At 60.5% G+C, this 55,539-nt stretch carries 57 protein-coding genes, 1 tRNA gene and 1 pseudogene (2 of these 59 running past the window's edge); 52 read left to right on the top strand and 7 right to left on the bottom strand.

The annotated features are described in order from the left end of the window. From rplL to bfr, 37 genes are all read left to right on the top strand, one after another. Positions 1-281, top strand: partial view of a 50S ribosomal protein L7/L12 gene (rplL, locus tag ACGLHT_RS14175; RefSeq protein WP_013970630.1) — the 3' portion only. Its footprint begins 91 nt before the window's first position; only the last 281 of its 372 coding nucleotides appear in the window; its start codon lies off the left edge, out of view; its stop codon occupies positions 279-281. Positions 282-501: 220 nt separating this feature from the next. Further along, entirely contained in the window at positions 502-4,575 is a 4,074-nt protein-coding gene (gene rpoB, locus ACGLHT_RS14170) for a DNA-directed RNA polymerase subunit beta (protein WP_137162862.1), read from the top strand. Positions 4,576-4,639: 64 nt separating this feature from the next. Further along, the gene (gene rpoC, locus ACGLHT_RS14165) at positions 4,640-8,839 is read left to right on the top strand and encodes a DNA-directed RNA polymerase subunit beta' (protein WP_063911036.1); all 4,200 of its coding nucleotides are present in this window, start codon (positions 4,640-4,642) and stop codon (positions 8,837-8,839) included. A gap of 211 nt (positions 8,840-9,050) precedes the next feature. Further along, a complete protein-coding gene (gene rpsL, locus ACGLHT_RS14160) occupies positions 9,051-9,422 on the top strand; it encodes a 30S ribosomal protein S12 (protein WP_003255492.1) in 372 nt (123 codons plus the stop codon). 106 nt (positions 9,423-9,528) lie between these two features. After that, positions 9,529-9,999, top strand: coding sequence for a 30S ribosomal protein S7 (gene rpsG / locus ACGLHT_RS14155; protein WP_003246741.1), 471 nt, complete (start codon positions 9,529-9,531; stop codon positions 9,997-9,999). A 30-nt stretch (positions 10,000-10,029) separates the two neighbouring features. Next, positions 10,030-12,177, top strand: coding sequence for an elongation factor G (gene fusA, locus ACGLHT_RS14150; RefSeq protein ID WP_061551336.1), 2,148 nt, complete (start codon positions 10,030-10,032; stop codon positions 12,175-12,177). 27 nt (positions 12,178-12,204) lie between these two features. Next, on the top strand, positions 12,205-13,398 hold the full coding sequence (gene tuf / locus ACGLHT_RS14145) for an elongation factor Tu (RefSeq protein WP_023382632.1): 1,194 nt from the start codon (positions 12,205-12,207) through the stop codon (positions 13,396-13,398). A gap of 141 nt (positions 13,399-13,539) precedes the next feature. After that, positions 13,540-13,851 (top strand): 30S ribosomal protein S10, encoded by a 312-nt coding sequence (rpsJ, locus tag ACGLHT_RS14140; protein WP_003186070.1) that lies wholly within the window; start codon positions 13,540-13,542, stop codon positions 13,849-13,851. An 80-nt stretch (positions 13,852-13,931) separates the two neighbouring features. Continuing rightward, positions 13,932-14,567 carry a 50S ribosomal protein L3 gene (rplC, locus tag ACGLHT_RS14135; protein ID WP_003257089.1) on the top strand — a complete coding sequence of 212 codons (636 nt, stop codon included), beginning with the start codon at positions 13,932-13,934 and terminating at the stop codon, positions 14,565-14,567. A 12-nt stretch (positions 14,568-14,579) separates the two neighbouring features. Continuing rightward, entirely contained in the window at positions 14,580-15,182 is a 603-nt protein-coding gene (gene rplD / locus ACGLHT_RS14130; protein ID WP_008089819.1) for a 50S ribosomal protein L4, read from the top strand. Continuing rightward, the gene (gene rplW, locus ACGLHT_RS14125) at positions 15,179-15,478 is read left to right on the top strand and encodes a 50S ribosomal protein L23 (protein WP_003255484.1); all 300 of its coding nucleotides are present in this window, start codon (positions 15,179-15,181) and stop codon (positions 15,476-15,478) included. The genes rplD and rplW overlap by 4 nt, the downstream gene beginning before the upstream one ends. A 14-nt stretch (positions 15,479-15,492) precedes the next feature. Next, positions 15,493-16,317 carry a 50S ribosomal protein L2 gene (rplB, locus tag ACGLHT_RS14120; protein WP_015268750.1) on the top strand — a complete coding sequence of 275 codons (825 nt, stop codon included), beginning with the start codon at positions 15,493-15,495 and terminating at the stop codon, positions 16,315-16,317. Between the two features lie 16 nt (positions 16,318-16,333). Further along, entirely contained in the window at positions 16,334-16,609 is a 276-nt protein-coding gene (gene rpsS, locus ACGLHT_RS14115) for a 30S ribosomal protein S19 (RefSeq protein WP_003255482.1), read from the top strand. Between the two features lie 11 nt (positions 16,610-16,620). Continuing rightward, positions 16,621-16,953, top strand: a complete 333-nt coding sequence (gene rplV, locus ACGLHT_RS14110) for a 50S ribosomal protein L22 (RefSeq protein ID WP_003103908.1) — start codon at positions 16,621-16,623, stop codon at positions 16,951-16,953. Between the two features lie 13 nt (positions 16,954-16,966). Further along, positions 16,967-17,653, top strand: coding sequence for a 30S ribosomal protein S3 (rpsC, locus tag ACGLHT_RS14105; RefSeq protein WP_003255481.1), 687 nt, complete (start codon positions 16,967-16,969; stop codon positions 17,651-17,653). Between the two features lie 12 nt (positions 17,654-17,665). After that, a complete protein-coding gene (gene rplP, locus ACGLHT_RS14100) occupies positions 17,666-18,079 on the top strand; it encodes a 50S ribosomal protein L16 (protein ID WP_003255479.1) in 414 nt (137 codons plus the stop codon). Continuing rightward, a complete protein-coding gene (gene rpmC, locus ACGLHT_RS14095; RefSeq protein ID WP_002555481.1) occupies positions 18,079-18,270 on the top strand; it encodes a 50S ribosomal protein L29 in 192 nt (63 codons plus the stop codon). Before rplP ends, rpmC begins: the two co-directional genes overlap by 1 nt. Before the next feature lie 2 nt (positions 18,271-18,272). Further along, a complete protein-coding gene (gene rpsQ, locus ACGLHT_RS14090) occupies positions 18,273-18,539 on the top strand; it encodes a 30S ribosomal protein S17 (protein WP_003255478.1) in 267 nt (88 codons plus the stop codon). 23 nt (positions 18,540-18,562) lie between these two features. Beyond that, positions 18,563-18,931, top strand: coding sequence for a 50S ribosomal protein L14 (gene rplN, locus ACGLHT_RS14085; RefSeq protein ID WP_002555479.1), 369 nt, complete (start codon positions 18,563-18,565; stop codon positions 18,929-18,931). A gap of 11 nt (positions 18,932-18,942) precedes the next feature. Continuing rightward, a complete protein-coding gene (rplX, locus tag ACGLHT_RS14080; protein WP_016715319.1) occupies positions 18,943-19,257 on the top strand; it encodes a 50S ribosomal protein L24 in 315 nt (104 codons plus the stop codon). A 20-nt stretch (positions 19,258-19,277) separates the two neighbouring features. Further along, positions 19,278-19,817: a 50S ribosomal protein L5 gene (gene rplE / locus ACGLHT_RS14075; protein ID WP_003257095.1), complete on the top strand. Its 540-nt coding sequence runs from the start codon at positions 19,278-19,280 to the stop codon at positions 19,815-19,817. Between the two features lie 13 nt (positions 19,818-19,830). Next, positions 19,831-20,136 carry a 30S ribosomal protein S14 gene (gene rpsN, locus ACGLHT_RS14070; protein WP_013970638.1) on the top strand — a complete coding sequence of 102 codons (306 nt, stop codon included), beginning with the start codon at positions 19,831-19,833 and terminating at the stop codon, positions 20,134-20,136. Positions 20,137-20,345: 209 nt separating this feature from the next. Further along, positions 20,346-20,738, top strand: a complete 393-nt coding sequence (rpsH, locus tag ACGLHT_RS14065; RefSeq protein ID WP_009681971.1) for a 30S ribosomal protein S8 — start codon at positions 20,346-20,348, stop codon at positions 20,736-20,738. A gap of 12 nt (positions 20,739-20,750) precedes the next feature. Then, on the top strand, positions 20,751-21,284 hold the full coding sequence (gene rplF, locus ACGLHT_RS14060; RefSeq protein ID WP_009681972.1) for a 50S ribosomal protein L6: 534 nt from the start codon (positions 20,751-20,753) through the stop codon (positions 21,282-21,284). Between the two features lie 10 nt (positions 21,285-21,294). After that, positions 21,295-21,645 carry a 50S ribosomal protein L18 gene (rplR, locus tag ACGLHT_RS14055; RefSeq protein ID WP_009397496.1) on the top strand — a complete coding sequence of 117 codons (351 nt, stop codon included), beginning with the start codon at positions 21,295-21,297 and terminating at the stop codon, positions 21,643-21,645. Between the two features lie 3 nt (positions 21,646-21,648). Continuing rightward, positions 21,649-22,149 carry a 30S ribosomal protein S5 gene (rpsE, locus tag ACGLHT_RS14050; RefSeq protein WP_003255465.1) on the top strand — a complete coding sequence of 167 codons (501 nt, stop codon included), beginning with the start codon at positions 21,649-21,651 and terminating at the stop codon, positions 22,147-22,149. A gap of 2 nt (positions 22,150-22,151) precedes the next feature. Beyond that, positions 22,152-22,328: a 50S ribosomal protein L30 gene (rpmD, locus tag ACGLHT_RS14045; protein ID WP_003255463.1), complete on the top strand. Its 177-nt coding sequence runs from the start codon at positions 22,152-22,154 to the stop codon at positions 22,326-22,328. Positions 22,329-22,331: 3 nt separating this feature from the next. Then, a complete protein-coding gene (rplO, locus tag ACGLHT_RS14040; protein WP_003257107.1) occupies positions 22,332-22,766 on the top strand; it encodes a 50S ribosomal protein L15 in 435 nt (144 codons plus the stop codon). Further along, positions 22,767-24,098: a preprotein translocase subunit SecY gene (secY, locus tag ACGLHT_RS14035; protein ID WP_003257108.1), complete on the top strand. Its 1,332-nt coding sequence runs from the start codon at positions 22,767-22,769 to the stop codon at positions 24,096-24,098. A 28-nt stretch (positions 24,099-24,126) separates the two neighbouring features. After that, entirely contained in the window at positions 24,127-24,243 is a 117-nt protein-coding gene (gene rpmJ, locus ACGLHT_RS14030; protein ID WP_002555468.1) for a 50S ribosomal protein L36, read from the top strand. Positions 24,244-24,374: 131 nt separating this feature from the next. Further along, a complete protein-coding gene (rpsM, locus tag ACGLHT_RS14025; RefSeq protein ID WP_003257112.1) occupies positions 24,375-24,731 on the top strand; it encodes a 30S ribosomal protein S13 in 357 nt (118 codons plus the stop codon). A gap of 18 nt (positions 24,732-24,749) precedes the next feature. Further along, on the top strand, positions 24,750-25,139 hold the full coding sequence (rpsK, locus tag ACGLHT_RS14020; RefSeq protein WP_003255454.1) for a 30S ribosomal protein S11: 390 nt from the start codon (positions 24,750-24,752) through the stop codon (positions 25,137-25,139). A 15-nt stretch (positions 25,140-25,154) separates the two neighbouring features. Further along, entirely contained in the window at positions 25,155-25,775 is a 621-nt protein-coding gene (gene rpsD, locus ACGLHT_RS14015) for a 30S ribosomal protein S4 (RefSeq protein ID WP_003257114.1), read from the top strand. 22 nt (positions 25,776-25,797) lie between these two features. After that, positions 25,798-26,799 (top strand): DNA-directed RNA polymerase subunit alpha, encoded by a 1,002-nt coding sequence (locus tag ACGLHT_RS14010; RefSeq protein ID WP_003255452.1) that lies wholly within the window; start codon positions 25,798-25,800, stop codon positions 26,797-26,799. 42 nt (positions 26,800-26,841) lie between these two features. Continuing rightward, complete coding sequence (gene rplQ, locus ACGLHT_RS14005; RefSeq protein WP_003255451.1) at positions 26,842-27,228, top strand: 50S ribosomal protein L17; 387 nt, start codon at positions 26,842-26,844, stop codon at positions 27,226-27,228. Between the two features lie 172 nt (positions 27,229-27,400). Then, complete coding sequence (locus ACGLHT_RS14000; protein WP_274120404.1) at positions 27,401-28,840, top strand: catalase; 1,440 nt, start codon at positions 27,401-27,403, stop codon at positions 28,838-28,840. Positions 28,841-29,003: 163 nt separating this feature from the next. Further along, positions 29,004-29,468 (top strand): bacterioferritin, encoded by a 465-nt coding sequence (gene bfr, locus ACGLHT_RS13995; RefSeq protein ID WP_003257116.1) that lies wholly within the window; start codon positions 29,004-29,006, stop codon positions 29,466-29,468. Between the two features lie 117 nt (positions 29,469-29,585). Here the strand turns inward: bfr and uvrA are convergent, their stop codons facing one another. Next, on the bottom strand, positions 29,586-32,420 hold the full coding sequence (gene uvrA, locus ACGLHT_RS13990; RefSeq protein WP_170978808.1) for an excinuclease ABC subunit UvrA: 2,835 nt from the start codon (positions 32,418-32,420) through the stop codon (positions 29,586-29,588). Between the two features lie 129 nt (positions 32,421-32,549). On the opposite strand from uvrA, the gene ACGLHT_RS13985 reads away from it, so the two are divergent. Together ACGLHT_RS13985 and ACGLHT_RS13980 are read left to right on the top strand one after the other, a co-directional pair. Beyond that, entirely contained in the window at positions 32,550-33,944 is a 1,395-nt protein-coding gene (locus ACGLHT_RS13985; protein ID WP_137162864.1) for an MFS transporter, read from the top strand. A gap of 9 nt (positions 33,945-33,953) precedes the next feature. Further along, a complete protein-coding gene (locus ACGLHT_RS13980) occupies positions 33,954-34,493 on the top strand; it encodes a single-stranded DNA-binding protein (RefSeq protein WP_051101244.1) in 540 nt (179 codons plus the stop codon). A 329-nt stretch (positions 34,494-34,822) separates the two neighbouring features. On the opposite strand, the gene ACGLHT_RS13975 is transcribed toward ACGLHT_RS13980, so the two are convergent. Beyond that, on the bottom strand, positions 34,823-36,205 hold the full coding sequence (locus ACGLHT_RS13975) for a PLP-dependent aminotransferase family protein (RefSeq protein ID WP_137162865.1): 1,383 nt from the start codon (positions 36,203-36,205) through the stop codon (positions 34,823-34,825). Between the two features lie 199 nt (positions 36,206-36,404). Between ACGLHT_RS13975 and ACGLHT_RS13970 the strand changes: the two genes are divergently transcribed. From ACGLHT_RS13970 to ACGLHT_RS13930, 9 genes are all read left to right on the top strand, one after another. Then, positions 36,405-37,190 carry a TSUP family transporter gene (locus tag ACGLHT_RS13970; protein ID WP_274078676.1) on the top strand — a complete coding sequence of 262 codons (786 nt, stop codon included), beginning with the start codon at positions 36,405-36,407 and terminating at the stop codon, positions 37,188-37,190. A 21-nt stretch (positions 37,191-37,211) separates the two neighbouring features. Further along, entirely contained in the window at positions 37,212-37,973 is a 762-nt protein-coding gene (locus tag ACGLHT_RS13965) for an SDR family NAD(P)-dependent oxidoreductase (RefSeq protein ID WP_274120403.1), read from the top strand. Positions 37,974-38,238: 265 nt separating this feature from the next. Beyond that, positions 38,239-41,307, top strand: coding sequence for a formate dehydrogenase-N subunit alpha (gene fdnG, locus ACGLHT_RS13960; protein ID WP_137162867.1), 3,069 nt, complete (start codon positions 38,239-38,241; stop codon positions 41,305-41,307). Beyond that, a complete protein-coding gene (fdxH, locus tag ACGLHT_RS13955; RefSeq protein WP_025337500.1) occupies positions 41,307-42,257 on the top strand; it encodes a formate dehydrogenase subunit beta in 951 nt (316 codons plus the stop codon). Before fdnG ends, fdxH begins: the two co-directional genes overlap by 1 nt. Beyond that, positions 42,254-42,910 (top strand): formate dehydrogenase subunit gamma, encoded by a 657-nt coding sequence (locus tag ACGLHT_RS13950; RefSeq protein WP_274120402.1) that lies wholly within the window; start codon positions 42,254-42,256, stop codon positions 42,908-42,910. Before fdxH ends, ACGLHT_RS13950 begins: the two co-directional genes overlap by 4 nt. Positions 42,911-42,914: 4 nt before the next feature. Continuing rightward, the gene (fdhE, locus tag ACGLHT_RS13945; RefSeq protein ID WP_274120401.1) at positions 42,915-43,835 is read left to right on the top strand and encodes a formate dehydrogenase accessory protein FdhE; all 921 of its coding nucleotides are present in this window, start codon (positions 42,915-42,917) and stop codon (positions 43,833-43,835) included. A 159-nt stretch (positions 43,836-43,994) separates the two neighbouring features. Next, complete coding sequence (gene selA, locus ACGLHT_RS13940) at positions 43,995-45,422, top strand: L-seryl-tRNA(Sec) selenium transferase (protein ID WP_274120400.1); 1,428 nt, start codon at positions 43,995-43,997, stop codon at positions 45,420-45,422. Then, the gene (selB, locus tag ACGLHT_RS13935; protein WP_274120399.1) at positions 45,419-47,341 is read left to right on the top strand and encodes a selenocysteine-specific translation elongation factor; all 1,923 of its coding nucleotides are present in this window, start codon (positions 45,419-45,421) and stop codon (positions 47,339-47,341) included. The genes selA and selB overlap by 4 nt, the downstream gene beginning before the upstream one ends. 6 nt (positions 47,342-47,347) lie before the next feature. Further along, positions 47,348-47,443: transfer RNA gene (locus tag ACGLHT_RS13930), tRNA-Sec, on the top strand. A gap of 121 nt (positions 47,444-47,564) precedes the next feature. On the opposite strand, the gene ACGLHT_RS13925 is transcribed toward ACGLHT_RS13930, so the two are convergent. Both ACGLHT_RS13925 and ACGLHT_RS13920 read right to left on the bottom strand, forming a co-directional pair. Next, the gene (locus ACGLHT_RS13925) at positions 47,565-48,554 is read right to left on the bottom strand and encodes an asparaginase (protein ID WP_394519545.1); all 990 of its coding nucleotides are present in this window, start codon (positions 48,552-48,554) and stop codon (positions 47,565-47,567) included. A 72-nt stretch (positions 48,555-48,626) separates the two neighbouring features. Next, positions 48,627-50,069 (bottom strand): sodium:alanine symporter family protein, encoded by a 1,443-nt coding sequence (locus tag ACGLHT_RS13920; protein ID WP_025337506.1) that lies wholly within the window; start codon positions 50,067-50,069, stop codon positions 48,627-48,629. 178 nt (positions 50,070-50,247) lie between these two features. Between ACGLHT_RS13920 and ACGLHT_RS13915 the strand changes: the two genes are divergently transcribed. Next, positions 50,248-51,057 carry a helix-turn-helix transcriptional regulator gene (locus tag ACGLHT_RS13915; protein ID WP_025337507.1) on the top strand — a complete coding sequence of 270 codons (810 nt, stop codon included), beginning with the start codon at positions 50,248-50,250 and terminating at the stop codon, positions 51,055-51,057. Between the two features lie 8 nt (positions 51,058-51,065). On the opposite strand, the gene ACGLHT_RS13910 is transcribed toward ACGLHT_RS13915, so the two are convergent. Both ACGLHT_RS13910 and ACGLHT_RS13905 read right to left on the bottom strand, forming a co-directional pair. After that, on the bottom strand, positions 51,066-51,860 hold the full coding sequence (locus ACGLHT_RS13910) for a TSUP family transporter (protein ID WP_274120397.1): 795 nt from the start codon (positions 51,858-51,860) through the stop codon (positions 51,066-51,068). A 17-nt stretch (positions 51,861-51,877) separates the two neighbouring features. Further along, entirely contained in the window at positions 51,878-52,042 is a 165-nt protein-coding gene (locus tag ACGLHT_RS13905) for a hypothetical protein (protein WP_274120405.1), read from the bottom strand. Positions 52,043-52,306: 264 nt separating this feature from the next. Here ACGLHT_RS13905 and ACGLHT_RS13900 point away from each other — a divergent pair, with 264 nt between their 5' ends. Continuing rightward, entirely contained in the window at positions 52,307-53,191 is an 885-nt protein-coding gene (locus ACGLHT_RS13900; RefSeq protein WP_038407862.1) for a sugar nucleotide-binding protein, read from the top strand. Then, the gene (locus ACGLHT_RS13895) at positions 53,184-54,116 is read left to right on the top strand and encodes an NAD-dependent epimerase/dehydratase family protein (protein ID WP_025337510.1); all 933 of its coding nucleotides are present in this window, start codon (positions 53,184-53,186) and stop codon (positions 54,114-54,116) included. Before ACGLHT_RS13900 ends, ACGLHT_RS13895 begins: the two co-directional genes overlap by 8 nt. 130 nt (positions 54,117-54,246) lie before the next feature. On the opposite strand, the gene ACGLHT_RS13890 is transcribed toward ACGLHT_RS13895, so the two are convergent. Next, a complete protein-coding gene (locus ACGLHT_RS13890; RefSeq protein ID WP_085617788.1) occupies positions 54,247-54,690 on the bottom strand; it encodes a helix-turn-helix domain-containing protein in 444 nt (147 codons plus the stop codon). Positions 54,691-54,792: 102 nt separating this feature from the next. On the opposite strand from ACGLHT_RS13890, the pseudogene ACGLHT_RS13885 reads away from it, so the two are divergent. After that, positions 54,793-55,539: pseudogene (locus tag ACGLHT_RS13885) on the top strand (MFS transporter) (it continues 458 nt past the right edge of the window).

Here is a 55,539-nt window from a genome sequence, read left to right as displayed (position 1 = left end):
TCGGCGTTACCGCTGCTGCCGCTGTTGCCGCTGGCCCAGCCGCTGGCGCTGCTGCCGCTGTTGAAGAACAGACCGAGTTCAACGTCGTTCTGACCGAAGCTGGCGACAAGAAAGTAAACGTGATCAAGGCCGTTCGTGAACTGACCGGTCTGGGCCTGAAAGAAGCCAAAGAGAAAGTCGACGGCGCTCCTCAGGTTATCGCTGAAGGCGTTTCGAAAGAAGCCGCTGAAGACGCGAAGAAGAAGCTGGAAGAAGCTGGCGCTAAAGTCGAGCTGAAGTAATCTCGACCTTGCGACTCCAGTCCGAGCGTTGAGCGAAGGGCTGATGGCTGGTGGCTTATGCCACCGGCCTTTTTCCGTTATTGGTGGCCGGTCAGGCCGGCCCCGATAACAAGCTGCAAGACACCCATGTGGGTGGCGCAAACCAAGGGGTTTGCACGATTTTCTGGCTGCTCCCGCCGGGAGAAGCCAAACAAGCAGGTGACCAAGCTGGGGAACGCTGATGGCTTACTCATACACTGAGAAAAAACGTATCCGCAAGGACTTTAGCAAGTTGCCGGACGTCATGGATGTGCCTTACCTCCTGGCCATCCAGCTGGATTCGTATCGCGAATTCCTGCAAGCGGGAGCATCCAAGGATCAGTTCCGCGACGTCGGCCTGCACGCGGCCTTCAAATCGGTATTCCCGATCATCAGCTACTCCGGCAATGCTGCCCTGGAGTACGTAGGCTATCGCCTGGGCGAACCCGCCTTCGATGTGAAGGAATGTGTCCTGCGTGGCGTGACCTTCGCGGTCCCACTGCGGGTCAAGGTGCGCCTGATCATCTTCGACAAGGAATCGTCGAACAAAGCGATCAAGGACATCAAAGAGCAAGAAGTCTACATGGGTGAAATCCCCCTGATGACTGAGAACGGTACCTTCGTTATCAACGGTACCGAGCGTGTGATCGTTTCCCAGCTGCACCGTTCGCCTGGTGTGTTCTTCGACCACGACCGTGGCAAGACTCACAGCTCCGGCAAGCTGCTGTACTCCGCTCGCATCATCCCTTACCGCGGCTCCTGGCTGGACTTCGAGTTCGACCCGAAGGACTGCGTGTTCGTACGTATCGACCGTCGCCGCAAACTGCCGGCCTCGGTGCTGCTGCGTGCCCTGGGTTACAGCACTGAAGAAGTGCTGAACACCTTCTACACCACCAACGTGTTCCACATTTCCGGCGAGAAACTCAGCCTGGAACTGGTACCGCAGCGTCTGCGTGGTGAGGTTGCAGTCATGGATATCCATGACGACACCGGCAAAGTCATCGTCGAGCAGGGCCGCCGTATTACCGCGCGCCACATCAACCAGCTCGAGAAGGCCGGCGTCAAGCAGCTGGACGTTCCTATGGAATACGTCCTGGGCCGCACTACCGCCAAGGCCATCGTGCATCCGGCTACCGGCGAGATCCTGGCCGAATGCAACACCGAGATGACCACCGAACTGCTGATCAAGGTCGCCAAGGCACAGGTTGTCCGTATCGAGACCCTGTACACCAACGACATCGATTGCGGTCCGTTCATCTCCGATACCCTGAAGATCGACACCACCAGCAACCAGCTGGAAGCCCTGGTCGAGATCTACCGCATGATGCGTCCTGGCGAGCCGCCAACCAAGGATGCTGCCGAGACCCTGTTCAACAACCTGTTCTTCAGCGCCGAGCGTTACGACCTGTCCGCCGTTGGCCGCATGAAGTTCAACCGTCGTATCGGTCGTACCGAGATCGAAGGTTCGGGCGTGCTGAGCAAGGAAGATATCGTCGAGGTTCTGAAGACCCTGGTCGACATCCGTAACGGCAAAGGCATCGTCGACGACATCGACCACCTGGGTAACCGTCGCGTACGTTGCGTCGGCGAGATGGCCGAGAACCAGTTCCGCGTTGGCCTGGTGCGTGTCGAGCGCGCGGTCAAGGAACGCCTGTCGATGGCGGAAAGCGAAGGCCTGATGCCGCAAGATCTGATCAACGCCAAGCCGGTTGCGGCGGCGGTGAAAGAGTTCTTCGGTTCCAGCCAGCTGTCCCAGTTCATGGACCAGAACAACCCGCTCTCCGAGATCACCCACAAGCGCCGCGTCTCCGCACTCGGCCCAGGTGGTCTGACCCGTGAGCGTGCCGGCTTCGAAGTCCGTGACGTACACCCGACCCACTACGGCCGTGTGTGCCCGATCGAGACCCCTGAAGGTCCGAACATCGGTCTGATCAACTCCCTGGCTGCCTATGCCCGCACCAACCAGTACGGCTTCCTGGAAAGCCCGTACCGCGTGGTGAAGGAAGGCGTGGTCAGCGACGACATCGTGTTCCTGTCGGCCATTGAAGAGGCGGATCACGTCATCGCCCAGGCTTCGGCCGCGATGAACGAGAAGAAGCAGCTGATCGATGAGCTGGTAGCTGTTCGTCACCTGAACGAATTCACCGTCAAGGCGCCGGAAGACGTCACCCTGATGGACGTTTCGCCGAAGCAGGTTGTTTCCGTCGCTGCGTCGCTGATTCCGTTCCTCGAGCACGACGACGCCAACCGTGCATTGATGGGTTCGAACATGCAGCGTCAGGCTGTACCGACCCTGCGCGCCGACAAGCCGCTGGTAGGTACCGGCATGGAGCGCAACGTTGCCCGTGACTCCGGTGTCTGCGTGGTTGCTCGCCGCGGTGGCGTGATCGACTCGGTCGACGCCAGCCGTATCGTTGTTCGCGTTGCTGACGACGAAGTTGAAACCGGCGAAGCAGGTGTGGATATCTACAACCTGACCAAGTACACCCGTTCGAACCAGAACACCTGCATCAACCAGCGTCCGCTGGTAAGCAAGGGTGACAAGGTTCAGCGTGGCGACATCATGGCCGACGGCCCGTCCACCGACATGGGTGAACTGGCACTGGGTCAGAACATGCGCATTGCGTTCATGGCGTGGAACGGCTTCAACTTCGAAGACTCCATCTGCCTGTCCGAGCGTGTGGTCCAGGAAGACCGCTTCACCACCATCCACATCCAGGAACTGACCTGTGTGGCGCGTGACACCAAGCTTGGCCCAGAGGAAATCACTGCGGACATCCCGAACGTGGGTGAAGCCGCACTGAACAAGCTGGACGAAGCCGGTATCGTCTACGTGGGTGCCGAAGTCGGCGCTGGCGACATCCTGGTCGGCAAGGTAACGCCAAAAGGCGAAACCCAGCTGACTCCGGAAGAAAAACTGCTGCGCGCAATCTTCGGTGAGAAGGCCAGCGACGTTAAGGACACCTCTCTGCGCGTGCCAACCGGCACCAAGGGTACCGTCATCGACGTACAGGTCTTCACCCGTGATGGCGTCGAGCGCGACAGCCGCGCCCTGGCCATCGAGAAGATGCAGCTGGACGAGATCCGCAAGGACCTCAACGAAGAGTTCCGCATCGTCGAAGGTGCAACCTTCGAGCGTCTGCGTTCTGCCCTGAACGGCCAGGTGGTCGACGGTGGCGCGGGCCTGAAGAAAGGCACCGTGATCACTGACGAAGTACTGGACGGTCTGGAGCACGGCCAGTGGTTCAAACTGCGCATGGCCGAAGATGCACTGAACGAGCAGCTGGAAAAGGCTCAGCAGTACATCGTCGATCGTCGCCGTCTGCTGGATGACAAGTTCGAAGACAAGAAGCGCAAGCTGCAGCAGGGTGATGACCTGGCACCGGGCGTACTGAAGATCGTCAAGGTTTACCTGGCAATCCGTCGTCGCATCCAACCGGGTGACAAGATGGCCGGTCGTCACGGTAACAAGGGTGTCGTCTCGGTAATCATGCCGGTCGAAGACATGCCGCACGACGCCAACGGTACTCCGGTCGATGTCGTACTGAACCCGCTGGGTGTACCTTCGCGTATGAACGTCGGTCAGATCCTCGAAACCCACCTGGGCCTGGCGGCCAAGGGTCTGGGCGAGAAGATCGACCGCATGATCGAAGAGCAGCGCAAGGCCGCTGAACTGCGCGTGTTCCTGACCGAGGTCTACAACGAGATCGGCGGTCGTCAGGAAAACCTGGACGAGTTCTCCGACGAAGAGATCCTGGCCCTGGCCCACAACCTGAAGAAGGGCGTGCCAATGGCTACCCCGGTCTTCGACGGTGCCAAGGAGCGCGAGATCAAGGCCATGCTGAAGCTGGCCGACCTGCCAGAGAGCGGCCAGATGGTGCTGTTCGATGGCCGTACCGGCAACAAGTTCGAGCGTCCTGTGACCGTTGGTTACATGTACATGCTCAAGCTGAACCACTTGGTGGACGACAAGATGCACGCGCGTTCCACTGGTTCCTACAGCCTGGTTACCCAGCAGCCGCTGGGTGGTAAGGCGCAGTTCGGTGGTCAGCGTTTCGGGGAGATGGAAGTGTGGGCGCTGGAAGCATACGGCGCGGCATACACCCTGCAAGAAATGCTCACAGTGAAGTCGGACGACGTGAACGGCCGTACCAAGATGTACAAGAACATCGTGGATGGCGATCACCGTATGGAGCCGGGCATGCCCGAGTCCTTCAACGTGTTGATCAAAGAGATCCGTTCGCTCGGTATCGATATCGATCTGGAAACCGAATAACACGTGACGCGAAGGGGAGTGGGGCAGGTAATGCCCGCTCCCTGCTCCGCCAGGAGGAAAGGCCTTGAAAGACCTACTGAATTTGCTGAAAAACCAGGGTCAAGTCGAAGAGTTCGACGCCATCCGCATCGGTCTGGCGTCGCCTGAAATGATCCGTTCGTGGTCGTTCGGTGAAGTTAAGAAGCCGGAAACCATCAACTACCGTACGTTCAAGCCTGAGCGTGACGGCCTGTTCTGCGCCAAGATCTTTGGCCCAGTCAAGGACTACGAGTGCCTGTGCGGCAAGTACAAGCGCCTCAAGCACCGCGGCGTGATCTGCGAGAAGTGCGGCGTTGAAGTTGCCCTGGCAAAAGTTCGTCGTGAGCGCATGGCGCACATCGAACTGGCCTCGCCGGTTGCCCACATCTGGTTCCTGAAGTCGCTGCCGTCCCGTATCGGCCTGCTGATGGACATGACCCTGCGTGACATCGAGCGCGTGCTCTACTTCGAGAGCTACGTCGTTATCGACCCGGGCATGACCACCCTGGAAAAAGGCCAGCTGCTGAACGACGAGCAGTACTTCGAAGCGCTGGAAGAGTTCGGTGATGACTTCGACGCCCGCATGGGTGCCGAGGCTGTCCGCGAGCTGCTGCACGCTATCGACCTGGAGCACGAGATCGGTCGCCTGCGCGAAGAGATTCCGCAGACCAACTCGGAAACCAAGATCAAGAAGCTGTCCAAGCGCCTGAAGCTGATGGAAGCGTTCCAGGGTTCGGGCAACCTGCCTGAGTGGATGGTCCTGACCGTCCTGCCAGTGCTGCCGCCGGACCTGCGTCCGCTGGTACCGCTGGATGGCGGCCGCTTCGCGACCTCCGACCTGAACGACCTGTATCGTCGGGTGATCAACCGTAACAACCGTCTGAAGCGCCTGCTGGATTTGTCGGCGCCGGACATCATCGTGCGCAACGAAAAGCGCATGCTGCAGGAAGCGGTCGACGCCCTGCTGGACAACGGCCGTCGCGGTCGCGCCATCACTGGCTCGAACAAGCGTCCGCTGAAGTCCCTGGCCGACATGATCAAAGGTAAGCAAGGTCGCTTCCGTCAGAACCTGCTCGGTAAGCGTGTGGACTACTCTGGCCGTTCGGTAATTACCGTAGGCCCGACCCTGCGTCTGCACCAGTGCGGTCTGCCGAAGAAGATGGCCCTCGAGCTGTTCAAGCCGTTCATTTTCGGCAAGCTGGAAATGCGTGGTCTGGCGACCACCATCAAGGCTGCCAAAAAGATGGTCGAGCGCGAGCTGCCAGAGGTGTGGGACGTACTCGCCGAGGTGATCCGCGAACACCCCGTGCTGCTCAACCGTGCACCGACCCTGCACCGTCTGGGTATCCAGGCATTTGAACCGGTTCTGATCGAAGGTAAGGCTATCCAGCTGCACCCGCTGGTCTGCGCCGCGTACAACGCCGACTTCGACGGTGACCAGATGGCCGTTCACGTGCCGCTGACCCTGGAAGCCCAGCTCGAAGCGCGCGCGCTGATGATGTCGACCAACAACATCCTGTCGCCAGCCAACGGTGAGCCAATCATCGTTCCGTCGCAGGACGTGGTACTGGGTCTGTACTACATGACCCGTGAGGCCATCAACGCCAAGGGCGAAGGTCGCGTGTTCGCCGACCTGCAGGAAGTCGACCGCGTATTCCGCGCCGGCGAGGCTGCCCTGCACGCGAAAATCAAGGTTCGTATCAACGAAACCGTGAAAGAGCGTGACGGTTCCGTGGTCAAGAACACCCGCATCGTCGACACCACCGTCGGCCGTGCGCTGCTGTTCCAGGTTGTACCGGCAGGCCTGCCGTACGACGTGGTCAACCAGCCGATGAAGAAGAAGGCGATCTCCAAGCTGATCAACCAGTGCTACCGCGTGGTTGGTCTGAAAGAGACCGTTATCTTCGCTGACCAGCTGATGTACACCGGTTTCGCTTACTCGACCATTTCCGGCGTTTCCATCGGTGTTAACGACTTCGTTATCCCGGACGAGAAAGCCCGCATCATCGGTACCGCTACCGACGAAGTGAAGGAAATCGAGAGCCAGTACGCCTCCGGCCTGGTAACCCAGGGCGAGAAGTACAACAAGGTCATCGACTTGTGGTCGAAGGCGAACGACGAAGTGTCCAAGGCGATGATGGCCAACCTCTCGAAAGAGAAGGTCATCGACCGCGAAGGCAAGGAAGTCGAGCAAGAGTCCTTCAACTCGATGTACATGATGGCTGACTCTGGTGCGCGTGGTTCGGCAGCCCAGATCCGTCAGCTGGCCGGTATGCGTGGCCTGATGGCCAAGCCGGACGGCTCCATCATCGAGACGCCGATCACCGCGAACTTCCGTGAAGGTCTGAGCGTTCTGCAGTACTTCATTTCGACCCACGGTGCTCGTAAGGGTCTGGCGGATACCGCACTGAAGACTGCGAACTCCGGTTACCTGACTCGTCGTCTGGTAGACGTTGCCCAGGATCTGGTGGTTACCGAGATCGACTGCGGCACCGACCAGGGCCTGCTGATGACCCCGCACATCGAAGGCGGCGACGTTGTAGAGCCGCTGGGTGAGCGTGTACTGGGTCGTGTCATCGCCCGTGACGTGTTCAAGCCAGGCACCGAGGACGTCATCGTTCCGGCCGGTACCCTGGTTGACGAGAAGTGGGTCGAGTTCATCGAGCTGAACAGCATCGACGAAGTGGTCGTGCGTTCGCCGATCAACTGCGAAACCCGCTACGGCATCTGCGCCAAGTGCTACGGTCGTGACCTGGCTCGCGGTCACCAGGTGAACATCGGTGAAGCTGTCGGCGTTATCGCTGCCCAGTCGATCGGTGAGCCGGGTACCCAGCTGACCATGCGTACGTTCCACATCGGTGGTGCTGCGAGCCGTACCTCGGCTGCCGACAGCGTCCAGGTGAAGAACGGCGGTATGGTGCGTCTGCACAACCTGAAGCAGGTAGAGCGTGCTGATGGCAACCTTGTTGCCGTATCGCGTTCGGGCGAGTTGGCCATTGCCGACGAGTTCGGTCGTGAGCGTGAGCGCTACAAGCTGCCTTACGGTGCGGTGATTTCGGTCAAGGAAGGTGACAAGGTCGAAGCTGGCGCCATCGTCGCCAAGTGGGACCCGCACACCCACCCGATCGTTACCGAACTGAAAGGTACCGTGACCTTCGTGGGCATGGAAGAAGGCATTACCATCAAGCGTCAGACCGACGAATTGACCGGTTTGACCAACATTGAAGTTCTGGACGTCAAGGATCGCCCTGCCGCTGGTAAGGAAATCCGTCCGGCGATCAAGATGGTCGACGCTTCTGGCAAGGACCTGTACCTGCCAGGTACCGACGTACCTGCCCAGTACTTCCTGCCGGCCAACGCCCTCGTCGGTGTGGCTGACGGTGCCCAGATCGGTGTTGGTGACGTTATCGCGCGTATCCCGCAAGAAACGTCGAAGACCCGTGACATCACCGGTGGTCTGCCGCGCGTTGCCGACCTGTTCGAAGCGCGCCGTCCGAAAGAAGCCTCGATTCTGGCTGAAGTCAGCGGCACCATCGCGTTCGGTAAGGAGACCAAGGGCAAGCGTCGTCTGGTCATCACCCCGACCGACGGTAGCGATCCGTACGAAGAGCTGATTCCGAAGTGGCGCCACCTGAACGTCTTCGAAGGCGAACAGGTAAACCGCGGCGAAGTTATCTCCGACGGCCCGAGCGATCCGCACGACATCCTGCGTCTGCTGGGTGTGAGCGCGCTGGCGAAGTACATCGTCAACGAGATCCAGGACGTTTACCGTCTGCAAGGCGTTAAGATCAACGACAAGCACATCGAGACCATCCTGCGTCAGATGCTGCGCAAGGTCGAGATCTCCGAGTCGGGCGATTCCAGCTTCATCAAGGGCGACCAGATGGAACTGACCCAGGTACTGGTAGAGAACGAGCGTCTCGCCGCCGAGGACAAGTTCGTCTCCAAGTTCACCCGCGTGCTGCTGGGTATCACCAAGGCGTCGCTGTCGACCGAGTCGTTCATCTCCGCGGCTTCCTTCCAGGAAACCACCCGCGTACTGACCGAAGCGGCGGTAACCGGCAAGCGCGACTACCTGCGCGGCCTGAAAGAGAACGTGGTCGTGGGTCGTCTGATCCCGGCCGGTACTGGTCTGGCCTACCACAGCGAGCGCAAGCGTCGCCGTGATGCCGACAAACCGCTGCGTGTGAGCGCCAGTGAGGTGGAAGCCGCACTGACCGAAGCGCTGAATTCCAGCGGTAACTAAGTACAGGGCAGGGCCCCGGCAAGCCTCGAACGGTCATCGACGACATGAAATGTTGCCGATGATCGGACGGGGAGGGCCGGGGCCTCGTCTTGACTGGGTGCAAGATCCTCTTTAGACTTTTGTACCCTTAAATTTGGTGAGGCTCCGTCTCGCCAATTTTTGGCTTTCTTGCAAGACAATAGAGTCGCAAGACAATCAGTGGAGCTAGTAGATGGCAACTATCAACCAGCTGGTACGTCAGCCGCGTAAGCGTTCGGTCGAGAAGTCCGACGTTCCTGCGCTGCAGAACTGCCCGCAGCGTCGTGGCGTGTGCACCCGCGTGTACACCACTACGCCGAAAAAACCTAACTCGGCACTGCGTAAAGTATGCCGTGTGCGTCTGACCAACGGCTTCGAGGTTTCCTCGTACATCGGTGGTGAAGGCCACAACCTGCAAGAGCACAGCGTCGTCCTGATCCGTGGCGGCCGTGTAAAAGACTTGCCAGGTGTTCGTTACCACACCGTTCGCGGCTCTCTGGATACTTCGGGCGTTAAAGGCCGTAACCAGGGTCGTTCGAAGTACGGTACCAAGCGTCCGAAGTAATCGGTCGTTTGCAGACATCCATTTATTTGAGTCGATAAGAGTAAGGTCGGGCAGGGGTCGAAAGACCTGGTCCCGGGCTAACCTGAAGACCGTTTGAGGGCTTATCATGCCAAGACGTCGTGTAGCAGCAAAACGTGAGATCCTTGACGATCCGAAGTACGGATCCCAGATTCTCGCCAAGTTCATGAACCACGTGATGGAAAGCGGCAAGAAGGCTGTAGCCGAGCGCATCGTTTACGGTGCCCTGGATACCGTCAAAGCACGCAAGAACAGCGACCCCCTGGAAATCTTCGAGAAAGCTCTCGACGCCATCGCTCCGCTGGTCGAAGTTAAGTCCCGTCGTGTCGGCGGTGCCACTTACCAGGTTCCGGTTGAAGTTCGTCCATCCCGTCGTAACGCTCTGGCAATGCGCTGGCTCGTAGACTACGCCCGCAAGCGCGGCGAGAAGTCGATGGCTCTGCGCCTGGCCGGCGAGCTGCTGGATGCTGCTGAAGGCAAGGGTGCTGCAGTCAAGAAGCGTGAAGACGTGCACCGTATGGCCGAGGCCAACAAAGCGTTCTCGCACTACCGCTTCTAATTCAAGCATCAATCATTTTGCGAGGGCTTTATGGCTCGTACTACAGCAATTAACCGCTACCGTAACATCGGTATCTGCGCCCACGTTGACGCGGGCAAGACTACCACTACCGAGCGGATCCTGTTCTACACAGGTCTGAGCCACAAGATGGGCGAGGTGCACGACGGCGCCGCGACCACCGACTGGATGGTGCAGGAGCAGGAGCGCGGTATCACCATTACCTCCGCTGCCGTTACCACCTTCTGGAAAGGTTCCCGTGGTCAGTATGACAACTACCGCGTAAACGTCATCGATACCCCCGGCCACGTTGACTTCACCATTGAAGTAGAGCGTTCGCTGCGTGTACTCGACGGCGCGGTCGTTGTGTTCTGCGGTACCTCCGGCGTTGAGCCGCAGTCCGAAACCGTATGGCGTCAGGCTAACAAGTACGGCGTTCCACGTGTTGTTTACGTGAACAAGATGGACCGTGCTGGTGCCAACTTCCTGCGCGTTGTCGGCCAGATCAAGAACCGCCTGGGTCACACCCCTGTTCCGGTCCAGCTGGCTATCGGTGCAGAAGACGACTTCCAGGGTCAGGTTGACCTGATCAAGATGAAAGCCATCTACTGGAACGAAGACGACAAGGGCACCACCTACCGCGAGGAAGAAATTCCTGCGGATATGGTCGACCTGGCTAACGAATGGCGCAACAACATGGTTGAAGCTGCCGCCGAAGCCAACGAAGAGCTGATGAACAAGTACCTTGAAGAAGGTGACCTGTCCGTCGAAGACATCAAGGCCGGTCTGCGCGCGCGTACCCTGGCCAGCGAGATCGTTCCGGCTGTCTGCGGTTCGTCGTTCAAGAACAAGGGCGTTCCCCTGGTTCTCGACGCCGTTATCGACTTCCTGCCTGCTCCGACCGAGATTCCTGCGATCAAGGGTATCCACCCTGATCTGGCCGAAGTGCCGAAGGATGAAATCACCGAAGCGCAGCAGGACGAGCGTCACGCTGACGACGCAGAGCCGTTCTCGGCCTTGGCGTTCAAGATCGCTACCGACCCGTTCGTAGGTACCCTGACCTTCGTTCGCGTTTACTCGGGCGTTCTGACCTCTGGTGACTCGGTCATCAACTCGGTCAAAGGCAAGAAAGAGCGCGTTGGTCGTATGGTGCAGATGCACGCCAACCAGCGTGAAGAGATCAAGGAAGTGCGCGCTGGCGACATCGCGGCCCTGATCGGCATGAAGGACGTTACCACTGGTGAAACCCTGTGCGACGCTGACAAGCCAATCATCCTTGAGCGCATGGACTTCCCGGAGCCAGTGATTTCGCTGTCTGTCGAGCCGAAGACCAAGCAGGACCAGGAAAAGATGGGTATCGCTCTGGGCAAACTGGCTCAGGAAGACCCGTCGTTCCGCGTCAAGACCGACGAAGAGACTGGCCAGACCATCATCTCCGGTATGGGTGAGCTGCACCTGGACATCATCGTTGACCGCATGAAGCGTGAATTCAACGTTGAGGCCAACATCGGCAAGCCGCAGGTTTCGTACCGCGAGAAGATCACCAAGTCCGGTGTCGAGATCGAAGGCAAGTTCGTTCGCCAGTCGGGCGGTCGTGGTCAGTTCGGTCACTGCTGGATCCGTTTCTCGGAGCCAGAGCAGGACGACAAGGGCAACATCACCGAAGGTCTGGTGTTCTCCAACGAAGTCGTTGGTGGTGTAATTCCTAAGGAATACATCCCTGCGATCCAGAAGGGTATCGAAGAGCAGATGAAAAACGGCGTTGTTGCCGGTTATCCTCTGATCGGCCTGAAGGCCGCGGTATTCGATGGTTCGTACCACGACGTCGACTCCAACGAAATGGCGTTCAAGATCGCCGCTTCGATGGCAACCAAGCAACTGGCCCAGAAGGGCGGTGGCGTGGTTCTCGAGCCGATCATGAAGGTCGAAGTTGTAACCCCGGAAGACTACCTGGGTGACGTGATGGGTGACCTGAACCGTCGTCGTGGTCTGGTCCAGGGTATGGATGAGTCGGTCTCTGGCCGTGTCGTCCGCGCTGAAGTTCCGCTCGGAGAGATGTTCGGTTACGCAACCGACGTTCGTTCCATGTCTCAGGGTCGCGCAAGCTACTCCATGGAATTCTCCAAATACGCCGAAGCTCCGTCGAACATCGTCGAAGCACTCGTTAAAAAACAAGGCTAATCCCCTTTAGGCAAGAGGTTCACTGTCGTGGCTAAAGAAAAATTTGATCGTTCCCTTCCCCACGTTAACGTCGGCACCATCGGCCACGTTGACCACGGTAAGACCACTCTGACCGCAGCTCTGACTCGCGTCTGCTCCGAAGTTTTCGGTTCGGCAGTCGTTGAGTTCGACAAGATCGACTCGGCTCCGGAAGAAAAAGCGCGCGGTATCACCATCAACACCGCTCACGTCGAGTACAACTCGAACATTCGTCACTACGCTCACGTTGACTGCCCAGGTCACGCTGACTACGTGAAGAACATGATCACCGGTGCTGCCCAGATGGACGGCGCGATCCTGGTTTGCTCGGCCGCCGATGGTCCGATGCCACAAACCCGTGAGCACATCCTGCTGTCCCGTCAGGTAGGCGTTCCTTACATCGTGGTCTTCCTGAACAAGGCTGACCTGGTAGACGACGCTGAGCTGCTGGAACTGGTCGAGATGGAAGTTCGCGACCTGCTGTCCACCTACGACTTCCCAGGCGACGACACCCCGATCATCATCGGTTCGGCTCGTATGGCCCTGGAAGGCAAAGACGACAACGAAATGGGTACTACCGCTGTCAAGAAGCTGGTAGAAACTCTGGATGCCTACATCCCTGAGCCAGTTCGTGCCGTTGACCAGCCGTTCCTGATGCCGATCGAAGACGTATTCTCGATCTCGGGTCGTGGTACCGTTGTTACCGGTCGTATCGAGCGTGGTATCGTCCGCGTTCAGGATCCGCTGGAAATCGTTGGTCTGCGTGAAACTTCGACCACCACCTGCACCGGTGTCGAAATGTTCCGCAAGCTGCTGGACGAAGGCCGTGCTGGCGAGAACTGCGGCGTTCTGCTGCGTGGTACCAAGCGTGACGACGTTGAGCGTGGCCAGGTTCTGGTCAAGCCAGGTTCGGTCAAGCCGCACACCAAGTTCACCGCAGAAGTCTACGTTCTGTCGAAGGAAGAAGGCGGTCGTCACACTCCGTTCTTCAAAGGCTACCGTCCTCAGTTCTACTTCCGTACCACTGACGTGACCGGTAACTGCGAACTGCCGGAAGGCGTTGAAATGGTAATGCCAGGTGACAACATTCAGATGACTGTTACCCTGATCAAGACCATCGCAATGGAAGACGGTCTGCGCTTCGCTATCCGTGAAGGCGGTCGTACCGTCGGCGCCGGCGTCGTAGCCAAAATCATCGAGTAATCACTCGACCGATTGAAAAAACCCCCGCTCAGCGGGGGTTTTTTTTATTGGGTTGACACTAAATGGGGGCGTCTATAGAATCACGCCTCCTTTTAGCGGGCGTAGTGCGTCCGTTGGGAACAGCCTGGAGTCTGAAATCCAATGCAAAATCAGCAAATCCGTATCAGGTTGAAGGCTTTCGACCATCGCCTGATCGACCAATCCACCCAGGAAATCGTGGAAACCGCGAAACGTACTGGTGCACAAGTGCGTGGTCCAATTCCACTGCCTACCCGCAAAGAGCGTTTCACCGTTCTGGTTTCCCCGCACGTCAACAAAGACGCGCGTGACCAGTACGAGATCCGCACTCATAAGCGCGTTCTGGACATCGTCCAGCCAACGGATAAAACCGTTGATGCGCTGATGAAGCTTGATCTGGCGGCAGGTGTGGAAGTACAGATCAGCCTCGGCTAAGACTTCGGTCTGGTCGTGTAACGCTCTGAAATGGGCGGCCATAGCGGGTGAAAGCCCCGTACACTCATGAGGTTTACAACATGACTATTGGTGTAATCGGTCGCAAGTGCGGTATGACCCGCATTTTCACCGAAGAAGGTGTCTCCATTCCGGTCACGGTCATCGAGATCGAGCCGAATCGCGTCACCCAGTTCAAAACTGAAGAAACCGATGGCTACCGTGCAGTGCAAGTCACTGTCGGCGAGCGTCGTGCTTCGCGTGTGACTGCCGCTCAGGCAGGTCACTTCGCCAAGGCCAACGTTGCCGCTGGTCGCGGTGTCTGGGAGTTCCGTCTTGAAGAAGGCGATTTCCAGGCTGGCGATCTGATCAAAGCTGAACTCTTCACTGCAGGCCAGCTGGTAGACGTTACTGGTCAGTCCAAAGGTAAAGGCTTCGCCGGTACCATCAAGCGCTGGAACTTCCGTGGCCAGGACAACACCCACGGTAACTCCGTGTCGCACCGTGTCCCAGGTTCCATCGGCCAGTGCCAGACTCCTGGTCGTGTGTTCAAGGGCAAGAAAATGTCCGGTCACATGGGCGCCGAGCGCGTGACTGTTCAGTCCCTGGAAGTAGTTCGCGTAGACGCTGAGCGCAACCTGCTGCTGGTCAAGGGTGCCGTTCCAGGCGCTACTGGCGGCGACGTGGTTGTACGTCCAGCTGTCAAGGCTCGCGGTTAAGGGGAAACTGACATGCAACTCAATGTAAATGACGCTCAGGCGATCGAAGTTTCCGAACTGACTTTCGGTGGCGAATTCAACGAGACGCTGGTACACCAAGCAGTCGTGGCCTACATGGCCGGCGGCCGTCAGGGCACCAAGCAGCAGAAGACCCGTTCCGACGTGGCTGGTGGCGGTAAGCGCCCATGGCGTCAGAAGGGTACTGGCCGTGCTCGTGCTGGTACCACTCGTGGTCCGATCTGGCGTGGCGGTGGTGTAACCTTCGCAGCTCGCCCTCAAGATCACTCGCAGAAGCTCAACAAGAAGATGTATCGCGCAGCCCTGCGCTCCATCCTCGCTGAGCTGGTGCGTAGCGACCGTCTGGTCGTGGTTCAGGACTTCGCTGTTGAAGCACCGAAAACCAAAGATCTGCTGAACAAGCTGAACGGCATGGGTCTGAACGACGTACTGATCGTTTCCGACGCTGTTGATCAGAACCTGTACCTGGCTGCTCGCAACCTGCCGCACGTCGACGTACGTGACGTACAAGGTTCCGACCCGGTCAGTCTGATCGCATACGAGAAAGTGTTGATCACTGTCTCGGCCGTGAAGAAATTCGAGGAGCTGCTGGGATGAACCAGGAACGCGTATTCAAAGTCCTCCTTGGCCCGCACGTTTCCGAGAAGGCTACCGTTCTGGCTGAGAAAAAAGGCCAGTTCGTATTCAAGGTTGCTACCGATGCAACCAAGCTGGAAATCAAGAAAGCTGTCGAAGGCCTGTTCAACGTAAAAGTTGAAAACGTGTCGACTGTTAACGTTCTGGGTAAAACCAAGCGTACCGCACGTGGTCTGGGCAAGCGTAATGACTGGAAGAAGGCGATCGTCTCCCTTCAGCCAGGCCAAGATCTCGATTTCAGCAGCAGTGCTGAGTAAGGAAGGGGTGCATCATGGCAATCGTTAAATGCAAACCGACTTCCCCTGGCCGCCGTTTCGTGGTCAAGGTGGTCAACCAGGAGCTGCACAAAGGCGCTCCTCACGCACCGCTGATCGAGAAGAAATCGAAGTCTGGTGGTCGTAACAACAATGGCCGCATCACCACTCGTCACGTTGGTGGTGGTCATAAGCAGCATTACCGTCTGGTCGACTTCCGTCGCAACGACAAAGATGGCATCCCAGCCACTGTCGAGCGTATCGAATACGACCCGAACCGTACTGCTCACATCGCCCTGCTGTGCTACGCAGACGGTGAGCGTCGCTACATCATCGCCCCTAAAGGCGTGAGCGCTGGCGACCAGCTGATCGCAGGTGCCCTGGCCCCAATCAAGGCCGGTAACTCCCTGCAGCTGCGCAACATCCCAGTAGGTAGCACCATTCACGGCATCGAACTGAAGCCGGGTAAAGGTGCTCAGATCGCTCGTTCCGCTGGTGCTTCGGCTCAGCTGATCGCTCGTGAAGGCGTCTACGTGACTCTGCGTCTGCGTTCCGGTGAGATGCGTAAAGTACTGGCTGAGTGCCGTGCGACCCTGGGCGAAGTCTCGAACTCCGAGCACAGCCTGCGTTCGCTGGGTAAAGCTGGTGCCAAACGCTGGCGCGGCGTTCGCCCAACCGTTCGTGGTGTTGCCATGAACCCGGTTGACCACCCACATGGTGGTGGTGAAGGTCGTACCTCCGGTGGTCGTCATCCGGTATCGCCATGGGGCTTCCCAACCAAGGGTGCGAAGACCCGTGGTAATAAGCGTACCGACAACATGATCGTCCGTCGTCGCAAGTAACTAGAGGGATACGACAGTGCCACGTTCTCTGAAAAAAGGTCCTTTTATCGATCTTCACCTGCTGAAGAAGGTCGAAGTGGCGGTGGAGAAGAACGATCGCAAGCCAGTTAAAACCTGGTCGCGCCGTTCGATGATCCTGCCACAAATGGTCGGTCTGACCATCGCGGTACACAACGGTCGTCAACATGTCCCAGTTCTGGTGAACGAAGACATGGTCGGCCACAAACTGGGCGAGTTCGCCGGTACCCGCACCTATCGCGGGCACGTGGCTGACAAGAAAGCCAAGCGTTAAGGGGTAAGGAAATGGAAGTAGCCGCTAAGTTGTCGGGCGCTCGCATCTCCGCCCAGAAAGCCCGCTTGGTCGCCGACCAGATCCGCGGGAAGAAGGTGGGCGAAGCGCTCAACCTGTTGGCCTTCAGCAGCAAAAAAGCCGCTGAAATCATGAAGAAAGTCCTCGAGTCGGCCGTTGCCAACGCCGAACACAACGAAGGCGCAGACGTTGATGACCTGAAGGTCTCCACCGTCTTCGTCAACGAAGGGCGTTCGCTGAAGCGCATCATGCCACGTGCCAAAGGCCGTGCTGATCGCATCGTCAAGCGGTCTTGCCATATCACTGTCAAGGTTGCGGACAAGTAACGGAGTCGATCAGATGGGTCAGAAAGTACATCCCACTGGCATTCGCCTGGGAATCGTCAAGGAGCACACCTCCGTCTGGTACGCAGACGGTGCTACTTACGCAGATTACCTGTTGAAGGATCTGAAAACGCGTGAGTACCTCCAGGACAAACTAAAAAGCGCGTCCGTAAGCCGTATCGATATTCATCGTCCGGCTCAAACTGCACGCATCACCATCCACACCGCTCGTCCCGGTATCGTTATCGGTAAGAAAGGTGAAGATGTCGAGAAGCTGCGTCAGGACCTGACCAAGCAGATGGGTGTGCCTGTGCACATCAACATCGAAGAGATCCGCAAGCCGGAACTCGACGCTATGCTGGTTGCGCAGAGCGTAGCTCAGCAGCTGGAACGCCGCGTAATGTTCCGTCGCGCCATGAAGCGCGCCGTACAGAACGCCATGCGTATTGGTGCCAAGGGCATCAAGATCCAGGTGAGCGGTCGTCTCGGCGGTGCTGAGATTGCTCGTACCGAGTGGTATCGCGAAGGTCGTGTGCCTCTGCACACCCTGCGTGCCGATATCGACTACAACACCTACGAAGCTCACACCACTTACGGTGTGATCGGTGTGAAGGTTTGGATCTTCAAAGGCGAAGTTATTGGTGGTCGCCAAGAAGAACTGAAACCACAAGCACCAGCGCCTCGTAAAAAAGCTGCTAAGTAAGGGGTACGCCAAATGTTGCAACCAAAGCGTACAAAATTCCGCAAGCAGATGACTGGCCACAACCGTGGTCTGGCACTGCGCGGTAGCAAAGTCAGCTTCGGCGAATTCGCCCTGAAAGCTGTTGCTCGCGGTCGCCTCACCGCTCGCCAGATCGAGTCCGCACGTCGTGCGCTGACCCGTCACGTAAAACGTGGCGGTAAGATCTGGATCCGTGTGTTCCCGGACAAGCCGATCTCCAAGAAGCCTCTCGAGGTTCGTATGGGTAAAGGTAAGGGTTCCGTGGAATACTGGGTTGCCCAGATTCAGCCAGGCAAAGTCCTGTATGAAATCGAGGGTGTTTCTGAAGAGCTGGCGCGCGAAGCTTTCGCCCTGGCTGCTGCAAAGCTGCCTCTCGCCACCTCCTTTGTTAAGCGGACGGTGATGTGATGAAAGCGAATGAACTTCGTGAAAAATCGGCACAGCAACTGAATGAGCAACTGCTCGGCTTGCTGCGCGACCAGTTCAATCTGCGTATGCAGAAAGCAACTGGCCAGTTGGGGCAGTCGCACCTGCTCTCGCAAGTTAAGCGTGACATCGCTCGCGTGAAAACTGTGCTCAACCAGCAGGCAGGTAAGTGATCATGGCTGAAGCTGAAAAAACCGTCCGTACGCTGACTGGCCGTGTCGTCAGCGACAAAATGGACAAGACCATCACCGTTCTGATCGAGCGTCGTGTAAAGCACCCGATCTACGGTAAATACGTTAAGCGTTCGACTAAGCTGCACGCGCACGACGAAGCCAACCAGTGCAAGATCGGCGACAAGGTTTCCATCCGTGAAACCCGTCCGCTGGCCAAGACCAAGTCCTGGGCACTGGTTGAAGTCCTCGAACGCGCTGTTGAAGTCTAAGGGCTAGGGGTCGGAGAAATTTTATGATTCAGACTCAATCCATGCTCGATGTGGCCGATAACAGCGGCGCTCGTCGCGTCATGTGCATCAAGGTGCTCGGCGGTTCGCACCGCCGTTACGCCGGCATCGGTGACATCATCAAGGTAACCGTCAAGGAAGCAATTCCGCGCGGTAAGGTCAAGAAAGGCCAAGTGATGACCGCTGTTGTAGTGCGCACCCGTCACGGTGTTCGTCGCGCTGACGGTTCCATCATTCGTTTCGACGGCAACGCTGCTGTTCTGCTGAACAACAAGCAAGAGCCGATCGGCACTCGCATCTTCGGGCCAGTGACCCGTGAACTTCGTACTGAGAAGTTCATGAAGATCGTCTCGCTCGCCCCTGAAGTGCTGTAAGGAGATCCGACATGCAAAAGATTCGTCGTGACGACGAGATCATCGTGATCGCCGGCAAAGACAAAGGTAAGCGCGGTAAGGTGCTGAAGGTTCTGGCTGATGACCGTCTGGTCGTTGGTGGTGTGAACCTGGTCAAGCGTCATACCAAGCCTAACCCGATGGCGGGCGTACAGGGCGGTATCGTCGAAAAAGAAGCGCCTCTGCACGCTTCCAACGTTGCCATCTTCAACGGCGAAACCAACAAGGCTGACCGCGTTGGTTTCAAAGTAGAAGACGGTAAAAAAATTCGTGTCTTCAAGTCGACCCAAAAAGCGGTTGATGCTTGAACACTGCTAGGTAGAAGACCATGGCACGACTGAAAGAGATTTACCGGAACGAAATCGCTCCTAAGCTTAAGGAAGAACTTAAGCTGTCGAACGTGATGGAAGTTCCGCGCGTTACCAAGATCACCCTGAACATGGGTCTGGGCGAAGCGATCGGCGACAAGAAAGTCATCGAGCACGCTGTTGCCGACCTGGAAAAGATCACCGGTCAAAAGCCGGTCGTGACTTTCGCTCGTAAATCCATCGCGGGCTTCAAAGTCCGTGAAGGCTGGCCGATCGGTGTCAAGGTGACCCTGCGTCGCGACAAAATGTACGAATTCCTGGACCGCCTGCTGGCGATCTCCCTGCCTCGGGTTCGCGACTTCCGCGGCCTGAATGCCAAGTCCTTCGATGGCCGTGGCAACTACAGCATGGGCGTGAAAGAGCAGATCATCTTCCCGGAAATCGACTACGACAAGATCGATGCTCTGCGCGGTTTGGACATCACCCTGACCACCACTGCTCGTTCGGACGACGAAGGCCGCGCTCTGCTGCGTGCTTTCAAGTTCCCGTTCCGCAACTGATTGGAGTAGGAAAATGGCCAAGAAGAGCATGAAAAACCGCGAGCTGAAGCGTCAGCTCACGGTAGCCAAGTACGCCAAAAAGCGTGCCGAGCTGAAAGCGACCATCGTCAACCTGAACGCCTCTCCTGAAGAGCGTTTCGCTGCCGTTGTCGCCCTGCAGAAGCAGCCACGTGATGCCTCCGCTTCGCGTCTGCGCAACCGTTGCCGCCTGACCGGTCGTCCTCACGGTGTATACCGTAAGTTCGGCCTGGGCCGTAACATGCTGCGTCAAGCTGCAATGCGCGGTGACGTACCAGGTCTGGTCAAGGCCTCCTGGTAATCGCTGCAGGCTGGATCCCGGCGGAAGGGGAGCAATCTTCCGACCGCCGGTGACCTCGCCAACAAACAAGCCCCTATATGGGGCTTGTTTCGTTTCTACCTTGTGTCTAGAATGACCGGCTCACCTGAGCCTGGGTTTTTTGCCCTGTCCGCTCGGGTGGTTGTGATAGCCGCAAGGCTAATAATTCTTGTATCAGGAGCATCTAGCCCATGAGTATGCAGGACCCGTTAGCGGACATGCTAACTCGCATCCGTAATGCCCAGATGGCTGAAAAGTCCGTCGTAAGCATGCCTTCCTCCACCCTGAAGGTCGCGGTTGCCAAAGTTCTGAAAGACGAAGGTTACATCGCCGGCTACCAGGTAACTGGTGAGGCCAAGCCTTCCCTGTCGATCGAACTGAAGTACTTCGAAGGCCGTCCGGTCATCGAGGAACTGAAGCGCTCCAGCCGTCCAGGCCTGCGCCAGTACAAGTCCGTCGCAGAACTGCCGAAAGTACGTGGCGGTCTGGGCGTGTCTATCGTCTCCACCAACAAAGGTGTGATGACTGATCGCGCTGCACGCGCTGCCGGTGTCGGCGGCGAAGTTCTGTGCACAGTGTTCTAAGGGGAGATAGGCATGTCTCGCGTCGCTAAGAACCCCGTTAAGCTGCCAGCAGGCGTCGAAGTCAAATTCGCCGGCCAGCAGCTTTCGGTGAAGGGTGCCAAAGGCACTCTCGAACTGAACGTTCACTCGTCTGTTGAAGTTACCGAAGAGTCTGGCGAGCTGCGTTTCGTCGCTCGCAACGGTGACCAGCAAGCTCGCGCCATGGCCGGTACCACCCGCGCTCTGGTGAACAACATGGTCCAGGGCGTAAGCCAAGGCTTCGAGCGCAAGCTCCAGCTGGTCGGTGTTGGTTACAAGGCACAGGCCAAGGGCACCGTCCTGAACCTGGCCCTGGGCTTCTCGCACCCAGTGGACTACGAACTGCCAGCAGGTATCACCGCTGAAACCCCAAGCCAGACCGACATCCTGATCAAGGGTATCGACAAGCAGCTGGTGGGTCAGGTGGCCGCTGAAATCCGCGACTTCCGTCCGCCAGAGCCTTACAAAGGCAAGGGTGTGCGTTACGCGGACGAAGTAGTCCGTCGTAAAGAAGCCAAGAAGAAGTAGGGCCTAGCAAATGACCGACAAAAAAGTTACTCGACTGCGTCGCGCTCGCAAAGCACGTCTCAAGATGCACGAACTCGAAGTCGTGCGCCTGTGCGTGTTCCGCTCCTCGCAGCACATCTACGCCCAGGTCATTTCGGCCGACGGCAGCAAGGTTCTGGCAAGCGCCTCGACCTTGGACAAAGAACTGCGTGATGGCGCCACTGGCAACATCGACGCGGCCACTAAGGTTGGCAAGCTGGTAGCTGAGCGTGCGAAAGCCGCCGGTGTATCTCAAGTTGCCTTTGACCGTTCCGGCTTCAAGTACCATGGCCGCGTCAAAGCGCTGGCTGATGCTGCTCGTGAAGGCGGGCTGGAGTTCTAAGTTATGGCAAATAACGATCAAAAGCGCGACGAAGGCTACATCGAGAAGCTGGTTCAAGTTAACCGCGTTGCCAAAACCGTAAAAGGCGGCCGTATCTTCACCTTCACCGCGCTGACCGTGGTAGGTGATGGTAAAGGTCGTGTTGGCTTCGGCCGTGGCAAGTCGCGCGAAGTACCTGCCGCGATCCAGAAAGCCATGGAAGCTGCTCGCCGCAACATGATCCAGGTTGACCTGAAGGGCACCACCCTGCAGTACGCCACCAAGGCTGCCCACGGCGCCTCGAAGGTTTACATGCAGCCTGCCTCCGAAGGTACCGGTATCATCGCCGGTGGCGCAATGCGTGCTGTCCTGGAAGTTGCTGGTGTTCAGAACGTTCTGGCCAAGTGCTACGGTTCGACCAACCCAGTGAACGTGGTTTACGCCACCTTCAAGGGTCTGAAAGCCATGCAATCTCCTGAATCCATTGCTGCCAAGCGCGGCAAGAGCGTCGAGGAGATCTTCTGATCATGGCAACCGTAAAAGTAACGCTGATCAAGAGCGTCTCGGGCCGTCTGCCTAACCACAAGCTGTGCGTTAAGGGCCTGGGTCTGCGTCGCATCGGTCACACTGTAGAAGTCCAGGATACTCCCGAAAACCGCGGGATGATCAACAAGGCTTACTACATGCTGAAGGTCGAGGGTTAATCGATGAAACTCAATGATCTGAGTCCAGCGCCGGGTTCCCGTCGCGAGAAGCATCGTCCAGGTCGTGGTATCGGTAGCGGTCTGGGTAAGACCGGCGGCCGTGGCCACAAAGGTCAGACTTCCCGTTCGGGTGGTTCGATCGCTCCTGGCTTCGAAGGCGGTCAACAGCCGCTGCACCGTCGTCTGCCGAAGTTCGGCTTCGTTTCCCTGAAAGCCATGGACCGCGCCGAAGTGCGTCTGTCCGAGCTGGCCAAGGTGGAAGGCGACGTGATCTCCGTGCAATCCCTGAAGGATGCCAATGTGATCGGCCAGAACGTACAGCGCGTGAAAATCATGCTGTCTGGCGAAGTCACTCGCGCAGTCACCATCAAGGGTATCGCAGCCACCAAGGGTGCGCGTGCGGCTATCGAAGCAGCTGGCGGCAAGTTCGAGGAATAAATGGCTAAGCAAGGTGCTCTCTCTTCGCTCGGTAAGGGCGGGATGTCGGAACTCTGGGCTCGTCTGCGCTTTCTGTTCATGGCGATCATCGTCTATCGGATAGGTGCGCATATCCCGGTTCCTGGCATCAATCCAGACCGTCTGGCGGATCTGTTTCGGCAGAATGAGGGGACCATTCTTAGCTTGTTCAACATGTTTTCCGGTGGCGCGCTCGAGCGCATGAGCATCTTTGCACTGGGGATCATGCCGTACATCTCGGCATCGATCATCATGCAGCTGATGACGGCGGTCAGCCCGCAACTGGAGCAGTTGAAGAAGGAAGGTGAAGCTGGCCGTCGCAAGATCAGCCAGTACACCCGCTACGGCACCGTTATCCTGGCACTGGTTCAAGCCATTGGCATGTCCATTGGCCTGGCCAACCAGGGCGTGGCGTTTTCTGTAGGCCTGGGCTTCCATGTCGTCGCCGTCTCCACCTTCGTGGCGGGCGCGATGTTCATGATGTGGCTGGGCGAGCAGATCACCGAGCGCGGTGTGGGCAACGGTATCTCGATGTTGATCTTCGCGGGTATCGTTGCCGGTCTTCCGAGAGCAATCGGGCAGTCTTTCGAGTCTGCACGCACAGGCGATATCAACATTTTCGCCCTGGTCGCTATCGGTTTGCTGGCAGTAGCGATTATCGGCTTCGTGGTGTTCATTGAGCGTGGTCAGCGTCGTATCGCCGTTCACTACGCCAAGCGTCAGCAGGGCCGCAAGGTCTTCGCTGCGCAGACCAGCCACTTGCCGCTGAAGGTGAACATGGCGGGGGTTATCCCGGCCATTTTCGCGAGCAGCATTCTGCTGTTCCCGGCTTCGCTGGGTGCCTGGTTCGGTCAGTCCGAAGGTATGGGCTGGCTGCAGGACATCTCGCAGTCGATCGCTCCTGGTCAGCCGTTGAACATTCTGCTGTTTAGTGCAGGGATCATTTTCTTCTGCTTCTTCTACACAGCGCTGATGTTCAACCCGAAAGACGTAGCGGAAAACCTGAAGAAGTCCGGTGCCTTTATTCCGGGTATCCGTCCTGGTGAGCAGTCGGCACGCTACATTGATGGCGTTCTGACCCGTCTGACCATGTTCGGTGCTCTTTACATGATGGCCGTCTGCCTTCTGCCCCAGTTCCTGGTGGTGGCAGCAAATGTGCCGTTCTACCTTGGCGGGACCTCGTTGCTGATTGTGGTAGTGGTTGTGATGGACTTCATGTCCCAAGTACAATCGCACCTCGTTTCGCACCAGTACGAATCCCTGATGAAGAAAGCCAACCTGAAAGGCTACGGTGGCAGCGGTCTGCTGCGCTGATACGCCCCTAAGGTTCGAGGAGTCGGTAATGAAAGTTCGTGCATCGGTGAAAAAGCTGTGCCGTAACTGCAAGATCATCCGTCGCGAAGGCGTCGTACGAGTGATCTGCAGCGCGGAACCGCGTCACAAACAGCGCCAAGGCTGAGTGTGATCTGCGCTTCAAACCCAGCAGCTAGTGTGCTGCTGGGTTGATTATTCGTTTCTACAGCGATATTATCTCGCGCCCTATTTCTTGGCTTCCGGGGCGTAGGTAGCTGTCAATTGGAGTCCCACTGAATGGCCCGTATTGCAGGCGTCAACATTCCAGATAACAAGCATGCTGTTATCTCGCTGACCTACATCTATGGTGTCGGTCGCACTACTGCGCAGAAGATCTGTGCAGACGCTGGTGTAAACCCAGCCGCTAAGATCAAGGATCTGAGCGACGAGCAAATCGAAACCCTGCGTGGCGAAGTCGCGAAGTTCACCACCGAAGGTGACCTGCGTCGTGACATCAACATGAAGATCAAGCGCTTGATGGACCTGGGTTGCTACCGCGGCCTGCGTCATCGTAAAGGTCTGCCGGTTCGCGGTCAGCGCACCAAGACCAACGCACGCACCCGTAAGGGCCCGCGTAAGCCGATCCGCAAGTAATCGCCCAGGAATATAGACATGGCAAAACCTGCTGCTCGTCCTCGTAAGAAAGTCAAAAAGACAGTGGTTGATGGCATCGCCCACATCCATGCCTCTTTCAACAACACCATCGTGACCATCACCGACCGTCAGGGCAACGCTTTGTCCTGGGCGACCTCCGGTGGTTCGGGTTTCCGTGGTTCGCGCAAATCCACCCCGTTCGCAGCCCAGATCGCTGCTGAGCGTGCTGGTCAAGCTGCGCTGGAATACGGTCTGAAGAACCTCGACGTAAACGTCAAGGGTCCAGGTCCAGGTCGTGAGTCCGCCGTTCGTGCACTGAACAGCTGCGGCTACAAGATCGCCAGCATCACCGACGTGACGCCAATCCCGCACAACGGGTGCCGTCCGCCGAAGAAGCGTCGCGTGTAATCAGGAGACAGATAAATGGCACGTTACATTGGTCCAAAATGCAAACTGTCTCGTCGTGAAGGCACTGACCTGTTCCTGAAGAGCGGCGTTCGCGCTCTGGAATCGAAGTGCAACATCGAAGCAGCCCCAGGTATCCACGGCCAGCGCCGTGGCCGTCAGTCCGACTACGGTACCCAGCTGCGCGAGAAGCAAAAAGTTCGTCGTATCTACGGTGTTCTGGAGCGTCAGTTCCGCGGTTACTACCAGGCTGCAGCCTCGAAAAAAGGCGCAACCGGTGAAAACCTGCTGCAACTGCTCGAGTGCCGTCTGGATAACGTCGTCTACCGTATGGGCTTCGGCTCGACTCGTTCCGAGTCCCGTCAGCTGGTTTCGCACAAAGCGATCAGCGTCAACGGTAAGACTGTAAACATTCCATCCTACCAAGTTCGTCCGGGTGACGTGGTCGCGGTTCGCGAGAAGTCGCTGAACCAGCTGCGCATTGTTCAAGCCCTTGAACTGTGCGCCCAGCGTGGCCGCGTTGAGTGGGTTGACGTGGATGCTGCTAAAAAGTCGGGCGTTTTCAAGAACGTTCCTGCTCGCAGCGACCTGTCTGCCGACATCAACGAGAACCTGATTGTCGAGCTCTACTCCAAGTAAGGGCTAGAAAATAGGTGCATCCATGCAGATTTCGGTAAATGAGTTCCTGACTCCCCGCCACATTGATGTGCAGGTAGTCAGTCCGACCCGCGCCAAGATTACGCTCGAGCCTCTCGAGCGTGGTTTCGGCCATACCCTGGGCAACGCGCTGCGCCGCATCCTGTTGTCCTCCATGCCTGGCTGTGCAGTAGTCGAGGCCGAGATCGACGGCGTACTCCACGAGTACTCCGCGATCGAAGGTGTTCAGGAAGACGTCATTGAAATCCTGTTGAACCTGAAAGGCCTGGCTATCAAACTGCACGGTCGTGACGAAGTTACGCTGACCTTGTCGAAAAAGGGTTCGGGGGTGGTTACCGCTGCCGATATTCAGCTGGATCACGATGTCGAGATCGTCAACCCCGATCACGTAATCGCGAACCTGGCGTCGAACGGCGCCCTGAACATGAAGCTCACTGTAGCTCGTGGTCGTGGTTACGAGCCGGCCGACTCCCGTCAAACCGACGAAGACGAAAGCCGTAGCATTGGCCGTCTGCAGTTGGACGCTTCGTTCAGCCCGGTGCGTCGTATCGCCTATGTGGTCGAGAACGCCCGTGTTGAACAGCGTACCAACCTGGACAAGCTGGTCATTGATCTGGAAACCAACGGCACCCTGGATCCTGAAGAGGCTATCCGCCGCGCTGCGACCATCCTGCAACAGCAGCTGGCCGCGTTCGTCGACCTCAAAGGTGACAGCGAGCCTGTCGTAGTCGAGCAGGAAGACGAGATCGATCCGATCCTGCTGCGTCCGGTTGACGACCTGGAACTGACTGTACGTTCGGCCAACTGCCTCAAGGCGGAGAACATCTACTACATCGGCGACCTGATTCAGCGTACCGAAGTAGAGCTGTTGAAGACTCCTAACCTGGGCAAGAAGTCCCTGACTGAAATCAAGGACGTCCTGGCCTCTCGTGGTCTGTCTCTCGGCATGCGCCTCGACAACTGGCCGCCTGCAAGTCTTAAGAAAGACGACAAGGCGACCGCCTGATCGTCGTAATCACCGAACGTAGTGTTTGGTAAGGAATGAATCATGCGTCATCGTAAAAGTGGACGTCACCTGAGCCGTACCAGCTCTCACCGCAAGGCTATGTTCCAGAACATGGCAGTGTCGCTGATCGAGCACGAGCTGATCAAAACCACCCTGCCGAAAGCCAAGGAACTGCGCCGCGTTGCCGAGCCGCTGATCACCCTGGCCAAGGAAGACAGCGTAGCTAACCGCCGTCTGGCCTTCGATCGTACCCGTTCGAAGTCCGCTGTTGGCAAGCTGTTCAACGACCTGGGCAAGCGTTACGCCACCCGTCAGGGCGGCTACCTGCGCATCCTGAAGTGCGGTTTCCGCGCTGGCGACAACGCTCCTATGGCGTACGTCGAGCTGGTTGATCGTCCGGTCGGCGGTGCTGTAGAAGCTGCTGAGTAAGACGTTCTGTCTGCTACAAAGAACCGGGCCTAGTGCCCGGTTTTTTGTTTCAATATCTATTGTTTATTTCTATTGATGCAAGTCATGTAATGCATTTGTTCTTGTAACCTTGCTCGTCAATACTCTCTCCAGAGCCGATTAGCCGGCGCTTGAAGACCGATAAGGAGAGCCCATGAGCAAGATTCTCACCACCGCCAGCGGTGCACCTGTAGCAGACAACCAGAATTCCCGTTCCGCCGGCCCGCGCGGCCCGCTGCTGCTCGACGACTTCCACCTGATCGAGAAGCTCGCCCACTTCAACCGCGAGAACATTCCTGAGCGCCGCGTACACGCAAAAGGCTCGGGCGCCTACGGCACCTTTACCGTCACCCGCGATATCACTGAATACACCAGTGCCAAGTTGTTTGAACAGGTTGGCAAGCAGACCGAAACTTTCCTGCGCTTCTCCACCGTTGGTGGCGAGCGTGGCTCCGCCGATACCGAGCGCGACCCCCGTGGTTTTGCCGTCAAGTTCTACACCGAGGAAGGCAACTGGGACATCGTCGGCAACAACACGCCGGTGTTCTTCATCCGCGACCCACTGAAGTTCCCCGACTTTATCCACACCCAGAAGCGTCACCCGCAATCCAACCTGAAGAACGCTCAGATGATGTGGGACTTCTGGTCGCACTCTCCCGAGGCGCTGCATCAGGTCACCATTCTGTTCTCCGATCGCGGCATTCCGGACGGCTACCGCCACATGCACGGTTTCGGTAGCCATACCTACAGCCTGATCAATGCCAAGGGTGAACGCACCTGGGTCAAATGGCATTTCAAGACCCAGCAAGGTATCAAGAACCTCGCACCGGCAGATGCCGCGCGCCTGGCAGGTACTGACCCGGACTACGCCCAGCGCGACCTGTTCGAAGCCATCGAGCGGGGCGATTACCCACGCTGGTCCGTATGCATCCAGGTGATGAGCGAAGCCGAGGCTGCCAGCCGCGACGAAAACCCCTTCGACGTGACCAAGACCTGGTCGCAGAAGGACTACCCGCTGATTGAAGTGGGCGTGCTGGAGCTCAACCGCAACCCGCTCAACTACTTTGCCGAGGTCGAGCAGGCTGCGTTTGGCCCGAGCAACATGGTGCCGGGTGTCGGCCTGTCGCCGGACCGCATGCTGCAAGGGCGGGTATTCGCCTACGCCGACGCGCACCGCTACCGGGTGGGTACCAACCACCAGCAGCTGCCGGTGAATGCACCACGCTGCCCGGTCAACAGCTACCAGCGTGATGGTTCCATGGCCGCTGGCAGTTACGGCAGCGCGCCGAACTATGAGCCCAACAGCTACAGCGATGCACCGAAGCAGTCGCCACGCCACGCCGAGCCTGCGCTGGCCCTGAATGGTTCCGCAGACCGTTACGACCACCGCGAAGACACCGACTACTACAGCCACGCCGGCGCGCTGTTCCGCCTGATGAACGATGAGCAGAAAGCCCTGCTGATAAACAACATTGCCGGCACCATGGCAGGCGTCAGCGAAGACGTGATCCAGCGTCAGTTGCAATACTTCTTCAAGGCCGATCCGGCCTATGGCGAAGGGGTTGCCAAGGCCTTGGGCATCAATCTCGCCTAAGTCGAAGTGATAAGAAGAACCGCCCTCATTTGGGCGGTTTTTCAATGAATATCACTACTGTTTAACCGATTTTTTGCTTCTAATTGCGCGGTTTTCAGTGACCGCAGGCAAAAGCTGGTTCACACTATGTGGCATAGACGTTTTCACATGGAGAAGCAGGGCGATGCAAGGTCACCCGGACGTAATCAACTACCTCGTTACGCTGCTGAAGGGCGAACTGGCGGCGCGTGACCAGTACTTCATTCACTCGCGTATGTACGAAGACTGGGGCCTGTCCAAGCTCTACGAGCGCATCAACCACGAAATGGAAGAAGAGACGCAGCACGCAGATGCCCTGATGCGTCGCATCCTCATGCTCGAAGGCACCCCTGACATGCGCGCGGACGACCTGGAAGTGGGTAGCACCGTGCCGGAAATGATCGAGGCTGACCTCAAGCTCGAGTACAAGGTACGCGGCGCGCTGTGCAAAGGCATCGAGCTGTGCGAGCTGCACAAGGACTACATCAGCCGCGACATCCTGCGCGCTCAGTTGGCTGATACCGAAGAAGATCACACCTACTGGCTGGAGAAGCAGCAGGGGCTGATCAAGGCCATTGGCCTCGAGAATTACCTGCAGTCGCAGATGTAAAAGCCTGGGGCTGCTTTGCAGCCCTATCGCGACACAAGGCCGCTCCCACAGGGAAATGCATTACTCCTGTGGGAGCGGCCTTGTGTCGCGAAAGGGGCGCAAAGCGCCCCCAGGGCCTTACGCTCGATCCCGCTCCAGCAACGGTTTCAGGTAGTGCCCGGTATACGACTGTTTCATCGTACTCAGTTCTTCTGGCGTACCGCAGGCAATGATCTGCCCACCTTTCGAGCCACCCTCCGGCCCCAGATCCACCAGCCAGTCCGCGGTCTTGATCACATCCAGGTTGTGCTCGATCACCACCACGGTATTGCCGTGGTCACGCAGGCGATGCAGCACTTCCAGCAACTGCTGGATATCGGCAAAGTGCAGGCCCGTGGTCGGCTCATCGAGGATGTACAGGGTCTTGCCGGTGTCACGCTTGGACAGTTCGCGCGATAGCTTGACTCGCTGGGCCTCACCACCCGACAGGGTGGTCGCCGACTGCCCCAGCTTGATGTACGACAGCCCCACATCCATCAACGTCTGCAGCTTGCGCGCCAGCGCCGGCACTGCGTCGAAGAACTCGCGGGCATCCTCGATGGTCATCTCCAGCACCTCGTGGATGTTCTTGCCCTTGTACTTGATCTCCAGGGTTTCGCGGTTGTAGCGCTTGCTCTTGCACACGTCGCACGGCACGTAGATGTCCGGCAGGAAGTGCATCTCCACCTTGATCAGGCCATCGCCCTGGCAGGCCTCGCAACGGCCCCCCTTGACGTTGAACGAGAAGCGCCCCGGACCATAGCCGCGCGAACGCGATTCCGGCACACCGGAGAACAGCTCGCGGATCGGCGTGAAGATGCCGGTGTAGGTCGCCGGGTTCGAGCGAGGGGTGCGGCCGATCGGGCTCTGGTCGATATCCACCACCTTGTCCAGGTGCTGCAGGCCATCCATGCTGGCATGCGGCGCCGCTTCCAGGCTGCTTGCGCCATTCAGGGCGGTGGCGGCCAGTGGGAACAGGGTGTTGTTGATCAGCGTCGACTTGCCCGAGCCGGACACCCCGGTCACGCAGGTCAGCAGGCCGATCGGGACTTCCAGGTCGACGTTTTGCAGGTTGTTGCCACGCGCGCCCTTGAGCTTGAGTTGCAGCTTCTTGTTGCGCGGCGTGCGCTTGGCCGGCACGACAATCTTCTTGCGCCCGGACAGGTACTTGCCGGTCAGCGAGTCGGGGTGGGCCATGACCTCCTGCGGCGAGCCCTCGGCGACGATCTGCCCACCGTGCACGCCGGCCCCCGGGCCGATGTCCACCACGTAGTCGGCCAGGCGGATGGCGTCCTCGTCGTGTTCCACCACGATCACCGTGTTGCCCAGGTCGCGCAGGTGGTTGAGGGTGGCCAGCAGGCGGTCATTGTCACGCTGATGAAGGCCGATGGACGGCTCATCGAGGATGTACATCACCCCCACCAGGCCAGCGCCGATCTGGCTGGCCAGGCGGATACGCTGCGCTTCGCCACCGGACAGGGTATCGGCGCTGCGGTCCAGGGTGAGATAGTCGAGACCGACGTTGACCAGGAACTGCAAGCGCTCGCAGATTTCCTTGAGGATCTTCGCCGCAATCTCGCCGCGGCGACCGGTCAGGGTCAGCTCGCCGAAATAGTTGCTGGCTTCACCGATCGGCAGATTGGTCACCGCCGGCAGGGTTTTTTCGCCCACCCACACGTGCCGTGCCTCACGGCGCAGGCGGGTGCCGCGGCAATCCGGGCAGGGCTGGGTGCCGAGGAACTTGGCCAGTTCTTCGCGCACGGTGGCCGACTCGGTCTCGCGGTAGCGGCGCTCCAGGTTCGGCACGATGCCTTCGAACGGGTGCGAGCGCTTGACGATGTCGCCACGGTCGTTGAGGTACTTGAAGTCGACGCTCTGCTTGCCGCTGCCCTGCAGGATCACCTTCTGGTGCTCGGCCGAAAGCTGGCCGAATGGTTCCTCCAGGCTGAAGCCGTAATGCGCGGCCAGCGAGCCGAGCATCTGGAAGTAGTACACGTTGCGCCGGTCCCAGCCGCGGATCGCGCCTTCGGCCAAGGTGAGCTCGGCATTGACCAGGCGCTTGGTGTCGAAGAACTGCTTCACCCCCAGGCCATCGCAGGTCGGGCAGGCGCCGGCGGGGTTGTTGAAGGAGAACAGCTTCGGCTCCAGCTCGCTGATGGCATGACCACAGACCGGGCAGGCGAAACGCGCGGAGAAGATCGTCTCTTCGCCTTGTTCGTCATCCATCGGTGCCACCAGGGCGATGCCGTCGGCCAGCTTTAGCGCGGTCTCGAACGACTCGGCCAGGCGTTGTTGCAGGTCGGCGCGGACCTTGAAACGGTCCACGACCACATCGATGCTGTGTTTTTTCTGCTTGTCCAGCTTGGGCAGTTCGTCGAGTTCGTAGAGCTTGCCGTTGACCCGGGCGCGCACAAAGCCCTGGGCACGCAGCTCGTCGAACACTGCCAGGTGCTCGCCCTTGCGCTCGCGCACCACCGGAGCCAGCAGCATCAGCTTGCTGCCTTCCGGGCGCTCCAGCACCAGGTCGACCATCTGGCTGATCGTTTGCGCCTCCAGCGGGATATCGTGATCCGGGCAGCGTGGGGTGCCGACGCGGGCGTACAGCAGGCGCAGATAGTCGTAGATTTCGGTGATGGTGCCGACCGTGGAGCGGGGGTTGTGCGAGGTCGACTTCTGCTCGATGGAAATGGCTGGCGACAGGCCTTCGATGGTATCGACGTCGGGCTTTTCCATCATCGACAGGAACTGCCGGGCGTAGGCCGACAGCGATTCCACATAGCGGCGCTGGCCTTCGGCGTACAGGGTGTCGAACGCCAGGGACGACTTGCCGGAACCGGACAGGCCGGTGATCACGATCAGCTTGTCCCGGGGCAGGGTCAGGTCGATGTTCTTCAGGTTGTGGGTACGTGCCCCACGAATCAGGATCTTGTCCACTGCGGCCTCGCTCGGCGGGCATAAACAAGGAAGTATACGGCGCGCTGCCAGTACGCGGCAAAGCGTCGCGTAGATGCCGTCAAGCTGTCGGACTGATAGAATCGCCGCCGGTTCACACGAGATTAATCCATGCACGACACCCACAACGAACGCATGAGTGGCAGCGAAACCCGCGCCGCTGGCGGCCTGGCCCTGGTCTTTGCCTTTCGTATGCTGGGCATGTTCATGGTCTTGCCGGTGCTGGCCATCTACGGGATGGACCTGGCCGGTGCCACGCCTGCGCTGATCGGCCTGGCCATTGGTGCCTATGGCCTGACGCAGGCCGTATTGCAGATCCCGTTCGGGATGATTTCCGATCGTATCGGCCGCCGGCCGGTGATTTACCTGGGGTTGGTCATCTTTGCCCTGGGTAGTGTATTGGCGGCCCAGGCCGACTCCATCTGGGGAGTGATCGCCGGGCGTATCCTGCAGGGCGCCGGGGCGATTTCCGCTGCGGTCATGGCGCTGCTGTCCGACCTCACGCGCGAGCAGCACCGGACCAAGGCCATGGCCATGATCGGCATGAGCATCGGCCTGTCGTTTGCTGTCGCCATGGTCGTTGGCCCATTGCTGACTCGTGTCTTTGGCTTGTCAGGATTGTTCCTCGCCACGGCAGGACTTGCCCTGGTCGGCATCCTGCTGATCGCCTTTGTGGTGCCCAATACCCACAGCATCCTGCAGCACCGTGAGTCGGGTGTGGCGCGCCAAGCCATCGGCCCGACCCTGCGCCATCCGGACCTTCTGCGCCTGGATGTGGGCATTTTCATCCTCCACGCCATCCTCATGGCCAGCTTCGTCGCATTGCCACTGGCCTTTGTCGAGCGCGGCGGTCTACCGAAGGAGCAGCACTGGTGGGTGTACCTGACCGCGTTGTTCATCTCATTTTTTGCAATGGTCCCGTTCATCATCTATGGCGAAAAAAAGCGCAAGATGAAACGCGTGCTGGCCGGGGCGGTCAGTGTGTTGCTGCTGGTGGAAGTGTTCTTCTGGCAGTGGGCTGACGGTTTGCGCGGACTGGTGATCGGCACCGTGGTATTCTTTACTGCATTCAACCTGCTGGAGGCATCGCTGCCTTCGCTGGTGAGCAAGGTGTCGCCTGCAGGTGGCAAGGGGACGGCAATGGGGGTCTACTCCACCAGCCAGTTCCTCGGCGCTGCCCTGGGAGGAATCCTCGGTGGCTGGTTGTTCCAGCACGGCGGGCTGAACATGGTGTTCCTCGGTTGTGCGGTGCTGTGTGCCATCTGGTTGGTCGTCGCCTTGCGCATGAACGAGCCGCCCTATGTGACCAGCCTGCGCATGCCGCTGACGCCAGAGGCAGTCCGGGAAGCCGGCCTGACCGAGCGCCTGATGGCTGTGCCAGGTGTGACCGACGCCGTCGTGGTGGCGGAAGAAGCCGCCATCTATATCAAACTGGATACGAAAATTTTGGACCGTACGACCCTCGAGCGCCTGGTGAACCCGGCCTCTTCGGCGTGCGAAGCCTAGGAGAACGTTATGGCCCGTGGGGTTAACAAAGTCATTCTGGTCGGCACCTGTGGCCAGGATCCCGAAGTCCGCTACCTGCCCAACGGTAACGCCGTGACCAACCTGAGCCTGGCTACCAGCGAGCAGTGGACCGACAAGCAGTCGGGCCAGAAGGTCGAGCGTACCGAGTGGCACCGTGTGTCGCTGTTCGGCAAGGTTGCCGAAATCGCCGGCGAATACCTGCGCAAGGGTTCGCAGTGCTACATCGAAGGCAAGCTGCAGACCCGCGAGTGGGAAAAAGACGGCATCAAGCGCTACACCACCGAGATCATCGTCGACATCAACGGCACCATGCAGCTGCTCGGCGGTCGTCCGCAGAATCAGCAGCAGGGCGGTGACCCGTACAACCAGGGTGGCGGCAACTACGGTGGCGGCCAGCAGCAGTACAACCAGGCCCCACGCCAGCAGGCCCCGCGCCCGCAACAGGCGCCTCAGCGCCCGGCACCGCAGCAGCCCGCCCCGCAGCCGGCGGCGGATTTTGACAGCTTCGATGACGATATTCCGTTCTGATCAGAGCGGGTTAGCGTCTAGCAGGGCCAGAAACCCAGGGCAGAGTTGCCCTGGGTTTTTTCATTTGTGGGGAATGCCAGAAGAGAAGGTGAGGGCTGCCAGGTGCTCATCTCCCGGCGAGCACATCACCGGTTGCTAATTTTCAGCATTTGGTGATGAAGCTTTTTCATGGGCAATAGCACGTACCCTGTGGGAGCGGGCAAGCCCGCGAAGCAGGCGATGCGATGGATGGCACCGGCTACGCCGGTGTTCGCGGGCATGCCCGCTCCCACAGGTTGCGTGGGTTTCTGCTACGGCGCAATCCTGTGAGGGCGGGTGCAGCCAGCGCTTCAATAAAACAACCGTGGCTCCGGCGAGTCCAGCAAGCTGACCAGCTTGGTCAGGGCAAAGCCCAGTTCCTGGCGGCTGGGGGCCATCAGGGCGATGCGCACGCCGCAGTTGGCGTGGCTGCGTTCTGGCAGGAACTGGCTGCCACTGACTACCGTGACGCCGTTGTTACGCGCCAGGTTGGCGAATTCGTCGCTGGTCCACGGCTCCGGCAACTCCAGCCAGATGTGGAAGCTGTTGGGCTGGCTGCGGATCTTGTACTTGCCAAGGATCTCCCGGGCCATTTGCTGGCGCGCGGCCGCCTCGTCCTGTTGTGCCTGCACCAGCTGGTCGGCCATGCCGCTGTTGATCAGGTTGCTGGCCAGTTGTGCCATCAACGGCGATGGCATCCAGACGCTGCTGCGTACCATCGACGATAGCCGCGAGAGGGTTTGCGGTGGGGCGTACAGGTAACCGATACGCAGCGCCGGCAGCACACTTTTGGACAGGCTGGTGAGATACACCGAACGTTCTGGCGCATACGCCGCTAGTGGCTGGTAATCCGGTGCGGGTTCAAGGAAGCCGTAGATATCGTCATCGACGATGAACAGGTCGAACTCGCGGGCGATCTCTGCGATGGCCTGGCGCCGTGCGTGGGGCATGATCGAGTTGGTGGGGTTCTGGTGGGTGGTGACACACACCAACAGGGAAGGGCGATGCTCCAGGCAGGCCGCACGCAATGCCTCGGGAATAAGGCCATGCTCGTCCATGGCCACGCCACGCAGGCGGCGGCCCATGCTGTGGGCCAGGGAGATGATGCCTGGGTAGCAGAACGATTCGCACAGCACCACATCGTCGCTCTTCGACAGGCTACTGATGGCTACCAATAGTCCATGCTGTGCGCCAGAGGTCAGTACAACCTGTTGCCAGCGCGCGCCAGGCAGCCAGCGCCGAATCCAGTCTGCACCTGCTTGTTTGTGGGAGGTGTGACCACCTTCTGTCACATAGTCGAGGACCTGTCCCAGGTCCGCAGAGGTGGCCAGCTCGCTGATCGCCGCACCCAGCCACTCACTCATGTGGGCATCGTTGGGTTTGATGATCGACAGGTCGATCTGGCTGCTTTCGCCAGTAACGGGGGCGGGCGCCGACGGGGCGGATAACCGCTGTCGCAACTGTCTGACAAATGTGCCACGGCCTACCTCTCCAACCACCAGGCCGCGCTTGGCCGCTTCGTCGTAGGCTCTTCCAACGGTGCCGGGGGTTACATTCAGTGCCTCGGCAAGGTCTTTGAGGGTGGGCAAGCGATCGCCTGCTGCAAGCCGACCACTTTCGATGTCCTGTTCAAGGGCATTAGCGATCATCAGGTAAACCGGCTGGGTTTGATCGCCGTATTGAGGGACCCACATGGAAATGGCACCAGATTCTGCAAGTGCGCGCAGCCTAGCATGAAAGCCAAGATACGGGTAATGATGGTAATCATCGCTATTGAATCGATTTAATTTATGATTGAATCGATTCAATTGTTGTAATTACAATCACCGCGCTGATTGGGGCAAGCGCACTCGCGTTGTGCTTGGCATGACACTCCACTGGATGGACTTTGCTATGGAAATTCTGGGCGCATTCTGGGCGGAACACTGGTTGCTGGCGATCCTCATGCTCGGGGCGATTGCCTTCGTTGCCGGCTTCGTCGACAGCATTGCCGGTGGCGGTGGGCTGTTCCTGGTTCCGGGCTTTCTGCTGGTTGGCATGCCACCCCAGGTTGCCCTCGGCCAGGAAAAACTGGTCAGTACCCTCGGCACGCTGGCGGCCATCCGCAACTTCCTGGCCAACAGCAAGATGGTCTGGAAGGTGGCGCTGGTCGGCGTGCCATTCTCGCTGCTCGGTGCCTACCTGGGGGCGCACCTGATCGTGTCGATCTCCCAGGAAACCGTAGGCAAGATCATCCTGGGGCTGATCCCCTTCGGCATCCTCATCTTCCTCACCCCCAAGGACCGCCCGGTCGAAGAGCGCGAACTGTCATCGCGCATGCTGTTCACCGTGGTCCCGCTGACCTGCCTGGCCATCGGTTTCTATGACGGCTTCTTCGGCCCCGGTACCGGCAGCATGTTCATCATTGCTTTCCATTACCTGCTGCGCATGGACCTGGTCTCCAGCTCGGCCAACTCCAAAACCTTCAACTTCGCGTCCAACATCGGCGCCCTGGTGGCCTTCGTCATTGCCGGCAAGGTCGTCTACCTGCTGGCGTTGCCGCTGGTGGCCTGCAACATCCTCGGTAACCACCTGGGCAGCGCACTGGCCCTGCGCAAGGGCAACGAAGTGGTGCGCAAGGCGCTGGTGTTCTCGATGCTCTGCCTGTTCACCAGCCTGGGCGTGAAGTACCTGGCCTGACCCTTCCATAGGAGACAACTGATGAAAACCGCATTCGTAACCGGCGCCTCCTCGGGCTTTGGCCGCGCCATCTGCCGTACCTTGATCGGCAAAGGCTACCGCGTGATCGGTGGTGCCCGGCGCATGGACAAGCTGCAAGCGCTGGAGGCCGAGCTGGGCGTCAATTTCATTCCGCTGGCGCTGGACGTCACCGACCCGGTGTCGCTCGAGACGGCGGTCGAGCAGATTCGTGATGCTTCGCTGCAGATCGACCTGCTGGTCAACAATGCCGGGCTGGCGCTGGGCGTGGACCGTGCCCAGGCCAGCAGTGCGGAAAACTGGCAGCGGATGATCGACACCAACGTCACCGGCCTGGCCATGGTCACCCACAAGATTCTGCCGCAGATGGTGGAAGCCGACAGTGGCATGATCATCAACATTGGCTCGATCGCCGGCACCTACCCTTACCCGGGCGGTAACGTGTATGGCGCCAGCAAGGCCTTTGTCCGCCAGTTCAGCCTCAACCTGCGCGCCGACCTGGCGGGCACCCGCGTGCGAGTGAGCAACATCGAGCCAGGGCTGTGCTCGGGGACCGATTTCTCGGTGGTGCGCCTGAACGGTGACCTGGATGCCGTGCAGGCGCTGTATCGGGATGTGGAGGCCATCCTGCCCGAGGACATTGCGGCCACGGTGGCCTGGATTGCCGAGCAGCCGGCGCATGTGAACATCAATACCATCGAGATCATGCCGGTGGCCCAGAGCAGTGCGGCGCTGAACGTGGTGCGCAACCTGCCGGCTTGCTGATCGGCTGGTGGTGGATGGCACCGGCGTTGCCGGGTTTGCGGGCACGCCCGCACCCACAGGAATAGCGCCCTGCTTCGGGCATGTGCAGTACCTGTGGGTTTACCCGCGAATCTGGCAACACAGCGCCTTCAGCTGACCCATGTCATCGCACCTTCTCGATTCTTGGCTAGTCTTAACTGTTGGCGGCCATCAATTGGCCGCCACCGTGACTACCAAGAGGCGCCGGCCATGTTCCGTGCGTCCACCACCTGATCAGGAGTGCACGATGGACCTGAACCGTCGGCAGTTCTTCAAGGTCGCCGCCGTCGGCCTTGGAGGCTCGAGCCTTGCGGCGTTGGGCATGGCCCCGACACCAGCATTCGCCGAGCAGGTGCGTCACTTCAAGCTGGCGCATACCAAAGAAACCCGTAACACATGCCCCTACTGCTCGGTCGGCTGCGGCCTGATCATGTACAGCCAGGGCGATGCGGGCAAGAACGTCAAACAGAACATCATCCATATCGAAGGTGACGCCGACCACCCGGTCAACCGCGGCACCCTCTGCCCGAAAGGCGCTGGCCTGCTGGACTTCATCCACAGCCCGAGCCGCCTGCAGTACCCCGAGGTACGCAAGCCGGGCAGCAAAGAGTGGGTGCGGGTCAGCTGGGACGAGGCGCTCGATCGCGTCGCCGACCTTATGAAGCAGGACCGCGACGCCAACTTCATCGAAAAGAACGCCCAGGGGCAAACGGTCAACCGCTGGCTCACCACCGGTTTTCTCGCTGCTTCCGCCGCCTCCAGCGAGGCTGGCTACCTGACCCACAAGGTCGTCCGCGCAACAGGCATGCTGGGGTTCGATAACCAGGCTCGTGTCTGACATGGCCCGACGGTGGCAAGTCTTGCCCCGACGTACGGCCGTGGCGCCATGACCAACCACTGGTCCGATATCGCCAACGCGAATCTGGTCCTGGTGATGGGTGGCAACGCAGCAGAAGCGCATCCGTGCGGCTTCAAGTGGGTGACCGAGGCCAAGGCGCACAACAAGGCGCGGCTGATCGTGGTCGACCCGCGGTTTACCCGTACCGCTTCGGTGGCGGACTACTACGCACCGATCCGTACCGGTACCGACATCGCCTTCATGGGCGGGCTGATCAATTACCTGCTGAGCAACGACAAGATCCAGCACGAGTACGTGCGCAACTACACCGACGTGTCGTTCATCGTCAAAGAGAACTATGGTTTCGAGGATGGCCTGTTCAGCGGCTACGACGAGGCCAAGCGCGTGTATGCCGACAAGTCCGGCTGGGGTTACGAGCTGGGTGAGGACGGTTTTGCCAAGGTCGACCCGACCCTGCAGCACCCGCGCTGCGTGTTCCAGCTGATGAAGCAGCACTACAGCCGCTATACCCCGGAACTGGCGAGCATGACCTGTGGCATGCCGCAGGACGCCATGTTGAAGATCTGGGAAGAGATCGCTACCTGCTCGGTACCGGGCAAGACCATGACGATCCTCTATGCGCTTGGCTGGACGCAGCACTCGATCGGCGCACAGATCATCCGCAGTGCGGCCATGGTGCAGTTGCTGTTGGGTAACGTCGGCATGCCGGGTGGCGGGGTCAACGCCTTGCGCGGGCACTCCAACATCCAGGGCCTGACCGACCTCGGCCTGCTGTCCAACTCGTTGCCGGGTTACCTGACCCTGGCCGGCGATGCCGAGCAGGACTATGCCGCCTATATCGACAAGCGCGCCTCCAAGCCACTGCGCCCTGGCCAACTGTCGTACTGGCAGAACTACGGCAAGTTCCATGTCAGCCTGATGAAGGCCTGGTACGGCGCCAATGCCACGGCGGAGAACAATTGGGGCTACGACTGGCTGCCCAAGCTCGACGTGCCGGCCTACGACGTGCTGCGCATGTTCGAGATGATGGGCCAGGGCAAGGTCAACGGCTACATGTGCCAGGGCTTCAACCCGATTGCCGCGCTGCCAGACAAGAACCGCGTCACCGCGGCCCTTGGCAAGCTCAAGTGGCTGGTGATCATGGACCCGCTGGCCACCGAGACCTCGGAGTTCTGGCGCAATGCCGGGCCGTTCAATGATGTAGACACGGCCAACATCCAGACCGAAGTGATCCGCCTGCCCACCACCTGCTTCGCCGAGGAAGACGGCTCGCTGGTCAACAGCAGCCGCTGGCTGCAGTGGCACTGGAAGGGCGCCGACGGCCCGGGCGAGACCCGCACCGACGTTCACATCATGAGCGAGCTGTTCCTGCGCCTGCGCCAACGCTACCAGGCCGAGGGCGGCGCCTACCCTGATGCGCTGATGAACATCAACTGGCCATACAAGGTCCCTGAAGAGCCATCCCCGGAGGAACTGGCCAAGGAAATGAACGGCTGGGCGGTGGCCGACGTCACCGACCCGACTGGCGCAGTGCTCAAGGCCGGCCAGCAACTGGCGGGCTTTGGCCAGCTCAAGGACGACGGCAGCACCGCGTCCGGCTGCTGGATCTTCGCCGGCAGCTGGACCGAGCAGGGTAACCAGATGGCTCGCCGTGATAACAGCGACCCGTACGGCATGCACCAGGTGCAGAACTGGGCCTGGGCCTGGCCGGCCAACCGCCGCATCCTCTACAACCGTGCCTCCAGCGACCCGCAAGGCAAGCCGTGGGACCCGGAGAAGAAGCGCCTGGTGTGGTGGAACGGCAAGGCCTGGACCGGCACCGACGTGCCCGACTTCAAGGTCGACTCGCCGCCTGAGGCGGGGATGAACCCGTTCATCATGAACCCCGAAGGCGTGGCGCGGTTCTTCGCCATCGACAAGATGGCCGAAGGCCCGTTCCCCGAGCACTACGAGCCGTTCGAGACGCCGATTGGCATCAACCCGCTGCACCCGCAGAACAAGAAGGCCACCAGCAACCCGGCCGGGCGGGTCTTCGACTCGGTGTGGGACAGCCTCGGCAAGCACGACGAGTTCCCATACGCGGCGACCACGTACCGGCTGACCGAGCACTTCCACTTCTGGAGCAAGCATTGCCGGCTCAACGCCATTGCCCAGCCCGAGCAGTTCGTCGAAATCGGCGAGGTGCTGGCCAACGAGAAAGGTATCAAGGCCGGTGACCGGGTGCGGGTGTCGAGCAAGCGCGGGCACATCGAGGCGGTGGCAGTGGTGACCAAGCGGATTCGCCCGCTCCAGGTCAACAACCAGACCGTGCACCAGATCGGCATCCCGCTGCACTGGGGCTTCACCGGGGCTACGCGGCATGGCTACCTGACCAACACCCTGGTGCCTTTCCTGGGTGACGGCAATACCCAGACGCCAGAGTCCAAGTCGTTCCTCGTCAAAGTGGAGAAACTCTGATGGCCAGCCAAGACATCATCGCCCGCTCGGCCACCACCACCGTACCGCCTTCGGTACGCCAGCAGCAGGAAGTCGCCAAGCTGATCGACACCACCAAGTGCATCGGCTGCAAGGCCTGCCAGGTGGCGTGTTCGGAGTGGAACGAACTGCGTGACGAGGTCGGCCACAACCACGGCACCTACGACAACCCCCAGGACCTCACCGCCGAGACCTGGACCCTGATGCGCTTCACCGAGCACGAGCGCGACGACGGCAACCTGGAGTGGCTGATTCGCAAGGACGGCTGCATGCACTGCGCCGAGCCAGGTTGCCTGAAGGCCTGCCCGAGCCCGGGGGCGATCATCAAGCACGCCAACGGCATCGTCGACTTCAACCAGGACCACTGCATCGGTTGTGGCTACTGCATCACCGGTTGCCCGTTCAACATCCCGCGCATCTCGCAGAAGGACCACAAGGCGTACAAGTGCACCCTGTGTTCCGACCGCGTGACCGTGGGCCTGGAGCCGGCCTGCGTGAAAACCTGCCCGACCGGGGCCATCGTGTTCGGCACCAAGGACGAGATGAAGGTGCATGCCGCCGAGCGCATCGTCGACCTCAAGTCGCGGGGTTACGACAAGGCCGGGCTGTACGACCCGGACGGCGTCGGCGGCACCCACGTGATGTATGTGCTGCACCATGCCGACACGCCGAAGCTGTACGCCGGCCTGCCGGACCAGCCGGTGATCAGCCCGCTGGTGGGGTTGTGGAAGGGCTTCACCAAGCCGCTGGCGCTGCTGGCCATGGGCGCGGCGGTGCTGGCCGGGTTCTTCCACTATGTGCGGGTCGGGCCACAGCGGGTGGAGGAGGACGAGCACCCGGCACCTGCGGATGAAAGCGTGCATCAGGTGGACCCGTCGGTCCATGTCTATGATCCGACCAAGCCCGGCGGGCAAGGGGAGCAGCGACCATGAACGACAACAAACCCATCCTGCGCTACAACGCCAACGAGCGCAGCAACCACTGGGTCGTCGCGATCCTGTTCGTCCTGGCTGGTCTGTCGGGGCTGGCGCTGTTCCATCCGGCGCTGTTCTGGCTCAGCAACCTGTTCGGCGGTGGGCCGTGGACACGTATCCTGCACCCCTTCATCGGGGTGGCGATGTTCGTGTTCTTCCTCGGTCTGGTGCTGCGTTTCTGGCGGGCCAACTTCATCACTGCCAACGACCGCCTGTGGCTGCGCCGCGTGGACCGGGTGATGCTCAACAAGGAGGAGGGTGTGCCACCGATCGGCAAGTACAACGCCGGGCAGAAGCTGTTGTTCTGGACTCTGCTGGTGTGCATGCTGGTTCTGCTGGTCAGCGGCGTGGTGATCTGGCGCGCATACTTCAGCCATTTGTTCGGCATCGAGGTCATTCGGCTGTCCGCTCTGCTCCACGCCCTGGCGGCGTTCGTGCTGATCCTCAGCATCATCGTGCACATCTACGCCGGCATCTGGATCAAGGGCTCGATCGGCGCCATGCTGCGTGGCTGGGTCAGCCGCGCCTGGGCGCGCAAGCACCATGAGTTGTGGTACCGCGAAGTGACCGGTGACAAGACGCCGGGCAATCACGGACGAAAAGAAGGATGAGCGCTTGAGCACGATACTCGAACCCGGGCAGATCGAAGCGTCGGCAGTGATGCCGCCGTTTCTGCACCTGCCCCCTGCCAACCTGTTCGAACTGCGCGCCGCGCGCCTGGAGCAACTGGCCGAGGGCAATGCCCTTGGCGAATACCTGAAGCTGGTGGCTCGTTTGTGCCGTATCCAGCAGCAGCTTGTGGATAACCCGCCCGCTGGCATGCCGGTGGCCGAGGAGCGTCAGCGCCTGTGCATAAGTCATGGTTTGCCGCCATTGGCGGCGGACAGCCTGGTGCGTGAGGGGCCGTGGCTGGTCTGGTTGCAGGCCTTGCTTGAGCACCTCGACGCGGACACCAGCGGTCCGTTGGGGGAGGCGCTGCAAGCCCTGCGCAGCAGTGACGACCATCAACGCAAGGGTTGGGGCATCGCCTTGCTCGCCGGCCAGTACGATGCCGTGCCTGCGGCACTGGTGCCGTTCATTGGCGCGGCCTTGCAGGCGGCCTGGTCCAGCTGGTTGCTGGCGCTGCCCGCGCCAGAGCTCAAGCCCGCCGGCAGCCTGGCCCAGTGCCCGGCCTGCGGTTCGCCGGCGATGGCTGGGGTGGTGCGCAACCGCGGCAAGCACAATGGCCTGCGCTACCTGGCTTGTTCGCTGTGTGCCTGCGAATGGCATGTGGTGCGGGTCAAATGCGTGTACTGCGAGTCGAGCAAGGACCTGCGCTATACCAGCCTTGACGATGACCGCCATGCGCCGGGCAAGGCGCCGCTACGGGCAGAGTGCTGCCCGGAGTGCGAGAGCTACCTGAAGCAGAACTACCTGGAAAACGATGCGGCGGCCGAGCCGCTGGCCGATGACCTGGCCAGCCTGGCACTGGACATTCGCCTGGACGAGGAGGGCTTCCATCGGTTGGCACCGAACCTGATGCTCGCACCCGGGTAATGGAGAGTGTCTACACTGTAAGACCGAGTCGCCTTCTTCGCGGGTAAACCCGCTCCCACAGGGCCCGGGCAGCTTTTGAGGCTTGCGCGGCCCTTGTAGGAGCGGGTTTACCCGCGAAGAGGCCAGTACAGACAACGGATCAGTCCAAGGTAGTACCGCATGTCCTCCAGCCTAGCCAGCGACACCCCACGCCTGCCCTCCATCGACACCCTTTTGCGCCACTCAGCCTGCCTCCCGCTGATCGACCGCCACGGTCGCGACGCGGTCCTCGCCACCCTGCGGCAACTGCTCGACGACCTGCGCGACCCCGCCCGCACCGGCCAGCTCAGTGCCGCCGAACTGGCCGCTGAAGTCCTGCTGGGCCGCTCTGGCGAACGCTTGGCCACCCAGCAACGCAGCCAGGTCCGCCGTGTGTTCAACCTCACCGGCACCGTGTTGCACACCAACCTCGGCCGCGCCTTGTTGCCAGAGGAGGCCATCGAGGCCATGCAGACCGCCGCCCGCTACCCGCTCAACCTGGAATTCGACCTGGCCACCGGCAAGCGCGGCGACCGTGACGACCTGATCGAAGGCCTGATCCGCGAGCTGACCGGCGCCGAAGCCGTCACCGTGGTCAACAACAACGCCGCCGCCGTGCTGCTGGCGCTCAACAGCCTGGGCGCGCGCAAGGAGGGGATCATCTCCCGCGGTGAACTGATCGAGATCGGCGGTGCCTTCCGCATCCCAGACATCATGGCTCGCGCCGGTGTGAAGCTGCACGAAGTCGGCACCACCAACCGCACCCACGCCCGTGACTACGAGGCCGCCATCAGCCCACGTACCGGCCTGCTGATGCGGGTGCATTGCAGCAACTACAGCATCCAGGGCTTCACTACCCAGGTGCCCACCGGCGAGCTGGCGCGCATCGCCCACCAACATGAATTGCCTCTACTTGAAGACCTTGGCAGCGGCAGCCTGCTTGACCTTACCCGCTGGGGCCTGCCCGCCGAGCCGACCGTGCGCCAGGCCCTGGCAGATGGCGCCGATATCGTCACCTTCAGCGGCGACAAACTGCTGGGCGGGCCGCAAGCCGGAATCATCGTCGGGCGCAAGGAGCTGATCGCCAGGATCAAGAAGAACCCGCTCAAGCGCGCGCTGCGTGTCGACAAGATCACCCTGGCCGCACTCGAAGCGGTGCTGGCGCTGTACCGCAACCCCGACCGCCTGGCCGAGCGCCTGCCCAGTCTGCGCCTGCTGACCCGCAGCCAGGCCGAAATCCAGACCCAGGCCGAGCGCCTGGCGCCAGAGCTCAAGGCCCGCCTCGGCGAACAATGGGCGGTCAGCGTGGAACCGGCGTTGGGCATGATTGGCAGTGGCAGCCAACCGGTGGCCCGCCTGCCGAGCGCGGCGTTGTGCCTGCGCCCGCAGGTGTCGAAGAAGCTGCGCGGGCGCAGCCTGCATGTGCTGGAGCGGGCCTTGCGTGACCTGCCGGTGCCTGTGCTCGGCCGTATCGCCGATGACGCACTGTGGCTGGACCTGCGCCAGCTGGATGACGAAGCCCAGTGGCTGGCGCAGTTGCCCGCCCTGCAATTGGGGCCGGTACAGTGATCGTTGGTACCGCCGGCCACATCGACCACGGCAAGACCGCATTGCTCCAGGCCCTGACCGGCCAGGCCGGTGACCATCGCCAGGAGGAGCGCGCCCGTGGCATGACCATCGACCTTGGCTACCGCTATGCGGCGTTGACCGAGGGGGCAGCACTGACCGGCTTCATCGATGTACCGGGCCATGAGCGCTTTATCCACAACATGCTGGCCGGCGCCCACGGCATCGACCTGGTGCTGTTGGTGGTGGCGGCCGACGACGGGGTGATGCCACAAACCCGAGAGCACCTGGCGATCATCGAGCTGCTGGGCATCCCCCAGGCCCTGGTGGCGATCAGCAAATGTGACCGGGTAGAGCCGACCCGCCTGGTCGAAGTGCAGGCACAGGTCAGCGAGCTTCTGGCGCCGGGCCCGTATGCTGGTGCACGGCAGTTTCCGTTGTCGAGTGTGACCGGCGAAGGTATCGATGCCCTGCGCCAGGCGTTGCTGGCCGCGCAACAGCGCGTGCGCCAGCGCAGCGTGCGTGGCGGTTTCCGTCTGGCCGTCGACCGCGCCTTCGCCGTTACCGGTGCGGGTGTGGTGGTCACGGGCACGGCGGTGGCTGGGCGGGTCAGTGCCGGCGACACTTTGTTGCTGGGCAAGGCCGGCAAACCGGTGCGGGTGCGTGGCCTGCATGCGCAGAACCAGGCCGCGCTGGTGGCCGAGGCGGGACAGCGGGTGGCACTGAACATCGCTGCCGAACGGCTGGCGGTGGAGCAGGTGCGCCGGGGTGACTGGCTAGTGCCCGAGTGGCTGCATGCGCCCAGCGTGCGGGTGGATATCGAGCTGAACCTGTTGCCGGGCGAGACCCGTACCTTCGAACATTTCAGCGCTGTGCACGTGCACCTCGGCACCCAGGACGTAACCGCCCGGGTGGCCTTGCTCGAAGGTGAAACCCTGGTGGCGGGCCAGCGCATGTTCGCCCAGTTGCTGCTCAACGCGCCGCTGCAGGCGGTACACGGCGACCGTCTGGTACTGCGCGACCAGCGTGCCCAACGCACCCTGGGGGGCGGCAAGGTGCTCGACCCGTTCGCGCCAAGCCGTCAGCGCCGCAGCGATGAGCGCCTGCGCCAATTGCAGGTGCTGCGTGATGCCGAGGACCTGGAGCAGGCCTTGCCGGCACTGCTCGCCAGCGCACCAGGGGGTATCGACCCACAGCGTCTGGAGCGGCAGTTCAATCGCCTGCGCGAAACCTGGCAGTTGCCGGAAGATGTGCTGGTGGTGGCCACGCGGCAGGGCCAACTGCTGTTTGCCAGTGCCCGGTGGCAGGCGCTCAAGCGCCAAGTGCTGGAGCAGCTGGCGCGGTTCCATGAACAGGAGCCCGACCAGCTCGGCCCGGACCGCGACCGCCTGCGCCGCTTTGCTGCCTTGCCGCTGGAGCGGCCCGCTTTTGTCAGCCTGCTGGATGAGTTGCTCGAGGACGGCGCCATTGCCAGCAGCGGGCCTTGGCTGCACCTGCCCGATCACAAGGTGCAGCTGAGCGAAGCCGACAGTGCGTTATGGGCAAATCTGCAACCGAAGTTGCTGGCGGGGCAATACGATCCGCCCTGGGTCAGGACGCTGGCGAGCGAGGAAAATTGTGCCGAAGCCGATGTGCGCCTGTTGCTGCGCAAGCTGGCCCGGCTGGGCCTGGTGCACCAGGTGGTGCGCGACCTGTTCTACCCCGAGGCGACGCTACAGCGCATGGCAGAGCTGCTGCTGGGGCAGGCCAGTGAAACGCCGATAGTGCAGGTTGCCGCGTTTCGCGATATGTTGGGCATCGGTCGCAAGCGCAGTGTGCAGATTCTGGAGTACTTCGACCGCATCGGCTTGACCCGGAGGGTGGCCGATCAGCGTCACATTCGCGCCGACAGCGCCCTGGCCCAGCAGCAGGCCAGGCACTGAGTTCAAGGAAGGCAATCGCGCCCGGTGGCGCGGCCGGGCTTCAAACCCGGTTGGGGACGGCAGCCGTTCCCGGGCAGGTTCGACTCCCGCTGCCTTCCGCCAATCATTTGTACAGGGGCTGCGTTGCAGCCCATCGCGACACAAGGCCGCTCCTACACAGGACTGCGCCGTACCTGTAGGAGCGGCCTTGTGTCGCGACGGGGCGCGAAGCGGCCCCAGTCGATCAGGCCCGTTCCCCACACAGATCCAGGGCAAACCACCGCTCCGCCGTGTCGACATCCAGCCCGGCCCCCAGCAACGCAACCATCTTGGCCAGCGCCGCCTCCCGGGTCATGCCACCGCCACTGACCAGCCCGGCCCCGCGCAAGCGGTTACCCGCCGCATAGGTATCGAACACCACCGCCCCCTCAGGGCACTGGCTGATAGCCGCCAGCATCACGCCCCGCTGGCGTGCCGCGCTCAGCACATCCAGCAACGCCTGGTCATCCGACGGCCCGGTACCGCTGCCGTAGCACTCCAGCAGCAACCCCTGCACGCCGCTGCCCAGCAGTGCCTGCAAGTGCCCGGCCTGCAGGCCCGGGAACACCGGCACTACTGCCAGGTTGACCGGCTGGCGCGGGTGCTTGTAGCCAAGTTCGGCTGGGATCGCCGTGGCGCGTTCACCGTCACGATGACGCGGCAGCGCGACGAAGGCATCGAACGCCTCGCTGCGCAGCTTCGACGCCCGGCAGCCATGCAGCAGCTGCCCATGGAAGTACAATTGCACGCCATCTTCCAGCCCCTGTTCGAACTGGCGCAGTGCGCCGCACAGGTTGTCCCAGGCGTCGCTGTCCGCGGTACCCGCCGGCAGCATCGAGCCGGTCAGCAGCACCGGCACCGGCAGGCCCAGCAGCAGGAACGACAATGCCGCAGCGCTGTAGGCCAGGCTGTCGGTGCCATGCAGCACCAGCACGCCATCATGGCCAGCCACCTCTACCGCTGCGACGATGGCATCGCGCATCGCCAGCCAGTTGTGCTGTTGCATGTTGGCGCTGTCGAGCAGCGGGTTCAGTTCCTGCAGGGTCCATTGCACCTGGGGCGCATCGGCCAACTGGGCGAAGTGTTCACGCATCCGCGCTTCGAAACCACCGGCCGGCGCCAGGCCTTCCGGTGTTTCGAGCATGCCGATGGTGCCACCGGTATAGAGAACGAGAAGATTCTTTACTGCACGCATGGAAAGCATCCGTAGCGATGAGCGGAGAAAGAAAAGCCGCCCGCGGACGGGGCGGCTGGGCAGGAGAGGATATCAGCGCTGCGTCTGAGCTTGGCCGACTGCTTTGTCAGTGGCTGTTTCCGCCTGCGGATTGGCAGGCCAGGCATTGCGGTCCAGGTCCAGGTCGGTGAACTTGGCCGAGTCGAACACTGGCTGGTCGACGCCCGCCTTGCGCTGGTCGTCGTAGTCGCGCATCACCCGCAGGCCGACCTTGAACAGCAGGGCCAAGGCCACCAGGTTGACGAAGGCCAGGCAGGTCATGGTGATGTCGGCGAAGGCGAACACGGTCGACAGGTCTTGCATCGAACCCCATACCACCAGCGCCAGCACCAGGCCACGGAACACCATCAGTACCACGCGGTTGCGGCTGAGGAACTGCAGGCTGTTTTCGCCCAGGTAGTAGTTGTAGAGGATGCAGGTGAAGACGAACAGCGACAGCGCCACGCTGACGAACACGCGGCCCCAGTCACCGACCACGGCGGCCAGCGAGTTCTGGGTCAGGACGATGCCGTCACCTTCGAAGCCCGGGGTGTAGAAGCCCGACAACAGGATCAGCAACGCGGTGCAGGTGCAGATCACGAAGGTGTCGAGGAACACGCTGAAGGCCTGGACAACGCCCTGGGCACCAGGGTGTTTCACGGCGGCCACGGCGGCGACGTTCGGCGCACTGCCCAGGCCCGCTTCGTTGGCGAACACACCACGCTTCACGCCCATGACGATGGCGCTGCCGAGCAGGCCGCCGAATGCCGGGTCGAGGCCGAAGGCGCTCTTGAAGATAGTTTCCAGCATGGCTGGCACGTGCTCGATCTGGGTACCGATCACGTACAGGGTCACGCCGATGTAGGCCAGGGTCTTGACCGGTACCAGCAGGTCGGACACCGCGGCGATGCGCTTGATGCCGCCGATGAAGGTGATGGCCAGCAGCACGGCGAGGACGATGCCGGTGTGCTTGGGGTCGAAGGCAAAGGCGTTCTGCAGCGAGTGGGTCACGGTGTACGACTGCAGGCCGATGAAGGCGAAGCCGTAGGTGACCAGCAGCAGGATCGAGAACACGATGGCCATGCTTTTCAGCTTGAGGCCGTGCTGGATGTAGTAGGCCGGGCCACCACGGTACAGGCCGTCGCCATCGGCGCGCTTGTAGACCTGGGCCAGGGTGCATTCGAAGAAGCTGCTGGACATGCCCACCAGTGCGGTGACCCACATCCAGAACACAGCGCCCGGTCCACCCAGTGTCACGGCAATGCCGACACCGGCGATGTTACCGGCGCCCACGCGGCCGGCCAGGCTCAGCATCAGGGCCTGGAACGAGCTCAGCTGGCCTGCCTGGCCACGCAGCGATTCTTTGAACACACCGAACATGTGGCCAAAATGGCGGAACTGGACGAACCGGGAACGGATGGTGAAGTAGCTACCCAGCCCTACGATCAGCACAATGAGAAGTTTCCCCGAGAGGAAATCGTTGAGTACTTCGAGCATTGGAAAATGACCTCGATTCTTATTGTTCGTGTGGAAAGATCAGCGGACGGCAGGCGCACCGCTATTCGTGGGGCGCATGGTTGGCTATGACAAGAGCGGTTACAATTTCGCGGCTTGCTCTGATTTGGTGCAACTTGATGCTACAATTGCGCCATTCGCGTCACCTGAGTCCCGAGTCATGAGCGATCATTTCGCTACCAACCTCAAACTGGCCTGCAGCCACTACCGCTCTATCTCCGAAGTTTGCCGCCAGCTGTCGATCAACCGCGCGCAGTTCAACAAGTACCTGAGCGGGCAGAGCCGCCCGACGGCCTACAACCTCAAGCGCATCGGCGATTTCTTCGGGGTCGAAGATTACGAATTGCATTTGCCACCCGAGCAGTTCAGCCGCCTGATCGGTGCTCGCGTGTCGACCCCGGCCGAGCAGCCTGGCGACCCGATCAGTGATCTGTTCCGTCCGTTGCACGCCCATGCGGGGAACCTGTCGCGCTATTGCGGTTACTACCTGGAATATTCCAACTGCATGTCGGTTCCGGGCACGGTCCTGGTGTCATTGGTTCACCTGTGGGAGGAGCGCGGGCAGTTCCTTTTCGAACGCCAGGAACGCCAGGAGCGTTCAAGCGCCACCAACCCCCATGCCGAGGTGCGTTGTCGCTATCTGGGAGCGGCGTTCCAGTTGCAGGACCGGATGTTCCTGGTCGATTACGAGTCGCTGACGTTCAACGAGATGAGCCAGACTATCCTCATCCCCAGTTTCAAAAGCCGCATTACCCGCCTCAACGGCCTGAAGGCCGGCGTCTCCAGCGGCGACCGGCGCAACCCGGCCTGCACTCGGGTGGTATGGGACTACCTGGGAGAGGAGATCAATCGCATAAATGTCTACCGGCAGGTAAAACTGTACCAGCCGGATGATCCCCGCATAGATGACGATGTACGTGAGCGCCTCAGCGTGGGGCCGTTGCGTAACAGTCTGTTCGAAATCGAGTGATGCTTTTTTCAGAGAACAAGTTGATGTAACCACTCGCCGACAGGGTTGCCTGGGTCGAGCAGCAACTTGATTGCCATGATGCAGCAAACACAGACCAGCAATGGCTTGATCAGCCGTGGGCCAAAGTGCACTGCGCAGCGTGCGCCCAATTGAGCCCCCACAAAAGCCGCGAACGCCATTGCCAGCGCCAGTGGCCAGATGATCGCCCCGCTGAGTGAAAAGACTGACAATGCGCCCAGGTTACAGGCAGCGTTCAAAAGCTTGCTGGTGCACACGGCTTGTATCAAGTGCTGGCCCAGGAGGATCACGCAGGCCAGCATGAAGAACGAGCCGACACCAGGGCCGAAGATACCGTCATAAAAGCCAATGATCGGTGCAACCGCCACGCAGAACAGGCTGGTCGATATCTTTGCCTTGCGCGCTTGTTCATTCGGCTTTGGGCTGAAGGCAAAGTAAGCGGCTATCAGAATCAGCAGTGGTGGGACGCACGCCTGCAGAACGCTTTTGGGCACGTAAGTTATCGACAAGGCACCCAACGCCCCTCCGATAAATGACATGACAGCCATTGGACTGCCTCGTCTCCAGTCGATCATGCCTTTGCGGGCAAAGGCGCACGTAGCCGAAACCGTAGCCGAAGCCGCCTGGAACTTGTTGGTGGCAATTGCCGCCAAGGGTTCGATACCGGCAATGAACAACACCGGGAGTGTGATCAGGCCACCACCACCGGCGATGGCATCGAAAAAGCCGGCCATCAGTGCCACCAGTGCGAGTGTCAGAACAAGCGTTACGTCGAATTCGATCATGGGGTGTTTTCCTGTGATCAGCCACGCACGAGCAGCGGGTCTTCAGCGAGCACCAACGGTACTGCGAAGGGGGAGTATCCGAATTGACGGATGAGCAGCCGCCGGTTGTCCTGCCTTGCAAAGGTTATGGCCTTGCTTTGCTCCGGGCTGAACTCCAGGTATGCAACTTCCGAACGAGGCATTGAACGTTCCCTGTACTTGTTTTTGTAAAGCTCCCCGGCTGGCAAGTGGGGAAGTCAACTATTCAATGCAGTTGTGCTGTTGCGTGGAAGTCAGCTCGTTCCTGGTGTGTCGTAGGAGATTTCTGCCTATGGTGGTATTGAACTGTGGAACTTTGGAATCAATACCGCCTGTGGCATCGAACGGGTCCGGTGTTGGACTTCCCGGGCAGGAAACCGCAAAATGGCCCCTTTCCTTCAATCAACCTCTCCGGATCTGCTGACTCTATGCGTATGCGCCTAATGCTGTTGGGTGGTGGCAATGCCCTCGGGCAAGCGCTGATTCGTCTTGGGGCCGAGGAGGACATCGCATTCCTGGCGCCGCGCCCGCCCGAGAACGGCTGGACGCCGGCCAGCCTCACCCAGCTGCTCGACGATCATCGTCCCGATGCCCTGGTCAACCTGGCCTATTACTTCGACTGGTTCCAGGCCGAGTCGGTCAGTGAGCAGCGCCTGGCCCAGCAGGAGCGGGCTGTGGAGCGGTTGGCGGAGCTGTGCCAGCACCACCAGATCACCTTGGTGCAGCCTTCCAGCTACCGCGTGTTCGATGGTTCGCGGGCCACGGCCTACAGCGAAAAGGACGAGCCGGTACCGCTCGGCCTGCGTGGCCAGGCCCTGTGGCGCATCGAGCAGAGCGTACGCGCGGCTTGCCCGCAGCACGTGCTGTTGCGCTTTGGTTGGCTACTCGACGAAAGCATCGACGGGGCGCTGGGGCGCTTCCTGACCCGCGCCGAGCAACCACAGGAACTGCTGCTGGCCGATGACCGGCGTGGCAACCCGACGCCGGTCGACGACGCCGCCCGGGTGATCCTGTCGGTGCTCAAGCAACTCGATTGCAGTGCGCCGCTGTGGGGCACCTACCATTACGCCGGCAACGAGGCGACCACGCCGCTGGCGCTGGGCCAGGCGATCCTTACCGAAGCAGGCCAGTACCGCCAGCTGGCCGTGCAGGCGCCGACGCCGCAGGCCCATGCCGCACGGCCGGATGCCAGCGAAGAGCCGCAGCACGCGGTACTGGCCTGCAAGAAAATCCTTCATACCTTCGGCATCAAGCCGCGCGCCTGGCGCGCCGGCCTGCCGCCTCTACTGGACCGGTTCTACCGCCATGGCTGACGCCCCCATCCTGATCACCGGCGGTGCCGGCTTCATTGGCTCTCACCTGTGCGATGCGTTGTTGGACAAAGGCTACGCCGTACGCATTCTCGACGACTTTTCCACAGGCCAGCGGGGCAACCTGCAGGTCGGCCACCCACGCCTGGAACTGGTTGAAGGCGATGTTGCCGATGCCGGTCTGGTCACGCAGGTTGCGGCTGGCTGCAGTGCCGTGGTGCACCTGGCAGCGGTGGCCTCGGTGCAGGCCTCGGTCGAGGACCCGGTGCGGACCCACCAGAGCAATTTCATCGGCACCCTCAACGTGTGCGAAGCCATGCGCGTGCATGGGCTGCGCCGGGTGCTGTTCGCCTCCAGTGCGGCGGTGTATGGCAACAATGGTGAAGGCGAGTCGATTGCCGAAGACACCCCCAAGGCGCCGCTGACCCCGTATGCCGTGGACAAGCTGGCCAGTGAGCAGTACCTGGACTTCTACCGTCGCCAGCATGGCCTGGAGCCGGTGGTGTTCCGCTTCTTCAATATCTTCGGGCCGCGCCAGGACCCATCCTCGCCGTACTCCGGGGTGATCAGCATCTTCTCCGAGCGTGCTGTGAAGGGTTTGCCGATTACGGTGTTCGGTGATGGCGAGCAGACCCGGGACTTCCTCTACGTGGGCGACCTGGTGCAGGTGATGGTGCAGGCGCTGGAGCAGCCGCAGGTCGAAGAGGGGGCGGTGAATATCGGCCTCAACCAGGCCACGTCGCTCAACCAGTTGCTGGCAGCGCTTGAGAAGGTGGTGGGTAGCTTGCCGGCGGTCAGCTATGTGGCGGCACGTTCGGGTGACATTCGCCATTCGCGGGCGGATAACCAGCGCTTGTTGGCGCGGTTCGAGTTTCCGCAGGCAACGCCGATGGTCGAGGGCTTGTCGCGGCTTCTGGGCAAGGGCTGAAATTCTTGGGGGCGCTTTGCGCCCCTATCGCGACACAAGGCCGCTCCTACAGCGACCGCGCCAGGCCGAGGTTGCGCGGTCGCTGTAGGAGCGGCCTTGTGTCGCGATGGGCTGCGCAGCAGCCCCAGAATCACTCATGCCGCACCACTTTTCGCAGGCAATCCCCTGCCGCCAGCACCCGCCCGTCCCGGGCCCGCACCTGCAGTGTTTCCAGCGCCTGCCCCGTATCACCATCCACCAACTCTGAACGCACCTCGCCCGCCTCGAACAGAAACCGCTCCCCCCACTGCCTCAAGCCAACCACCACCGGGAACACCGATCGCCCTTTCTCGGTCAGCACATACTCCTTGTAGGCACTGCCATCCGACGCCGGCTGCAGCGTCAGCAGCCCGCTTTCCACCAGCCACTTAAGCCGTGAGGCGAGGATGTTCTTCGCCAGCCCCAGGTTCTTCTGGAATTCACTGAAGCGCCGCAGGCCATCGAAGGCGTCGCGCAGGATCATCAGCGCCCAACGGTCTCCCAGCACCTCCAGGGCCCGGGCGACGGGGCATTGCGTATTGTTTTCATCGAGCATGGACGGGGCCTTTCGTGATCATCTGGTTGCAGATTAAAACCACATTTGCTAAATAGCCAGCATGTGGTTTCAATTCGAAACCAAATTGACGAGGCCAGCCCGATGAACCCTGCACTGACACGCTGGATAACCCTACTGCTGGCCATCACCAGCGCCATGGCCGTGGCGACTGTGTATTTCGCCCAGCCTCTGCTCGAGTCGATGGCCGCTGACCTAGGCGTGGCGCAGCAGCAGATCGGTTGGGCAGTGGGCGCGACCCAGGCGGGCTATGCCCTGGGGTTGTTGCTGATCGTGCCGCTGGGTGACCTGATCGACCGCAAGCGCCTGTTGCTCGGGCAGTTGCTGTTCTCGGCCCTGGCGCTGGTTGGGGTAGGCATGGCACCCAACTGGGCGCTATTGCTGCTGGCCCTGGCCATCACCGGGCTGATGGCGGTCATGGTGCAGGTGATGGTGGCGCATGCAGCGAGCCTTGCCGCCCCCGGCCAGCAAGGGCAGGCCGTGGGCACCGTCACCAGCGGCATAGTGCTGGGCATTCTGCTGGCGCGGCTGGTCTCGGGCGGGCTTGCCGACCTGGCTGGCTGGCGCAGCGTGTACCTGATTGCCGCAGGGCTGTTGATGCTGCTGGCCCTGGTGCTGTGGCGCAGCCTGCCCGCGGGGCAACCGGTGTCGCTGCGGTCTGGCTACCGGGCGCTGATCGTTGCCCAGTTCAGGCTGTACCGGCACGACCGGCTGCTGCGTCAGCGCGGGCTGTTCGGCGTGTTGATCTTCGCTGCGTTCAGCGTGCTCTGGAGTGCCATGGTCATGCCCTGAGTGCCGAGCCACTGGCGCTGAGCCATACCGAGGTCGGTC

Origin of the sequence: Pseudomonas sp. PsB (assembly GCF_043658375.1) — a bacterium.
Taxonomy (GTDB): domain Bacteria; phylum Pseudomonadota; class Gammaproteobacteria; order Pseudomonadales; family Pseudomonadaceae; genus Aquipseudomonas; species Aquipseudomonas putida_Z.
This window is presented reverse-complemented; position numbering and strand designations above follow the sequence as displayed.

Excerpts from the sequence above, each read along its gene's own strand:
- rplE (WP_003257095.1), top strand. The coding sequence starts at position 19,278 with ATGGCACGACTGAAAGAGATTTACCGGAACGAAATCGCTCCTAAGCTT.
- rpsK (WP_003255454.1), top strand. The coding sequence starts at position 24,750 with ATGGCAAAACCTGCTGCTCGTCCTCGTAAGAAAGTCAAAAAGACAGTG.
- rplW (WP_003255484.1), top strand. The coding sequence starts at position 15,179 with ATGAACCAGGAACGCGTATTCAAAGTCCTCCTTGGCCCGCACGTTTCC.
- secY (WP_003257108.1), top strand. The coding sequence starts at position 22,767 with ATGGCTAAGCAAGGTGCTCTCTCTTCGCTCGGTAAGGGCGGGATGTCG.
- rpsQ (WP_003255478.1), top strand. The coding sequence starts at position 18,273 with ATGGCTGAAGCTGAAAAAACCGTCCGTACGCTGACTGGCCGTGTCGTC.
- rpsG (WP_003246741.1), top strand. The coding sequence starts at position 9,529 with ATGCCAAGACGTCGTGTAGCAGCAAAACGTGAGATCCTTGACGATCCG.
- rpsL (WP_003255492.1), top strand. The coding sequence starts at position 9,051 with ATGGCAACTATCAACCAGCTGGTACGTCAGCCGCGTAAGCGTTCGGTC.
- rplF (WP_009681972.1), top strand. The coding sequence starts at position 20,751 with ATGTCTCGCGTCGCTAAGAACCCCGTTAAGCTGCCAGCAGGCGTCGAA.
- ACGLHT_RS13925 (WP_394519545.1), bottom strand. The coding sequence starts at position 48,554 with ATGCGTGCAGTAAAGAATCTTCTCGTTCTCTATACCGGTGGCACCATC.
- rplO (WP_003257107.1), top strand. The coding sequence starts at position 22,332 with ATGAAACTCAATGATCTGAGTCCAGCGCCGGGTTCCCGTCGCGAGAAG.
- rplX (WP_016715319.1), top strand. The coding sequence starts at position 18,943 with ATGCAAAAGATTCGTCGTGACGACGAGATCATCGTGATCGCCGGCAAA.
- rplB (WP_015268750.1), top strand. The coding sequence starts at position 15,493 with ATGGCAATCGTTAAATGCAAACCGACTTCCCCTGGCCGCCGTTTCGTG.
- rplN (WP_002555479.1), top strand. The coding sequence starts at position 18,563 with ATGATTCAGACTCAATCCATGCTCGATGTGGCCGATAACAGCGGCGCT.
- ACGLHT_RS13890 (WP_085617788.1), bottom strand. The coding sequence starts at position 54,690 with ATGCTCGATGAAAACAATACGCAATGCCCCGTCGCCCGGGCCCTGGAG.
- ACGLHT_RS13980 (WP_051101244.1), top strand. The coding sequence starts at position 33,954 with ATGGCCCGTGGGGTTAACAAAGTCATTCTGGTCGGCACCTGTGGCCAG.
- rplC (WP_003257089.1), top strand. The coding sequence starts at position 13,932 with ATGACTATTGGTGTAATCGGTCGCAAGTGCGGTATGACCCGCATTTTC.
- rpsM (WP_003257112.1), top strand. The coding sequence starts at position 24,375 with ATGGCCCGTATTGCAGGCGTCAACATTCCAGATAACAAGCATGCTGTT.
- ACGLHT_RS13920 (WP_025337506.1), bottom strand. The coding sequence starts at position 50,069 with ATGCTCGAAGTACTCAACGATTTCCTCTCGGGGAAACTTCTCATTGTG.
- ACGLHT_RS14000 (WP_274120404.1), top strand. The coding sequence starts at position 27,401 with ATGAGCAAGATTCTCACCACCGCCAGCGGTGCACCTGTAGCAGACAAC.
- ACGLHT_RS13905 (WP_274120405.1), bottom strand. The coding sequence starts at position 52,042 with ATGCCTCGTTCGGAAGTTGCATACCTGGAGTTCAGCCCGGAGCAAAGC.
- rplR (WP_009397496.1), top strand. The coding sequence starts at position 21,295 with ATGACCGACAAAAAAGTTACTCGACTGCGTCGCGCTCGCAAAGCACGT.
- rpsN (WP_013970638.1), top strand. The coding sequence starts at position 19,831 with ATGGCCAAGAAGAGCATGAAAAACCGCGAGCTGAAGCGTCAGCTCACG.
- ACGLHT_RS13950 (WP_274120402.1), top strand. The coding sequence starts at position 42,254 with ATGAACGACAACAAACCCATCCTGCGCTACAACGCCAACGAGCGCAGC.
- ACGLHT_RS13965 (WP_274120403.1), top strand. The coding sequence starts at position 37,212 with ATGAAAACCGCATTCGTAACCGGCGCCTCCTCGGGCTTTGGCCGCGCC.
- ACGLHT_RS13985 (WP_137162864.1), top strand. The coding sequence starts at position 32,550 with ATGCACGACACCCACAACGAACGCATGAGTGGCAGCGAAACCCGCGCC.
- rpoB (WP_137162862.1), top strand. The coding sequence starts at position 502 with ATGGCTTACTCATACACTGAGAAAAAACGTATCCGCAAGGACTTTAGC.
- rpsC (WP_003255481.1), top strand. The coding sequence starts at position 16,967 with ATGGGTCAGAAAGTACATCCCACTGGCATTCGCCTGGGAATCGTCAAG.
- rpsD (WP_003257114.1), top strand. The coding sequence starts at position 25,155 with ATGGCACGTTACATTGGTCCAAAATGCAAACTGTCTCGTCGTGAAGGC.
- rplD (WP_008089819.1), top strand. The coding sequence starts at position 14,580 with ATGCAACTCAATGTAAATGACGCTCAGGCGATCGAAGTTTCCGAACTG.
- ACGLHT_RS13915 (WP_025337507.1), top strand. The coding sequence starts at position 50,248 with ATGAGCGATCATTTCGCTACCAACCTCAAACTGGCCTGCAGCCACTAC.
- rpmD (WP_003255463.1), top strand. The coding sequence starts at position 22,152 with ATGGCAACCGTAAAAGTAACGCTGATCAAGAGCGTCTCGGGCCGTCTG.
- ACGLHT_RS13975 (WP_137162865.1), bottom strand. The coding sequence starts at position 36,205 with ATGTGGGTCCCTCAATACGGCGATCAAACCCAGCCGGTTTACCTGATG.
- rpsH (WP_009681971.1), top strand. The coding sequence starts at position 20,346 with ATGAGTATGCAGGACCCGTTAGCGGACATGCTAACTCGCATCCGTAAT.
- ACGLHT_RS14010 (WP_003255452.1), top strand. The coding sequence starts at position 25,798 with ATGCAGATTTCGGTAAATGAGTTCCTGACTCCCCGCCACATTGATGTG.
- ACGLHT_RS13910 (WP_274120397.1), bottom strand. The coding sequence starts at position 51,860 with ATGATCGAATTCGACGTAACGCTTGTTCTGACACTCGCACTGGTGGCA.
- fdxH (WP_025337500.1), top strand. The coding sequence starts at position 41,307 with ATGGCCAGCCAAGACATCATCGCCCGCTCGGCCACCACCACCGTACCG.
- rpsE (WP_003255465.1), top strand. The coding sequence starts at position 21,649 with ATGGCAAATAACGATCAAAAGCGCGACGAAGGCTACATCGAGAAGCTG.
- rpmC (WP_002555481.1), top strand. The coding sequence starts at position 18,079 with ATGAAAGCGAATGAACTTCGTGAAAAATCGGCACAGCAACTGAATGAG.
- ACGLHT_RS13895 (WP_025337510.1), top strand. The coding sequence starts at position 53,184 with ATGGCTGACGCCCCCATCCTGATCACCGGCGGTGCCGGCTTCATTGGC.
- rplV (WP_003103908.1), top strand. The coding sequence starts at position 16,621 with ATGGAAGTAGCCGCTAAGTTGTCGGGCGCTCGCATCTCCGCCCAGAAA.
- rplQ (WP_003255451.1), top strand. The coding sequence starts at position 26,842 with ATGCGTCATCGTAAAAGTGGACGTCACCTGAGCCGTACCAGCTCTCAC.
- rpmJ (WP_002555468.1), top strand. The coding sequence starts at position 24,127 with ATGAAAGTTCGTGCATCGGTGAAAAAGCTGTGCCGTAACTGCAAGATC.
- selA (WP_274120400.1), top strand. The coding sequence starts at position 43,995 with ATGTCCTCCAGCCTAGCCAGCGACACCCCACGCCTGCCCTCCATCGAC.
- ACGLHT_RS13900 (WP_038407862.1), top strand. The coding sequence starts at position 52,307 with ATGCGTATGCGCCTAATGCTGTTGGGTGGTGGCAATGCCCTCGGGCAA.
- ACGLHT_RS13970 (WP_274078676.1), top strand. The coding sequence starts at position 36,405 with ATGGAAATTCTGGGCGCATTCTGGGCGGAACACTGGTTGCTGGCGATC.
- rplP (WP_003255479.1), top strand. The coding sequence starts at position 17,666 with ATGTTGCAACCAAAGCGTACAAAATTCCGCAAGCAGATGACTGGCCAC.
- fusA (WP_061551336.1), top strand. The coding sequence starts at position 10,030 with ATGGCTCGTACTACAGCAATTAACCGCTACCGTAACATCGGTATCTGC.
- bfr (WP_003257116.1), top strand. The coding sequence starts at position 29,004 with ATGCAAGGTCACCCGGACGTAATCAACTACCTCGTTACGCTGCTGAAG.
- rpsJ (WP_003186070.1), top strand. The coding sequence starts at position 13,540 with ATGCAAAATCAGCAAATCCGTATCAGGTTGAAGGCTTTCGACCATCGC.